Annotated in this window: 60 protein-coding genes and 5 pseudogenes (1 of these 65 cut by a window edge); 34 read left to right on the top strand and 31 right to left on the bottom strand. The window is 59.9% G+C overall.

Annotated features, from left to right (window positions below; translation table 11 throughout):
- From AABF56_RS30835 to AABF56_RS30825, 3 genes are all read left to right on the top strand, one after another.
- Positions 1 to 711, top strand: partial view of an ATP-dependent helicase gene (locus AABF56_RS30835; RefSeq protein ID WP_272809104.1) — the 3' end only. Its footprint begins 1,359 nt before the window's first position; only the last 711 of its 2,070 coding nucleotides appear in the window; its start codon lies beyond the left edge, outside the window; the stop codon is at positions 709 to 711.
- Between the two features lie 3 nt (positions 712 to 714).
- Positions 715 to 1,839: a DNA polymerase IV gene (gene dinB / locus AABF56_RS30830; RefSeq protein WP_272809103.1), complete on the top strand. Its 1,125-nt coding sequence runs from the start codon at positions 715 to 717 to the stop codon at positions 1,837 to 1,839.
- Positions 1,840 to 1,927: 88 nt separating this feature from the next.
- On the top strand, positions 1,928 to 2,518 hold the full coding sequence (locus AABF56_RS30825) for an SOS response-associated peptidase (RefSeq protein ID WP_272809102.1): 591 nt from the start codon (positions 1,928 to 1,930) through the stop codon (positions 2,516 to 2,518).
- A gap of 128 nt (positions 2,519 to 2,646) precedes the next feature.
- Here AABF56_RS30825 and AABF56_RS30820 read toward each other — a convergent pair whose 3' ends face one another.
- From AABF56_RS30820 to AABF56_RS30810, 3 genes are read right to left on the bottom strand one after another with little or no spacing between them, the layout of a single operon-like run.
- Positions 2,647 to 3,600: a hypothetical protein gene (locus AABF56_RS30820; RefSeq protein ID WP_272809101.1), complete on the bottom strand. Its 954-nt coding sequence runs from the start codon at positions 3,598 to 3,600 to the stop codon at positions 2,647 to 2,649.
- Positions 3,597 to 4,268, bottom strand: a complete 672-nt coding sequence (locus AABF56_RS30815) for a TauD/TfdA family dioxygenase (RefSeq protein WP_272809100.1) — start codon at positions 4,266 to 4,268, stop codon at positions 3,597 to 3,599. The genes AABF56_RS30820 and AABF56_RS30815 overlap by 4 nt, the downstream gene beginning before the upstream one ends.
- 3 nt (positions 4,269 to 4,271) lie before the next feature.
- On the bottom strand, positions 4,272 to 4,730 hold the full coding sequence (locus tag AABF56_RS30810) for a hypothetical protein (protein WP_272809099.1): 459 nt from the start codon (positions 4,728 to 4,730) through the stop codon (positions 4,272 to 4,274).
- A gap of 200 nt (positions 4,731 to 4,930) precedes the next feature.
- On the opposite strand from AABF56_RS30810, the gene AABF56_RS30805 reads away from it, so the two are divergent.
- Positions 4,931 to 5,308: a hypothetical protein gene (locus AABF56_RS30805; RefSeq protein WP_272809098.1), complete on the top strand. Its 378-nt coding sequence runs from the start codon at positions 4,931 to 4,933 to the stop codon at positions 5,306 to 5,308.
- Between the two features lie 14 nt (positions 5,309 to 5,322).
- On the opposite strand, the gene AABF56_RS30800 is transcribed toward AABF56_RS30805, so the two are convergent.
- Positions 5,323 to 5,565 carry a hypothetical protein gene (locus AABF56_RS30800; RefSeq protein WP_272809097.1) on the bottom strand — a complete coding sequence of 81 codons (243 nt, stop codon included), beginning with the start codon at positions 5,563 to 5,565 and terminating at the stop codon, positions 5,323 to 5,325.
- Positions 5,566 to 5,617: 52 nt separating this feature from the next.
- On the opposite strand from AABF56_RS30800, the gene AABF56_RS30795 reads away from it, so the two are divergent.
- Positions 5,618 to 5,941: a hypothetical protein gene (locus AABF56_RS30795; RefSeq protein WP_338341943.1), complete on the top strand. Its 324-nt coding sequence runs from the start codon at positions 5,618 to 5,620 to the stop codon at positions 5,939 to 5,941.
- 89 nt (positions 5,942 to 6,030) lie between these two features.
- Positions 6,031 to 6,819 carry an exodeoxyribonuclease III gene (gene xth / locus AABF56_RS30790; RefSeq protein ID WP_272809095.1) on the top strand — a complete coding sequence of 263 codons (789 nt, stop codon included), beginning with the start codon at positions 6,031 to 6,033 and terminating at the stop codon, positions 6,817 to 6,819.
- Here the strand turns inward: xth and AABF56_RS30785 are convergent.
- Together AABF56_RS30785 and AABF56_RS30780 are read right to left on the bottom strand one after the other, a co-directional pair.
- Complete coding sequence (locus AABF56_RS30785) at positions 6,816 to 7,697, bottom strand: hypothetical protein (RefSeq protein WP_272809094.1); 882 nt, start codon at positions 7,695 to 7,697, stop codon at positions 6,816 to 6,818. The genes xth and AABF56_RS30785 overlap by 4 nt on opposite strands.
- Before the next feature lie 29 nt (positions 7,698 to 7,726).
- Positions 7,727 to 7,909, bottom strand: a complete 183-nt coding sequence (locus AABF56_RS30780; RefSeq protein ID WP_272809093.1) for a hypothetical protein — start codon at positions 7,907 to 7,909, stop codon at positions 7,727 to 7,729.
- 204 nt (positions 7,910 to 8,113) lie between these two features.
- Here AABF56_RS30780 and ku (AABF56_RS30775) point away from each other — a divergent pair, with 204 nt between their 5' ends.
- The 3 genes and pseudogenes from ku (AABF56_RS30775) to ligD (AABF56_RS30765) all read left to right on the top strand — a co-directional run bounded on the left by ku (AABF56_RS30775) (position 8,114) and on the right by ligD (AABF56_RS30765) (position 10,944).
- Entirely contained in the window at positions 8,114 to 9,016 is a 903-nt protein-coding gene (gene ku, locus AABF56_RS30775; protein WP_272809177.1) for a non-homologous end joining protein Ku, read from the top strand.
- 11 nt (positions 9,017 to 9,027) lie between these two features.
- Positions 9,028 to 9,836 (top strand): annotated as a pseudogene (gene ku / locus AABF56_RS30770) (non-homologous end joining protein Ku).
- A gap of 55 nt (positions 9,837 to 9,891) precedes the next feature.
- Positions 9,892 to 10,944, top strand: a complete 1,053-nt coding sequence (ligD, locus tag AABF56_RS30765; protein WP_272809092.1) for a non-homologous end-joining DNA ligase — start codon at positions 9,892 to 9,894, stop codon at positions 10,942 to 10,944.
- A 16-nt stretch (positions 10,945 to 10,960) separates the two neighbouring features.
- Here ligD (AABF56_RS30765) and AABF56_RS30760 read toward each other — a convergent pair whose 3' ends face one another.
- Genes AABF56_RS30760 through ligD (AABF56_RS30750) form a run of 3 tightly spaced genes read right to left on the bottom strand, consistent with a single transcriptional unit; the run spans position 10,961 to position 14,563 of the window.
- Positions 10,961 to 11,476, bottom strand: coding sequence for a DUF4334 domain-containing protein (locus tag AABF56_RS30760; protein ID WP_370360334.1), 516 nt, complete (start codon positions 11,474 to 11,476; stop codon positions 10,961 to 10,963).
- A gap of 37 nt (positions 11,477 to 11,513) precedes the next feature.
- Positions 11,514 to 11,927: a DUF4112 domain-containing protein gene (locus AABF56_RS30755; RefSeq protein ID WP_272809090.1), complete on the bottom strand. Its 414-nt coding sequence runs from the start codon at positions 11,925 to 11,927 to the stop codon at positions 11,514 to 11,516.
- Entirely contained in the window at positions 11,924 to 14,563 is a 2,640-nt protein-coding gene (gene ligD / locus AABF56_RS30750) for a DNA ligase D (RefSeq protein WP_272809089.1), read from the bottom strand. The genes AABF56_RS30755 and ligD (AABF56_RS30750) overlap by 4 nt, the downstream gene beginning before the upstream one ends.
- 170 nt (positions 14,564 to 14,733) lie before the next feature.
- On the opposite strand from ligD (AABF56_RS30750), the gene AABF56_RS30745 reads away from it, so the two are divergent.
- Entirely contained in the window at positions 14,734 to 14,937 is a 204-nt protein-coding gene (locus tag AABF56_RS30745; RefSeq protein ID WP_272809088.1) for a cold-shock protein, read from the top strand.
- Between the two features lie 20 nt (positions 14,938 to 14,957).
- Here the strand turns inward: AABF56_RS30745 and AABF56_RS30740 are convergent, their stop codons facing one another.
- The gene (locus tag AABF56_RS30740) at positions 14,958 to 15,395 is read right to left on the bottom strand and encodes a DUF1810 domain-containing protein (RefSeq protein ID WP_272809176.1); all 438 of its coding nucleotides are present in this window, start codon (positions 15,393 to 15,395) and stop codon (positions 14,958 to 14,960) included.
- A gap of 24 nt (positions 15,396 to 15,419) precedes the next feature.
- A complete protein-coding gene (locus AABF56_RS30735) occupies positions 15,420 to 15,548 on the bottom strand; it encodes a hypothetical protein (RefSeq protein ID WP_272809087.1) in 129 nt (42 codons plus the stop codon).
- 617 nt (positions 15,549 to 16,165) lie between these two features.
- On the opposite strand from AABF56_RS30735, the gene AABF56_RS30730 reads away from it, so the two are divergent.
- Positions 16,166 to 16,465 (top strand): hypothetical protein, encoded by a 300-nt coding sequence (locus AABF56_RS30730; RefSeq protein WP_272809086.1) that lies wholly within the window; start codon positions 16,166 to 16,168, stop codon positions 16,463 to 16,465.
- Between the two features lie 131 nt (positions 16,466 to 16,596).
- Here the strand turns inward: AABF56_RS30730 and AABF56_RS30725 are convergent, their stop codons facing one another.
- From AABF56_RS30725 to AABF56_RS30710, 5 genes are all read right to left on the bottom strand, one after another.
- Positions 16,597 to 16,818, bottom strand: a complete 222-nt coding sequence (locus AABF56_RS30725) for a hypothetical protein (RefSeq protein WP_272809085.1) — start codon at positions 16,816 to 16,818, stop codon at positions 16,597 to 16,599.
- 339 nt (positions 16,819 to 17,157) lie between these two features.
- Entirely contained in the window at positions 17,158 to 17,754 is a 597-nt protein-coding gene (locus AABF56_RS30720; RefSeq protein WP_272809084.1) for a general stress protein, read from the bottom strand.
- A 23-nt stretch (positions 17,755 to 17,777) separates the two neighbouring features.
- On the bottom strand, positions 17,778 to 18,095 hold the full coding sequence (locus tag AABF56_RS30715; protein ID WP_272809083.1) for a PepSY domain-containing protein: 318 nt from the start codon (positions 18,093 to 18,095) through the stop codon (positions 17,778 to 17,780).
- Positions 18,096 to 18,228: 133 nt separating this feature from the next.
- A complete protein-coding gene (locus AABF56_RS37830; RefSeq protein ID WP_272809082.1) occupies positions 18,229 to 18,438 on the bottom strand; it encodes an SDR family oxidoreductase in 210 nt (69 codons plus the stop codon).
- Positions 18,383 to 18,877 (bottom strand): SDR family NAD(P)-dependent oxidoreductase, encoded by a 495-nt coding sequence (locus AABF56_RS30710; RefSeq protein WP_272809081.1) that lies wholly within the window; start codon positions 18,875 to 18,877, stop codon positions 18,383 to 18,385. Before AABF56_RS30710 ends, AABF56_RS37830 begins: the two co-directional genes overlap by 56 nt.
- Before the next feature lie 987 nt (positions 18,878 to 19,864).
- Here AABF56_RS30710 and istA point away from each other — a divergent pair.
- From istA to AABF56_RS30695, 3 genes are all read left to right on the top strand, one after another.
- Entirely contained in the window at positions 19,865 to 21,487 is a 1,623-nt protein-coding gene (gene istA / locus AABF56_RS30705) for an IS21 family transposase (protein WP_336314411.1), read from the top strand.
- Positions 21,477 to 22,271, top strand: coding sequence for an IS21-like element helper ATPase IstB (gene istB / locus AABF56_RS30700; RefSeq protein ID WP_272809080.1), 795 nt, complete (start codon positions 21,477 to 21,479; stop codon positions 22,269 to 22,271). The genes istA and istB overlap by 11 nt, the downstream gene beginning before the upstream one ends.
- A gap of 218 nt (positions 22,272 to 22,489) precedes the next feature.
- A complete protein-coding gene (locus AABF56_RS30695; protein ID WP_272809079.1) occupies positions 22,490 to 22,732 on the top strand; it encodes a hypothetical protein in 243 nt (80 codons plus the stop codon).
- 244 nt (positions 22,733 to 22,976) lie between these two features.
- Here the strand turns inward: AABF56_RS30695 and AABF56_RS30690 are convergent, their stop codons facing one another.
- Entirely contained in the window at positions 22,977 to 24,257 is a 1,281-nt protein-coding gene (locus tag AABF56_RS30690; RefSeq protein WP_272809078.1) for a sensor domain-containing diguanylate cyclase, read from the bottom strand.
- 316 nt (positions 24,258 to 24,573) lie between these two features.
- On the opposite strand from AABF56_RS30690, the gene ccoN reads away from it, so the two are divergent.
- From ccoN to AABF56_RS30645, 9 genes are read left to right on the top strand one after another with little or no spacing between them, the layout of a single operon-like run.
- Positions 24,574 to 26,232, top strand: a complete 1,659-nt coding sequence (ccoN, locus tag AABF56_RS30685) for a cytochrome-c oxidase, cbb3-type subunit I (RefSeq protein ID WP_272809077.1) — start codon at positions 24,574 to 24,576, stop codon at positions 26,230 to 26,232.
- A gap of 3 nt (positions 26,233 to 26,235) precedes the next feature.
- Positions 26,236 to 26,988 (top strand): cytochrome-c oxidase, cbb3-type subunit II, encoded by a 753-nt coding sequence (gene ccoO, locus AABF56_RS30680; RefSeq protein WP_272809076.1) that lies wholly within the window; start codon positions 26,236 to 26,238, stop codon positions 26,986 to 26,988.
- Positions 26,989 to 26,997: 9 nt separating this feature from the next.
- Positions 26,998 to 27,168: a cbb3-type cytochrome c oxidase subunit 3 gene (locus AABF56_RS30675; RefSeq protein ID WP_272809075.1), complete on the top strand. Its 171-nt coding sequence runs from the start codon at positions 26,998 to 27,000 to the stop codon at positions 27,166 to 27,168.
- The gene (gene ccoP / locus AABF56_RS30670) at positions 27,159 to 28,040 is read left to right on the top strand and encodes a cytochrome-c oxidase, cbb3-type subunit III (protein WP_272809074.1); all 882 of its coding nucleotides are present in this window, start codon (positions 27,159 to 27,161) and stop codon (positions 28,038 to 28,040) included. The genes AABF56_RS30675 and ccoP overlap by 10 nt, the downstream gene beginning before the upstream one ends.
- On the top strand, positions 28,041 to 28,238 hold the full coding sequence (locus AABF56_RS30665) for a hypothetical protein (RefSeq protein ID WP_272809073.1): 198 nt from the start codon (positions 28,041 to 28,043) through the stop codon (positions 28,236 to 28,238).
- A gap of 15 nt (positions 28,239 to 28,253) precedes the next feature.
- Positions 28,254 to 29,060: a DUF2189 domain-containing protein gene (locus AABF56_RS30660; protein ID WP_272809072.1), complete on the top strand. Its 807-nt coding sequence runs from the start codon at positions 28,254 to 28,256 to the stop codon at positions 29,058 to 29,060.
- A gap of 5 nt (positions 29,061 to 29,065) precedes the next feature.
- Positions 29,066 to 31,318 (top strand): heavy metal translocating P-type ATPase, encoded by a 2,253-nt coding sequence (locus tag AABF56_RS30655; RefSeq protein WP_272809071.1) that lies wholly within the window; start codon positions 29,066 to 29,068, stop codon positions 31,316 to 31,318.
- Positions 31,306 to 31,518, top strand: a complete 213-nt coding sequence (ccoS, locus tag AABF56_RS30650; protein ID WP_272809070.1) for a cbb3-type cytochrome oxidase assembly protein CcoS — start codon at positions 31,306 to 31,308, stop codon at positions 31,516 to 31,518. Before AABF56_RS30655 ends, ccoS begins: the two co-directional genes overlap by 13 nt.
- Positions 31,496 to 31,762 carry a hypothetical protein gene (locus AABF56_RS30645; protein ID WP_272809069.1) on the top strand — a complete coding sequence of 89 codons (267 nt, stop codon included), beginning with the start codon at positions 31,496 to 31,498 and terminating at the stop codon, positions 31,760 to 31,762. Before ccoS ends, AABF56_RS30645 begins: the two co-directional genes overlap by 23 nt.
- A gap of 81 nt (positions 31,763 to 31,843) precedes the next feature.
- Here the strand turns inward: AABF56_RS30645 and AABF56_RS30640 are convergent.
- Positions 31,844 to 32,044: pseudogene (locus AABF56_RS30640) on the bottom strand (IS3 family transposase); the annotation flags it as partial.
- A gap of 32 nt (positions 32,045 to 32,076) precedes the next feature.
- On the opposite strand from AABF56_RS30640, the pseudogene AABF56_RS30635 reads away from it, so the two are divergent.
- Positions 32,077 to 33,243 (top strand): annotated as a pseudogene (locus tag AABF56_RS30635) (IS3 family transposase).
- Between the two features lie 33 nt (positions 33,244 to 33,276).
- Here AABF56_RS30635 and AABF56_RS30630 read toward each other — a convergent pair.
- The 4 genes and pseudogenes from AABF56_RS30630 to AABF56_RS30615 all read right to left on the bottom strand — a co-directional run.
- Positions 33,277 to 33,420: pseudogene (locus AABF56_RS30630) on the bottom strand (IS3 family transposase); the annotation flags it as partial.
- Positions 33,404 to 34,092, bottom strand: a pseudogene (locus AABF56_RS30625) (IS5-like element ISKpn12 family transposase); the annotation flags it as partial. The pseudogenes AABF56_RS30625 and AABF56_RS30630, both read right to left, overlap by 17 nt.
- A 281-nt stretch (positions 34,093 to 34,373) precedes the next feature.
- Positions 34,374 to 34,961, bottom strand: coding sequence for a glutathione S-transferase N-terminal domain-containing protein (locus AABF56_RS30620; RefSeq protein WP_272809068.1), 588 nt, complete (start codon positions 34,959 to 34,961; stop codon positions 34,374 to 34,376).
- 48 nt (positions 34,962 to 35,009) lie between these two features.
- Entirely contained in the window at positions 35,010 to 35,543 is a 534-nt protein-coding gene (locus AABF56_RS30615; RefSeq protein ID WP_338341942.1) for a TetR/AcrR family transcriptional regulator, read from the bottom strand.
- Positions 35,544 to 35,766: 223 nt separating this feature from the next.
- Here AABF56_RS30615 and AABF56_RS30610 point away from each other — a divergent pair, with 223 nt between their 5' ends.
- The 3 genes from AABF56_RS30610 to AABF56_RS30600 are packed head-to-tail and all read left to right on the top strand — an operon-like array spanning position 35,767 to position 37,481.
- Complete coding sequence (locus AABF56_RS30610) at positions 35,767 to 36,507, top strand: NAD-dependent epimerase/dehydratase family protein (RefSeq protein ID WP_272809066.1); 741 nt, start codon at positions 35,767 to 35,769, stop codon at positions 36,505 to 36,507.
- Positions 36,508 to 37,185 (top strand): hypothetical protein, encoded by a 678-nt coding sequence (locus AABF56_RS30605; RefSeq protein ID WP_272809065.1) that lies wholly within the window; start codon positions 36,508 to 36,510, stop codon positions 37,183 to 37,185.
- A gap of 38 nt (positions 37,186 to 37,223) precedes the next feature.
- Entirely contained in the window at positions 37,224 to 37,481 is a 258-nt protein-coding gene (locus AABF56_RS30600) for a hypothetical protein (protein ID WP_272809064.1), read from the top strand.
- A 119-nt stretch (positions 37,482 to 37,600) separates the two neighbouring features.
- Here the strand turns inward: AABF56_RS30600 and AABF56_RS30595 are convergent, their stop codons facing one another.
- The gene (locus AABF56_RS30595; protein WP_272809063.1) at positions 37,601 to 38,491 is read right to left on the bottom strand and encodes a LysR substrate-binding domain-containing protein; all 891 of its coding nucleotides are present in this window, start codon (positions 38,489 to 38,491) and stop codon (positions 37,601 to 37,603) included.
- A gap of 63 nt (positions 38,492 to 38,554) precedes the next feature.
- Here AABF56_RS30595 and AABF56_RS30590 point away from each other — a divergent pair, with 63 nt between their 5' ends.
- Positions 38,555 to 39,445 (top strand): DMT family transporter, encoded by an 891-nt coding sequence (locus AABF56_RS30590; RefSeq protein WP_272809174.1) that lies wholly within the window; start codon positions 38,555 to 38,557, stop codon positions 39,443 to 39,445.
- A gap of 255 nt (positions 39,446 to 39,700) precedes the next feature.
- Positions 39,701 to 41,395 (top strand): AMP-binding protein, encoded by a 1,695-nt coding sequence (locus AABF56_RS30585; protein ID WP_272809062.1) that lies wholly within the window; start codon positions 39,701 to 39,703, stop codon positions 41,393 to 41,395.
- An 833-nt stretch (positions 41,396 to 42,228) separates the two neighbouring features.
- Here AABF56_RS30585 and AABF56_RS30580 read toward each other — a convergent pair.
- The 6 genes from AABF56_RS30580 to AABF56_RS30555 all read right to left on the bottom strand — a co-directional run bounded on the left by AABF56_RS30580 (position 42,229) and on the right by AABF56_RS30555 (position 47,293).
- A complete protein-coding gene (locus AABF56_RS30580; RefSeq protein ID WP_272809061.1) occupies positions 42,229 to 42,663 on the bottom strand; it encodes a hypothetical protein in 435 nt (144 codons plus the stop codon).
- A 255-nt stretch (positions 42,664 to 42,918) separates the two neighbouring features.
- Entirely contained in the window at positions 42,919 to 43,533 is a 615-nt protein-coding gene (locus AABF56_RS30575; protein WP_272809060.1) for a hypothetical protein, read from the bottom strand.
- A 3-nt stretch (positions 43,534 to 43,536) separates the two neighbouring features.
- A complete protein-coding gene (locus AABF56_RS30570) occupies positions 43,537 to 44,040 on the bottom strand; it encodes a hypothetical protein (protein ID WP_272809059.1) in 504 nt (167 codons plus the stop codon).
- A 49-nt stretch (positions 44,041 to 44,089) separates the two neighbouring features.
- Positions 44,090 to 44,662: a hypothetical protein gene (locus tag AABF56_RS30565; protein WP_272809058.1), complete on the bottom strand. Its 573-nt coding sequence runs from the start codon at positions 44,660 to 44,662 to the stop codon at positions 44,090 to 44,092.
- Positions 44,659 to 45,942 (bottom strand): hypothetical protein, encoded by a 1,284-nt coding sequence (locus tag AABF56_RS30560; RefSeq protein WP_272809057.1) that lies wholly within the window; start codon positions 45,940 to 45,942, stop codon positions 44,659 to 44,661. The genes AABF56_RS30565 and AABF56_RS30560 overlap by 4 nt, the downstream gene beginning before the upstream one ends.
- A 412-nt stretch (positions 45,943 to 46,354) precedes the next feature.
- Positions 46,355 to 47,293, bottom strand: coding sequence for a DMT family transporter (locus AABF56_RS30555; protein ID WP_272809056.1), 939 nt, complete (start codon positions 47,291 to 47,293; stop codon positions 46,355 to 46,357).
- 119 nt (positions 47,294 to 47,412) lie between these two features.
- On the opposite strand from AABF56_RS30555, the gene AABF56_RS30550 reads away from it, so the two are divergent.
- Entirely contained in the window at positions 47,413 to 48,039 is a 627-nt protein-coding gene (locus tag AABF56_RS30550; protein ID WP_272809055.1) for a CGNR zinc finger domain-containing protein, read from the top strand.
- A gap of 240 nt (positions 48,040 to 48,279) precedes the next feature.
- Here the strand turns inward: AABF56_RS30550 and AABF56_RS30545 are convergent, their stop codons facing one another.
- Positions 48,280 to 49,470 (bottom strand): MFS transporter, encoded by a 1,191-nt coding sequence (locus AABF56_RS30545; RefSeq protein ID WP_272809054.1) that lies wholly within the window; start codon positions 49,468 to 49,470, stop codon positions 48,280 to 48,282.
- A gap of 97 nt (positions 49,471 to 49,567) precedes the next feature.
- Here AABF56_RS30545 and AABF56_RS30540 point away from each other — a divergent pair, with 97 nt between their 5' ends.
- On the top strand, positions 49,568 to 50,647 hold the full coding sequence (locus tag AABF56_RS30540) for a GlxA family transcriptional regulator (protein WP_272809053.1): 1,080 nt from the start codon (positions 49,568 to 49,570) through the stop codon (positions 50,645 to 50,647).
- Between the two features lie 15 nt (positions 50,648 to 50,662).
- On the opposite strand, the gene AABF56_RS30535 is transcribed toward AABF56_RS30540, so the two are convergent.
- Positions 50,663 to 51,745 carry a hypothetical protein gene (locus tag AABF56_RS30535; protein ID WP_272809052.1) on the bottom strand — a complete coding sequence of 361 codons (1,083 nt, stop codon included), beginning with the start codon at positions 51,743 to 51,745 and terminating at the stop codon, positions 50,663 to 50,665.
- Positions 51,746 to 51,962: 217 nt separating this feature from the next.
- On the opposite strand from AABF56_RS30535, the gene AABF56_RS30530 reads away from it, so the two are divergent.
- The 3 genes from AABF56_RS30530 to AABF56_RS30520 all read left to right on the top strand — a co-directional run bounded on the left by AABF56_RS30530 (position 51,963) and on the right by AABF56_RS30520 (position 54,314).
- Entirely contained in the window at positions 51,963 to 52,262 is a 300-nt protein-coding gene (locus AABF56_RS30530) for a hypothetical protein (protein WP_272809051.1), read from the top strand.
- 564 nt (positions 52,263 to 52,826) lie between these two features.
- Positions 52,827 to 53,342, top strand: coding sequence for a GNAT family N-acetyltransferase (locus AABF56_RS30525; RefSeq protein WP_336314409.1), 516 nt, complete (start codon positions 52,827 to 52,829; stop codon positions 53,340 to 53,342).
- Between the two features lie 241 nt (positions 53,343 to 53,583).
- Positions 53,584 to 54,314, top strand: a protein-coding gene (locus tag AABF56_RS30520) for an IS5 family transposase (RefSeq protein WP_443021287.1) whose coding sequence is annotated in 2 segments (ribosomal slippage) — positions 53,584 to 53,908 and positions 53,908 to 54,314 — 732 coding nt in all. Because the reading frame shifts where the segments join, the coding sequence is not laid out codon by codon here.
- The last annotated feature ends 20 nt before the right edge of the window (positions 54,315 to 54,334 follow it).

Genomic DNA, 54,334 nt, shown 5'->3' with positions numbered 1-54,334 from the left:
GCCGATCCCGAGCCGTTGCAATCGCTCGCGGAGATTCCGCCACCGGCCAAGACGGACGACGATTGGCCAGCCTTTGTCACATTGGTCTCTGCCCTGCGCAAGGCAGAGGCAGGCTGGCCGGCAGAGATCGGGACCGTGCGAATGTGGTATGAGCCGCATCTCGAGCGAATCCATGAGGATGCCGATACCCGCAAGGACGATCTCATCCAGCTTGAACAAATCGCCAGTGGCTATGCGAGCCGCGAGCGTTTCCTCACAGAGTTGACCCTCGATCCGCCCGACGCGACTAGCGACCAGGCTGGCGTGCCGCTGCTCGACGAGGACTATCTGATCCTCTCGACGATCCATAGCGCCAAGGGCCAGGAATGGCGTTCCGTCTATCTGCTCAACGTCGTCGACGGCTGCATCCCGTCCGACCTTGGCACCGGCACGACCGCGGAACTCGAAGAGGAGCGTCGGCTCCTCTATGTCGGCATGACGCGCGCGCGCGACAACCTTACCTTAGTTACGCCGCAACGCTTCTTCACGCATGGCCAGAACGCTCAGGGCGACCGGCATGTCTATGCCTCTCGCACCCGCTTCGTGCCGGCCACGCTGTTGCAGTATTTCGAGACCACGAGTTGGCCGAAGGTCTCGGCCGCAGCCAGCGAACGCAGCGCAAAGCAGATCCGCGTCGATGTCGGTGCGCGGATGCGATCGATGTGGAAATGAGTCATGCAGCCCGTTACGTCGACAGAGATTAAGGACGAGGAGCCGGATCGCGAGGAGCGGGTCCGGCGTATCATCCATGTGGACATGGACTCCTATTATGCGTCGGTTGAACAACGCGATCATCCGGAGTTGCGCGGCAAACCTGTTGCCGTCGGCAGCCCGTCGGCGCGCGGTGTCGTCCTGACGGCGAGCTATGAGGCCCGCCCCTTCGGCGTGCGCTCCGCACTTCCTTCACTGACGGCGAAGCGCCTCTGCCCCGACCTGATCTTTGTGCCGGCGCGCTTTGACGTCTATCGTTCGGTCTCCGCGCAGATTCATGCGATTTTTGCCGAATATACCGACCTGATTGAGCCTCTATCGCTCGACGAAGCCTATCTTGACGTCACCCACAACAAGCAGGGCGTTCCGATTGCCACCGAGATCGCCACGAGAATTCGGGCGCGCATCAAGGAGGTTACCGGTCTCAATGCCTCGGCCGGGATCTCCTACTGCAAGTTTCTCGCCAAAATGGCCTCGGACCTCAACAAGCCCAACGGCCAAGCGGTCATCACTCCGAAGCACGGGCCGGCCTTCGTCGCGCGGCTTGCCGTCAAGAAATTTCACGGCATCGGGCCAGCGACTGCCACCAAAATGGAGCGCCTTGGCATCCTGACTGGGGCGGATCTCAGAGCGAAGTCGCTTGCCTTCTTGCAGCAGCATTTCGGGAAATCCGGCACTTGGTATTACAACATTTCTCGCGGCATCGATGATCGGCCGGTTCGGCCGGATCGGGAGCGAAAATCCGTCGGCGCGGAAGATACCTTCATCGGGGATATCTTCGATCTGGATGCAGCGCGCGGGGAGATTTTGCCGCTTGTCGACAAGGTCTGGCGGCATTGTCACAACAAGAGCCTTCGCGGAAGGACGGTCACGCCGAAGGTGAAGTACACCGATTTTCAGATCATTACTCGAAGCCGGACCGAGGCCGCTCCGTTCGAAACGACAGAGGGGATCGTCGCGGCGGTCGACGCTCTCCTTGCGCCGCTGTTCCCGGCGGCGAAGGGTATCCGACTTCTCGGCATCACCCTGTCGGCATTCACCGACGACGTCAGAAGCGAACGCGCCGATCAGCTTCAACTCGCAATCTAGGCTCGGGCCGTCTTCGTCGCGCGCATCGAAATCTGTGGCACCCGCGCTAGATTATCGCCAAAGCGACCGACGTACCGCTGGAGGTACCATGTGCAATGATTATCGATTGATGATCGAACTCGCCTCTGTCATCGAACAGTTCGAGCATCGCAAGATCAAGATCCGGTTTCCCGAGGGAAGGCCCAACATCGAGGCGCGCGAGGACATCAAGATCACCGATGCCGCGCCGATCGTCCGAGGCGTCGAAGGCGAGCGCGGAGCCGGGGAACTGGTTCAGCGCCGGTGGAGCTGGCCGAGCCCGACGAAAAAACCGGTCTACAACTTTCGCTCCGAAGGCCGCGAGTTCACCTCCAACCGGTGTCTCATTGTCGCCGACGGCTTCTACGAGTTCACCACCCCGGCCGACCCGAAGAAGAAGCGGAAGGACAAGTGGCTGTTCCGCAAGACCGGCGAGCCCGTCTTTGCCATTGCCGGCATCTGGCGCGAGACCGAGGACGTCGGCGAGGCGTTCACCATGCTGACGATGGAACCGGGGCCGGACATCGCTCCTTATCACGACCGGCAGATAGTTGTGCTCGACCGCGGCGATTGGGTGAATTGGCTTGATCCCTCGGTGTCGGCAGCCGATCTTATAAAGCCTCTACCGCCGGGGGCATTGACGGTTGAGCAGGTAGGCTAGGGAAATGAGCGCGTGACGGCTGCACATCGACCACCGTTCAGAAGGCGCGGGCCGGCACCGCCTTCTCGGCGGTGCCTATCTCATGAACATGGTCGCACCGAGGCAAAGATTGTCTCGATGCTGAAGCATCAGCGTTCGTTATTGTCGTCCTCGTAGTTCGACCAATCGTCAGCAGGAGCGTAATATTCTGCCGCATCGTAGGTCCGCGTTTTCCTGTAGCGATCGCTGAGGCCGACGACGGCGAGCTTGGAAAGGCCGGCGATCTTTAAACTGCAAGCGACGCATTCGAAGTTTGTCGGGAGATATTCCTGGGTTTCGATGATTTCGTCGCTATCGAGCTTCTGCGTCGGAGCAGAAACCGGCTCGCCAGCGACAAGCGCCGTCGATGCACATGACGGGCAGTCGACGCGGTGGCCGTTTTGACGAGTGGCCCATACGGCCGCCTGCGCTTGCAATGTCGTGCGCTCGTCATCGGACTTGGCATTCCAGACCTTCTTGTGCGCCTCGACGTCCCCCTTCACGGCTTTCGCGCTTTCGTCGGCGGCCGCGTCGATCAGCTTCTTCGCAACCTCCGCTTCGTCTTTGCCGACGAATTCCTCAAGCGGGATACCCATCGACGTCAGAAGGATTTCGCAGGTCTGATAGAATCTTGGCTGCCAGGTCGATCCCTTAACGCCTTCAAACGCCAACTCGCCGGTATGAAGTTCGGCGTTGCGCCTGCCGGTATGCACCACCCCGAAACTCTCATGCTCCTTGGTGAACTCCGCCAGTATCCCCGATAGGCGCTTGAACACGTCGCTGATTGCGATGGATCTAGGGGAGAATTTCTCCTCGAAAGGTGTAAAGCCGAGCGCAAAACATAGGTTTGATCCGTTCTTATCGGTTTCGGCCAACAACGCCGGACTTACATTTGCAAGGGCAGCGCGAGCTAGGAACTCCAGGGCAAGGCTCGACCAAAGAGCGTATTCCCACGTATCGCTGTCATTGCCCGCCATGTTCTGAATGTAGAGTACCGCCTTGGTGTAGAGCGCCTCCGGGTTGAAAGTTGGCGGCGTCTCACCCGGCTCTATGGTCTTCTTCAATTTAGCCCTCCCAAATATACTCGTTGAATAGAACGGTCCTCTCGTCCCGGCGGAATCGGCGAACGAGCATGCAGCATGCGCCAGTTGTCGATTATCAGAGTGTCGCCGGTGCGAATCAGCGCAATCGACGACGGCGCGCTCGTGGCGAGCCATTCGCGGATCTCCGCATTTGCGATCTCGCCAACTCGGCTTGCCGGCCGGAGAAAGATCTCATCCCACCGTAGGAGGTCGGCGCCTTGCGCTGCAGGTTCGAAAAGACGAAAGAGGGCGACCGATCCGTCACGTGGCCGCCTGGGCCTGAAGATGGCGCGCGCGAGCACATCGCGAGATATTGCGTCGATGAGCGAGCGCCCGTCGATGAGCGATGTGGGGACGTCCCGATAGCCAGTCAAACACCTCAGCAGCAGATATCGCGGCGGCCAGCGCCAGTGGGCGAGGTCGGTATGAAAAGGGAAGCGCCCCAAACCAAAATTTCCGCTGTACGTGTTCGGAGCAGCGTCTTCGCGAGGGGTGAGCGTCTGCACAAGACCGCCTTCCCACGGGGTCAGCGGTGTACCGAGCTGGTTGGCGATCTCAACGATGTCGGCGCCCGGACGATGTTCGGGGATCAGAATATAACCCTCTTGGGTGATCTGGCTCCTCAGCGCGGTCCGTGCGGCTTCGTCCATCTCTCAAATTGCCTTCTCGGCCTTCAGCAGATCGCGGACGCGCGCGCCAAGCGGCGTGACACTATAGACGGTCCCGCGGTACGTGCCGTCGGGAAATTGCGTCTTTTTCGGAATTGCTAGGCGGCGAACGGCCTGATCGTGTGCGAAAACGGTTCGTAGTGCCTTGGAAATCGCTCCCATGGCATTTCTCAGGACAGGATCGGCCTCACCGCCCTGGTTGGTGAAGGTGTCATGCCCGCCGAGAAGCTTTCGAAGCGCCTCTTTGCGAAGAGGCTGAGTGGGCTTGGGGCGAACGGCCTCAACCACCTTTTGCGCAAGCTGCGTCAGCTCGTCATCACTCTCATCTTCTGGCGGCGCTAATGCACTGAAGAGCTTCAGGTTCTCTGGTGGCACGAAGGGGGCCAGGGCTTTCAATGCGCCCTTCAGGCTCTGCTCGGGTACTTCGGCGATGAGGAGGGGCATGGTTGTCTCCCGTGAGAGGAATCTAATGAGAAGACTAAGGAGGGCCTAGTTCAATTTCAAGGCCGCATGCTGCGAATTATTGAAAATCACGTGTCTTCATCTTCAGTTGGATGAAGTGCCCGCAGGCCGACGTAAAATCGCGGCCCCTAAAACCTCTCGGCGGCATCTCCCACGGATCGGCCGGCGCTACCCCGTGCCTGATGGCTGCGGCCGTGCGGGAGCGGAAATTCGCTATTGAAGGTGCCCACGCTGGCGAGATCGGCAGAAAGATCCATGAACCTTCTGCACGCGAGATGGACAACTTCGCCTTTGCGCTGATTGCGACCGCGCACACGCCCATCATGGAGGTCGAGAGAATTGCGCGCTGGTTCGCTTCAACCACTTTCGGCCAGATTGCGAGACCGCCACCTGGGCGTCATAGGCGAGATCGCAGGCAACGTCGACAGCACTCCGCCGTCGCTGACGATTCGATGAGCTTCACGCACGGCAAGATCGCCGTCCAGATCGGCCGGCACAACGGACGCGCCATTCTTGGCGAATGCCCGGGCCGTCGCGAGACCGATGTCTCGCCGCGCTGATAACGAGCGCCACCTCAAGCAAGGGCGTTCTGCCTTTCGGCAATAGACGGGAAATGCTTCGTCCCTTTTCCCTCGGGGCCATTATTGCGTGCGGGACTCGCCCCATCCGAGCTTTCTGCAATAGTCCTCCGCAGCGCGTACTGCTTCCCGCTGGTTTGGAAAGGGCCTTTGAGGAAGTCGGATTTGCCGCGGAACTGGATGAACACGCCCTTGCTGAGGACGTCGTACAGAATCTGCATGCCATCTTCGTATTTCACGGTATGATATCCCGGCGGTCGTTCGGCACGAGAGGCGCCGACGCAGGGCGGCATGAACTCATCCGTCGCGGTCCCCGGCTTGCTCAATGGTAAACGTGGCTGCAAACCCGTCGCACGGCAGCTTGTTCCCAGACGAACTGTGATTTGGGGGTGGGAAATGGGCAACGGCATCTTTGCACCGGACGAGCTTTCGACAATGAAGGACGTTTACGACGACATCATTTCGCAACCGTGGTTCAGCCGAGATCCCGAGGCGAGAAAGGCGTTCGCGCGATATCTGCTCGACGCATATCCAGGCGGGACCTATCGGCCGGACCTTGACCGTCCGCTCCTGGCATCGATCGCCCGCGAGCACTATGGTCAACGCGATTCCTAAGGACCCGCCTCGGCGATCGCCGCGAGCGGAACTTTTAATTTCCACCACCTGTTTCCCGGAACGATCATCGACCGTCGCGAGGAGACTGCGTGAAGATTGCCACCTACAACGTCAACGGCGTGAATGGCCGGCTGCCGGTGCTGCTCCGATGGCTGAAGGAGGACGCGCCGGACGTGGTCTGCCTTCAGGAACTCAAGGCAACGGACGAGAAATTTCCGCGGCGCGAGCTGCAGAATCTCGGTTACGAGGGCGTATGGCACGGCCAGAAAAGCTGGAACGGTGTAGCGATACTCGCCAAGGGCACGCTTCCGGTTTTGACGCGCCGCGGACTGCCGGGCGATCCCGACGATACGCACAGCCGCTATATCGAAGCAGCCGTCAACGGGATCCTTATCGGCTGCCTCTATCTCCCGAACGGCAATCCCGCGCCCGGCCCGAAATTCGACTACAAGCTGCGCTGGTTCCAGCGCCTGCATGCCTATGCCGCCGAGCTGATCGACCTCGGCATCCCAGCCCTGCTGGTCGGCGACTACAATGTCATGCAGACGGATCTCGATGTCTATGCGCCGGAGCGCTGGCGCGACGATGCGCTGTTTCGCCCGGAGGTTCGCGAGGCCTATGCCAATCTCGTCGCGCAAGGGTGGACCGACGCCGTCCGCCATCTCCACCCCGATGAGCGCATCTACACCTTCTGGAAATATTGGCGGAATTCCTTTGAACGCAATGCAGGGCTGCGGATTGACCATTTCCTGCTCAGCCCGACCGTCGCACCGTGGTTGAGGTCGGCTGGCGTCCGGCGGGCTCCGCGAAGCTGGGAGCACACCAGCGATCACGCCCCCGTCATGATCGAGATCGACCCGCCAGCGGATGCGGATTAGGCGAACGGCTGCGCAACCATGCGTCTCTCGCGTGACCGTGCTGTCCGCCGCGCCTCGCGCAGTTCCTCGATGGTGGGGAGCCACCAGCCCCGTTGACGCTCGTAGTCTGCCGGTTCGACCTTCGACGGCCAGGTGTGCACAAGGTCTTCCAGAGAGGGAACGCGCCAGGTTCCCCAGACGCAATCATCGTAAAAGTCCGGATAGAGATCGCTGATCCCGCCTGGATCGACCAGCTCACCGGTAACCTCGTCCACGACGATGAGACCATAGAGCGCGGTCGCGACCGGACGATCCAGTGGCGGCAGATCCTCGGCCGGAAGCGGGATGCGTCTCCGCTTTCGCTCGGCTGTGCGACGGCGGGCTAGCCTTTCTTCATCGGTGCCCTTGCGCGCTTCGGCGCGCTTGCGCCTTTCCTCTGGTTCGCAGCGCTGCGCCTCCGCTTCAATGGCCTGCCAGTGATCGACAAGATCGTCATAGGAGGCAAAGGGCACGCGCCACACCTTTTCGGCGCCGTCCCAGCGGGTGAAGGGAACCTGCCGGATTTCCTCGACGAGTTTGCGCGAATAGGGCGTCCTGACGCGAAACCCGTCCCTGTCGACGCTGAGATAGGGGCTGAGGATTGGTTCGAAGGCATAGGCGTCCCTCCCCTTCGCTTCGGCATAGGGGTCGAGGCGGGATTGCTCTCTCGCCATCCAGCGATCGATGCGTCGGCGGGCCGTCTTGCCAGGGACGATCCACGCCTTGTGTCTATCGCTCCAGCAAGCGCGCGGGAACGTCTTGCGAAACCGCTGCACCGTCATCCGGTCGAACGGGAACGCGACGGCGGCATGCTCGGCGTCCTCTTCGGCCTCAGGGCCGATCTCGCGTTCCTCGTCCATGGTATCACCGTGCTCAGGATAGCCGGCTCTCAGTGCTTTGTATGCCGGTCGCCGCGATCGCCTTCACCGGGCTTGGCCTCGGTTTTCGCCTTGTGGCGGCGATCGGCGGAGAGGGAGCGGCCGACATCGACGCTTTCCTTGAACTGACCCTTCTCGTCACGGCGGACATAGCGCTTGTCGGTTCCGGTATCGATGGTCTCACGCTTGGTCATCACAATATTCCTTTCCGGTTGTGGTCCAGGAAGAACGCACGGAACGGCAAGAAAGATGCAGTGAATCAAGGACATATTGCAGACTCGCAATGAGGGAAGCGAGCGGCCGCTAAGTTGTTGATTTCCGATTCATTTTCGAATCGGAACAAATTCGCAAGTGATTCGCTTGACTCGCTTTGGTTGCGTCGAGTCGGGAGTTTCGAGATGGCCCAGCGTGCTCAGTGGAAAGGCTTCATCAAATTCGGAGAGGTGAGCTGCGGCGTCGGGCTTTATACCGCCGCCAGCACCTCCGAGCGCATCTCGTTCCATACGATCAACAAAAAGACCGGCAATCGCGTCGACCGTATCTTCGTCGACAGCGACACCGGCAAGGAGGTCGAGCGCGAGAACCAGACCAAGGGTTTCGAGATCGAGAATGGCCAGTACATCATGATCGATCCGGAAGAGGTCGCCGCGACCATTCCCGACAGCAACAAGACACTGACCATCGAAGCCTTCATTCCCTGCTCGAATGTCGATGACGTCTATTTCGACAAGCCCTACTACTTGGTGCCGACCGACCGCGTTTCCTCCGACGCCTTCACTGCGCTGCGCGACGCCATGGAGAAATCCGAGGTCGCGGCGGTCGCCCGCACGGTCCTGTTCCGGCGCATGCGCACTGTCCTGATCCGCACGCATGGCAAGGGCCTGATCGCCACGACCCTGCAATACGATTACGAGGTCCGATCGTCGGAGAAAGCCTTCGACGAGATACCGAAGCTGCGCATCAAGGGCGAAATGCTTGACCTCGCTAAGCACATCATCGCCACCAAGAAAGGCACCTTCGACCCGGCCGCGTTTGACGATCGCTATGAAGAGGCGGTCTCCGAACTGGTAAAAGCGAAGATCGAGGGCAAAGCTTCGCCGAAGCGCAAGGAAGTCAAGGTTTCCAAACCCGACGATCTGCTGGCCGCGCTGCGCGAAAGCGCCAAAATGCTCAAAGCCGGTGACGACACGCCGAAGCGTTCCGCTGCCAATGCCTACAAGGGCGCCGGTCGCAAGCCGGCGGCGCGCGCCGCTGCGTCGAAGGCGCACAGCCCGGCGGCCGCGCGGCGTAAAGCCGGTTGAGGAGAACGATCATGGCGCCCCGTCCCTACTGGAAAGGCTATCTGAAGCTTTCCCTCGTCACCTGCCCCGTCTCGATGTCGCCGGCAACGTCGGAGAGCGACAAGGTCCGGTTTCACACCTTGAACAAGGAGACTGGCAACCGCGTCGTCTCGCAATATGTCGATACGTCACGCGCAAACCCGTCAAGGACGACGACGAGGTGAAGGGTTATGCCCGCGGCGAGAACGACTATGTCCTGCTTACCGACGACGAGCTGGACGCAGTTGCGCTCGACACGGTGAAGACGATCGACATCGACAAGTTCGTGCCGCGCGACAGCATCGAATGGATCTATCTGGAAAAGCCGCATTATCTCGTGCCCGATGATCCGGTCGGTCATGAGGCCTTCGCGGTTATCCGTGACGCTATGGCGGCCGACAAGGTCTATGGCGTCTCGCGGCTGGTGATCGGTCGGCGCGAGCGCGCGGTCGTGCTGGAGCCGCGCGGCGAAGGCATCGTCGTCTGGACGCTCCGCTTCGGCGACGAGGTGCGACCGGAGCAGTCCAATTTCGAGGACATCGACGACAGGTCCGATCCCGACCTCGTCCCGCTGGTGCAGAAGTTCATCAAGCAACACACGAAGGAATGGTCGCCGGACATGGTCTCCGATCCGGTCCACGACGCTCTCCTCGACATCATCGCGAAAAAGAAGAAGGCGCTGAGAGCGTCGAAGAGCAAGGCCAAGGGAGGTGAGCGTCCGTCGGGTGGCAATGTCATCGACATCATGGACGCGCTGCGTAAGAGCCTCGCGGCCGGTGAAAAAGGCAGGCGCGCATCCTGAAACCGTCACGCATAGCACCTATGTTCGATCTCTCTCGCACCCGCAATGGACATTCATGAAGAAGCGCCGATCCGCCATCCCCCTGCTCGACGAATCCGGTACGGCACTCCAGTCGCGGCCCGTGCGCAAACGCGATCCAGCGCAGCCGAACTTGCCCTTCGATCCGATGCCCAAGCGTGTGGAGCCGTGTCTCGCCCTGCTTCGTCCGACGCCGCCAGAAGGACCGGAGTGGATTTACGAGAACAAATGGGACGGTTATCGCCTGGCGGTCCACATCGAACCAAAGGGCGTGCGGATCATCACGCGCGGCGGCCATGACTGGACCCATCGTTTTCCCAGGATTGCAGAGGCAGCGAGGAAGCTCGGCGTCGGTACCGCCATCTTGGATGGCGAGGCCGTGGTTCTCAACAAGGAGGGGCATTCGGATTTCGGTGCGCTGCAGCGCTCGCTCGGCGGGCGCGGCGGCAAGCGCGCCTCGACCGAAGCGGTATTCTTCGCCTTCGACCTGCTTTATTTCGACGGCCATGATCTGACTAAGACGGAGCTTGCCGTTCGCCGGCATCTGCTCCAAGACTTTCTCGACGGGTCTGTCGGTGCGGTGCAGCTGTCCGAGGAAGCCCATGGTGACGGGGCGGAGCTACTTGCGAACGCCTGCAAGATGGGTCTGGAAGGCATCATCGCCAAGCATCGCGACCGTCCCTATCGATCCGGCCGCACCGGCGACTGGATAAAGGTCAAATGCGTCCAAAGCGAAAGCTTCATTATTGTCGGCTATGAACACTCGGACGCTGCGCGCGGCGGGATCGGAAGCCTGCTGCTGGCGGCGCGCCAGGGCGATAGCTGGGTGTCGGTCGGCTCGGTCGGAACAGGGTTCAAGGCACCGGATGCGGAATATCTGCGCAAGACACTCGACAAGCTGAAAACTAAGAGGCCGGTCGTGCCGTTCAAGGGCAAGAACTACGTCTTCGCGCAGCCGACGCTCATCGCAGAGGTCGAGTTTCGTGGCTGGACGGACGACGGAAATCTGCGCCATGCGTCCTACAAAGGCCTGCGCGAAATCCAGGACAACGCGGCGGTGTTCGATGTTAGCGACAGCCCGGTTCGGTAAGAGCCTCATGATCGGGTCAATCGCCCGGCTCCTCAACGCGCTCCAGTTCGAAGAAGAATTGGCGGTCGTCACCGCTTATCACCATCGCTCCCATGACGCGCTCGCCGTCGATGCGCCGGAAGTAGTCGACGATGGGCTGCTCGTCGTAGACCATGGCGGCACTCGCCAGACCATCGAACGATAGCATCTGAACCGAGGCGACAGGACCGCTCGCCCTCAGGCGACGCTGGAGGTAGGAGAACAGGTTTCGTGCGGCCCGCGTCTTCCCGAGGTAGTGGAAGCCGAGCGCCAGCCGAAGCGGTATCCACCTGGGATCAATCGCGACGAGCCGGCGCTCCCCCGACCGAAACAAGAGCGCGTCCGCTCGGAGGTCCGAGGTGAACCGCTTGCCGAACCAGCCTAGATTTTCCAATACCCCGTCGAAGGGATGGCCTGACGGGATGCTCCGCCCTCTCCAAAGACCGGCAAACTCGTGCGGTTCGAGTGGCGACAGCTCGCGGAATCTCTTAATCGGCGTCTGCTGAGTGTTCATCGAACGATCCATTCGCGCAACCGCCCCACACGTCATCTCATCGGTCAAGGTCGGCGTGATCAAGACCAAAGTGATCGAGCACGAGCTGCAGATTGCGGCGGTTGGACTTGAAATAGACGTCGAAGACGTCGCCCACCACTGGCACGCTGCCGACCACCGCATCGAACCCGACATTGACGAGCATCTTGAGAAGCTTGTCGTTCGGCACACCGAGACGGCGCGCCTCGTTGACGATGAAGAGGCTGACCGCGGCCGCGCCGAAGTCGCCGACACCCGGGATCAGACCGATGACCGAGTCCGCGCCGAATGAGAGGCGCGTGCCGGGAATCCGCAGCGCGGTGTCCATCAATCTCGCTAGGCCGCGGATCCTGCGAAGACGCACCAGCCGGTCGATTGGGATTTCTTGCCTCGCCCCCGCTCCAGATCGTGAGCCTTGCCAAGCTTGGTTCATGCCGCTGCCGTCTGTTTGCCTAGCCGCTTGATGGCCTGCTCCAGCGGGCGTTGCCCGTCACAGTAATCCTCCCATGCGCTCGTCTTTGATAAAAGCGCCGGGACCGTTCGGATGGTGAACCGCTTCGGGTCGAGATCGGATTTGACCTGCGTCCAGGTGAGTGGCATCGATACCGTAGCGCCCGACCGCGCCCGTGGCGAGAGCGGCGCCACGGCCGTCGCCATGCGGTCGTTGCGCAGATAGTCGAGGAAGATGCGCCCGCCCCTCAGGCTCTTGGTCATTTTGATAAGATAGAGGTCGGGATTGTCGCGGGCCATTTCCTGGCAGACGTCGTGGGCAAAGCCCTTGGCCTCGGCCCAGGAGAGCGGCTTGCGGGCATTGACGGCAAGCGGCGTCACCACGTGCAGGCCCTTGCCGCCGGTCGTCTTGCAGAAGCTGATGAGCCCGAGATCGTCCAGACGATCGCGCATCTCGCGCGCCGCCGTGACCACGGCCGAGAACGGCACGTCCGGCCCGGGGTCGAGGTCGAAGACCAGCCGTCCCGGCACCTCCGGCTTGCCCGGCTCACAATTCCAAGGGTGCAGCTCAACTCCGCCGATCTGCGAGATGGCAATGAGGCCCTCGACCCGGTCGACCTGCAGGTAGGGCTTCTTATCGCCGAAGACTTTGACCAGTTCCAGCAGGTTCGACGTGCCCGGCATGGCGTGGCGTTGGAAGAACTGTTCACCGCCAATGCCATCCGGCGCGCGGATGATCGAGCACGGACGCCCTTTCACATGGTCGATAAGCCAGGAGCCGACCGCTTCGTGATATCGGGCCAGTTCCTCCTTGGTGACAGGCTTGCCGTCGCCGGCGTCCGGCCACAACGGCTTGTCTGGATTGGAAATGAGCACGCCCATCACGTCCGCCTTCGCACCCTTGCGACGGGTAGGTTTCGCCTTTGTCGTCGCAGTCGGCTCCCGCGTCGCGGTCTTTGCCGGGGATGCTGGGTTTTCGGCCTCGACCTCTGTCGCCGGCTTATCCTCCCGCAGGCCCTTGAACGCCGCCTGGCGGACCAGGCCATCGGCCGTCCAACCGGCGAACTCGATTTCGGCGACGAGCTCGGGCTTGAGCCAAACGACCTCCTTTTCCCTTTTTGGCGCGCCTATACCCGTGAAAGGAGACTTTTCCGTCTCAACCGCTTTCAGCTTCGGCAGCAGCGTCTCGACCTTCTTGGCGCCATACCCCGTGCCGACGCGCCCGACATAGACGAAATGATCGCCGCGGTTGACGCCGACCAGCAAGGACCGGAATTTGCCGTTTGTCTTGGCATAGCCGCCGATGACGACCTCGTGGCCAGCACGACATTTCGACTTCGCCCAGGTGTCTGTGCGCCCTGAACGGTAAGGCGCATCCGCCTGCTTCGAGACGATGCCCTCGAGTGACAGCTTGCATGCCGAGCGCAATACGGCATCGCCGCCGGTCTCGAAGTGCTCAACGAAGCGCAGATGCGGATCGTCGGTGGCGTCGGCAAGCAGTTCCTGCAGCCGGCTCTTGCGGTCCGTCAGAGCTTTTTGCCGCAGGTCCTCGCCGCCGTCGAACAACAGGTCGAACGCGAAATACACCAGGTTGCCTGTGGTGCCCTCCGAAAGGGCGGCCTGAAGCGCTGCAAAGTCTGGAGCACCATTCTCGTCGAGCGCGCAAATCTCACCGTCGACGATGCAGTCGGGAAGCGCGGCGGCGGCTTTCGCGATCTCGGGGTATTTGGCCGTCCAGTCCAGGCCCTTGCGGGTTTTCAGTGCCACCTCGCCGTCTGCAACCCGCATCTGACTTCTATAACCGTCGAACTTGATTTCGTGCAGCCAGTTGTTGCCGGCCGGCGGCCGCTCCAGCGTCTCGCAGAGTTGCGGCGGGATGAAGTCGGGCAGGTCGGTGGCGGTGGACGTTGCGACTTCCTTGTGCCCTTTCTTCTTGCGTTCATCGGCGGCGAGGCCGTGCTTGCTATCCCAGACGGCGTCGACCTCGACGTCACCGTTCGCCATCATGAATGGCTTCGGTTTGCGCCCTTTCCCGCCGGCGATCTGCTCCATCGTTCTCCCCGAAGCGACCGAGGTCATGTTCTCCTCCAGGATGGCAGCGCCGTTTTCTTCGACGGCGCGCTCGTCATGGTGCTTGATCAACAGCCAGTTGGTGCGCTTCCCACCGTCGCGATCGTGCCGCATGCGCACGAGAACGAAACTGCCCTGCAGCCGCTTGCCATGCAGCACAAACTTGAAGTCGCCCTTCTTCAGCGCATCCTCGGGCGACTTTTTGCCTTCGGGTTCCCAATAGCCGCGGTCCCACAGCATCACCGTGCCGCCGCCGTACTGGCCCTTTGGAATCGTGCCTTCGAAATCGCCATAGTCGAGCGGATGGTCCTCAACCTCGACCGCCAGCCGCTTGTCATGCGCATCGAGCGACGGCCCCTTGGTCACAGCCCAGGACTTGAAGACGCCGTCGAGCTCAAGGCGGAGATCGTAGTGGAGGCGCGTCGCGTCGTGTTTCTGGATGACGAAGCGGAGCCGGTTCGACGGTTTGACGTCGGTTGCGCCGCTCGGTTCCTGCGTCTGCTTGAAGTTACGCTTCTTCTTGTAGGTTGAGAGTTTGTCAGCCGCCATCTTCGACCTCGATACGCTTTGCGTTGCCAGCATCCGGATTGAGGGAAAACCCGCTGCGGACGATAGTTGTTCCCGGCTCGTCTGACGGCCATACATGGTCAGTTGCAGGTGTCCGGTACGCCGAATATGCTGGGCCGGCGGCACAGGGCCGCTCAGTTACGAGGACACACATGGCGACGGGCACAGTAAAGTTTTTCAATCAGGACAAGGGCTTTGGGTTCATCACGCCCGATGACGGCGGACAGGATGTCTTCGTCCATGTCTCAGGTGTGCTTTCAGGTGGCCCGCTGCGGGATGGTTCGAAGGTCAGCTATGACCTCGGCCAGGACCGGAAGACCGGCAAGTCGAAGGCGGAAAACGTTCGGGCAATCTGAGCGGACCACATGCGCGGCGGCTACTGGCCGCCGCCGACCAGTTCCAGAGTAAGAGGATCAGCTTCACCAGCGAAGAAGTGATCCAACGCGCGCCGGAAGACTACCTCATCTTCGGCCGCCGCTTCGTTGAACAGCGTCATCGACGAGCGGAATTTCAGATCGTCGGGCGAGCCGAATATCTCATTGGCGGAATGACCGGATACCCCGAGCACCGCGTCGACGGCCCTGGTCAATCTATCGCGAAGGACAGGATGTTCGAGATAGGCGCGAGCCTCCTCGATCGAGCCCATGCCGTAGTAATTCGCGGTCGGTGATCTTCCAAGCGCCCGCAGCTGCGGGAAGACGAACCACATCCAGTGCGTCTCCTTTCGTCCCGCCCTCAGCTCGTCGAGAGCCGCGTCGAACACAAGATCCTGCGCGGCGACAAAGCGGGAAAGATCGAACGGGCCGGCCGTCATCATCAACGGACTCCGCGCGCGGTGTCACATCGGTGCGGCGGCAAGCAGGACGGCGACGGGTACGGTGATCGCCGACGCGCTGAGCGCCACGGCCGCCGCAAGCCTGATCAGACGGGCGCGTCGAGCGCGCCGAGGATCCCATTCATACCTCATGTCCGTTCCTCCGCCCCTAAGACAGCATGTGCAGTAGAGAGAGTCTATCCCCGCAGAAAGCGCCATTGTTAAGCGTCTCGCCAATCTTATCTCTTGTCGCTGAGGTCAACGGAGACACGTAGGATGAAGGAAGTCGTTATCGGCGCTCTGTCGGACGATGCCGTAGAAATCATAGTGGAGAGCGCACGCAGATCCCCTCTCCGTTGCATGGCCGTTTGCCTCTGCTGCGAGCGCGCCGACCAGCCGATGGACGATGATGGCTGCGGCATCTGCGACATGTGCCTTGGATCGCCGGTTTCGGCCGGGCGTACTCCCGACGGCCTTGAATTCCCGGAGGCCCCGCCCCATCTATCGCTCACCACCCGTAATTGACGACCGCCTGCAGCGACTTTGTCGCGCGTTCGTGGTTGTCCGGGCTCGAAGGGCGCTCCCCGAAAAGGTCGAACGCCCTTCGTTGTTTCGATAGGGGCTGGTATCGCCGGGATGGTGATTGACTTCCCATGCTCCCGCTCCACATCAGTGCCGTCCCTCCGTCTGAGGCGGACGGACAGGGGAGGTCAGCGCAGCCCCCGCTGCATCGAATCTCCCCACCACGTTGACAGCATGCGGGAATTGAAATGCCTCTCATCAGGAAGAATGGCGCGTCGGCGCCGAAGGAACTCGGTCTGTTCTGGCCAATGCAGACGACCGAAGGAACGACAATCGACGTCTTCGTCTATGCCAGTGCGCTGCAATCGTTCGATCCGGCTCCGAACGGCCCGGTCGGATTGCTCAAACAGCATCGGCCGCTCCTCGAGCGGATCGCGAGCGAGAAATACGATCGAGACGGCGTGAACGGAGCCAACATCCTCCACATCACCGACAATGATCTACGAGCTGCAAAAGCAGACGACGGCACGGTGAACGAGGCGGAGTAATGGAGAGGCACGCCCGACGTCGACCGTGTCATCGCCCACGCTTCGGTAGGCATCGGATACCGCGCCACTTTTGGTTCTCATAGCCGCCTCGATTTGCCTGATCACCTTCGCGGCCTCGAGCAGGATCGCTTTCATCTCGTCGTCATAGAGTTGAACCGGCATGTCGCCGGCTCGGATAAGGTCCATCGCCTCAGCGCTTCTTGAAGGCGGGTTGGCTCACCAACAAGCTCCCAGCCTTCCTTGATGGTCACATAGGCGCGGCTGAGCAGCCGAAGCTTCTCGCTTTCGGTGAGGGTGTGCACCTCCTCGGCCGCGGTGGTCAACTCTGCAATGACATCTGCGATCGTCTTCACCGCTCACCTCGATGCGCGGGCACAAAGCACTCTCGTTCGAAAGGTAACGCTCATATTGCACAAGGCAAGTGTGATCGGCCTTCTAGGCCGAGGTCCGCCCGCCGCCGCTATCGATCACTGCATTACTTCATTCCGGGCCAAGGCTTCTCAACCAGAAGCGTAAGGAGGAGGAGACGCAATTGGGCGGCATCCCTTTCCGCTTCGACCGGCCCCCTGCCTGCATCTGGTTTTGAGTTGCGCTATCGGGCTGGTCTGCGACCGCCGTCAAACGATTCCGATCGAACTCTTCCCGAAATGAAGAGAGCGGCCCTCGGCCGCTCTCGCATATTGTGATACCAGTTAGCGTCGATAGCGCAGGCGCTCCTGCTCGATCTCCGCCGGGCCATAGGGATCGAGCGTATCGTCGAAGCGGGTCCAACCCTCTCCGGCATAGGCCGCGCGACGCTCGGTTGGGTCCACCGAGTTCGACTGACGCAGGATCGCCTCGGCTTCCGGGTAAAGGCTCTCGTCCACGCGCGCGGTGACGATCGTACCGCCGCGGCGCACGCCCTCGGCATACACATGGGCATGCTCTTCCGGGACGCCGGAGTCCGTCATGGCGCCGATCAGGCCACCCGCCGCACCGCCGGCAACCGCACCCGCGGCAGCCCCGGCTGTGGTTGCGGCAAGCCAGCCGGCCGCGACCACCGGGCCGACACCCGGAATAGCCATGATGCCGAGCCCGGTCAGAAGACCGCCGACACCACCGACCGCCGCGCCGATGCCGGCGCCCGTGCCTGCACCTTCGGCGGCGTTCGTGTCGTTCGAATAGCGGTCGTCGGCATTGTTCGAGACGAGGCTGATGTCGTCAGAGGGAACACCGCGCGCCTCAAGGGCGCTGATGGCAGCACGCGCATCGGCGTAATCGTCATAAAGTCCGGTCGCTGTCTTTTTCATGGGAGTTTTCCTCTATTCTGGTGTCACTCGGTGACGATGTTGCCCTGATAGTCGAGCGCGACATTGACGGACTTGCCATCCTTGGTGGCCGTCCCGCGCCAGACGCCCTTGTCATCAAGCTTGAGGCCCGTGACTTCGGCATAGCCGGCTTCGACAAGCCGTTCCCTCGCCTGATCCTCAGTGAAGCTGTTGGCGCCTTCGACCGGGGCGGTCGCATTCTTATCGTCAGGCGTTGCGATGGCGGGTGTATCGCCATCGGTGGCCGGCGCCGTGGAGGTCTGCGCGAAGGCAGCAAAGGTCGATGCGCCGACGAAGGCGGCGGCGAGCAAGAGCTTTTTCATGATATCGTCCTTGTTTCAGGGCGTTAGAGACATCACTGAAACGGAACCGGCCGCGTTTGGTTCCTCAAATGCCGAACGCCATCGCGAAAATACACCCTTCGTTTCTGGACTTTTGCAGGCGTTGAATATGCAATCAGCTCTGCACGTTGGCGCTGTCACCGGCGGTGATCGCGTAGGTACCTCCGGAGGCCATGCGCGCCTCGTCGGAGGCGAGGAACACCACCATCGGCGCAACGTCTTCCGGCTGAATCATAGCAACGCCCAGCGGTGACTTTTTCGCCAGGGCGTCAAGCGCTGTCCGCTCGTCTTTGCACTCGTTGCCTGTCGGCTCGCCTCCGTCCACGTCGATGGCCTGGGCATAGCGATCCTCGTGCCGGGTCAGGGCCTGTATCGATCAGGCCGGGGATCAAGGCGTTCACGGTGATGCCGTGTTCGCCGAGATCCATGGCGGTCGATTTCATCAGCCCGATCACGCCCCATTTTGAAGCCGAATAGGCCGCGCCGCTTTTTGTGCCGTGCTGCCCCTGCGTGGACGAGGTCAGGATCATGCGTCCGCCCCACCGCCTGACCATCGCCGGCCCGAAAGCGCGGATGGCGTTTGCCGTGCCGGTGAGGTTAACGTCGATCTGGTCGTGCCAGTCGGCATCGTCCATGTCGAGGATCGGCTTCAACGCCTGGACGCCCGCATTGGCGAAGAGGATGTCGATGCGACCGAATTCTCGCTCGACACGGGCGGCTGCATCGCACAGGCCACCAAACTCCCGCTGCTCCAACCGGCGCATGCCACCACGCCAAAAAATGGTGAGGGCCCGATGTGAATTGGAATCTGGTGGTCCACATCTATGCGGAGCATGGGGTGAGCCAGCGTCGGGCGTGTAAAGTTCGGAAGATTTATCGGATAAGTATAAGATATCGCGGCGTGTGGCGTGACGATGAGGCCATTCGGCATGCGATTTGGCAGGTTGCGTCGAAGCGCCGCCGTTTCGGTTAGGGGTGCATCCACCTCATGCTGAACGGACATGGGATTGTCATTAACATGAAGAAGCTTCGGCGTCTCTATCGTAAGGAGAAACTGACGGTGCGCATGCGCGGCGGTCGAAGCGTGCTTTTGCACCAAGGCATCGGCTAGCTTTGCCGTTACGCACACCGAGCGCTGGAGCTGAAATTCATCAGCGATGCCTTCAAGGATAGTTTCCGCTTCCGTCTTCTTGCTGTCGTTGACGACTTCGTCCGCGAATGATTGTGCCTTGTCGCCGACACGTCCCTGTCGGGCAGGCGGCTCTTCCGCGAGCCGCTCAGCCGCGTTGCCGGATAGGTGCCGAAGGTGATTGTCTCTACACCCGCTAAGATGCTTCATGGTCATTCTCAAGCGGTCAGGAAACTCACGTTTACTGGCATTACTCGCCGCGATCACGACATGGAGGGAGTTTACAGCAGGAACAGACCGGACTCTTTACTGGGCAACGCCACAGCCGGCGGATTTGCAATGGCTAGGCTCAAAAGGCCGCATAAGGCCAGATTAAACCTAAGTTCTCCCGAAAGCTGGACGCACGGTAGCGCCCAGATCACATGCCTTTGGCCTGCAGGGAAAATTACTGCAACTTGTAGCGGGCTAGAGGCGTTATTCAACGACCAAGACTGAGTGGAGTGGAACGTTAGTGGAACAAGCTGTTCAAATTTTTGATTGGGAGCGACTGCTAGTCGGAGATGAGCCACCTCTGTTTTTCCTAGAAATACTCTTTCGTACCCTGTTCGTTTACATTTACACAATGATCCTCCTGCGGTGGCTCGGAAGTCGCACAATCGGTCAACTCTCTAGTATCGAATTTCTTCTCGTCATTGCTTTGGGGTCGGCGGTTGGCGATGCGATGTTTTACCCTGACGTGCCTCTACTCCACGCTTTGGCGGTGATTACGATTGTAGTTTTCGCAAACAAGGGATTGGATTTGCTGGTTTCAAAGAGCAGACGCGCGGAGGTCGCCGTCGACGGCAAACCACTAGAGGCAATACGTGACGGTACGATCAATCGAAGCTTTCTCGAGGGAGTAGGAATGACGAACCTCGAGCTTTTTCAACAATTACGAGCTAATGGCGTCGAGGATCTCGGACAGGTTAGACGCGCATATTTAGAAACGAATGGCACTCTCAGCGTCTTCAAAACCACTGCGGATTGGCGGGCGGATCGACAACGGGAGCAGCAGACGACGGGCCGAGGCATATTCGTTCCGCTGTCTTTCCGTCCAGGTGAAGCATTCCAATTCGATTGGAGTGAGGACTATGCCGTCATCGGCGGCGAGCGCACAAAGTTGCAGGTCGCGCATATCAAGCTATCGCACAGTCGCGCATTTCTGGTCAGAGCCTACCTGCTACAGACGCACGAGATGCTGTTCGATGCCCACTGGCACGGGTTCCGCGTGTTCGGCGGCGTGCCTGCTCGCGGCATCTACGACAATATGAAGACCGCGGTCGATCGCGTCGGCCGGGGCAAGGAGCGACAGATCAACATCCGGTTCCTTGCGATGACGAACCACTACGTCTTTGCACCTGAGTTCTGCAATCCCGCCGCAGGCTGGGAGAAGGGACAGGTCGAGAAGAACGTTCAGGATGCTCGACCACGCCTGTGGCAACAGATGCCGGACTTCCCGGATTTGGCAGCGTTGAATCTGTGGCTGGAGCAGCATTGCCAAGACCTGTGGCAGGAGACACCGCACGGGAGCCTGCCCGGTTCGATCGCGGATGTTTGGGGTGATGAACAGCCTGCTTTAATGGCATTGCCCGCCATGTTTGACGGTTTCGTCGAGCAGAGCAAGCGCGTCTCGCCGACATGCCTGATCACTTTCGAGCGGAACCGTTACAGTGTGCCAGCATCATTTGCGAACCGGCCTGTCAGTCTGCGGATTTATCCAGAGCGGCTGGTCGTTGCAGCCGAGGGCAATATCCTCTGCGAACATCCGCGGATCATAGAACGCAGCCACGACAAACCGCCACGAACGATTTACGACTGGCGGCATTACCTCACCGTCATCCAACGCAAGCCCGGCGCTTTACGCAATGGTGCGCCTTTCCTGGAATTGCCACTGGCCTTTCGACAACTGCAGGACCAGATGCTTCGCCGCCTTGGCGGTGATCGGGAGATGGCCGACATCCTCGCTCTGGTGCTTCATCACGACGAACAGGTTGTCGTCAGGGCTGTGGAGTTGGCTCTGGATCAAGGTGTCGCGACCAAGACGCATGTGCTGAACCTGCTGCATCGGTTGATTGACGGCAAAACCACTGACGGTCCTGACATAGACACGCCACAGGCGCTGACCTTGCTGCGTGAACCCAAGGCCAATGTGGAACGCTACGATGGTTTGCGGGTCCGGATCGTGGGAGGTCGCCATGCGTCATGATCCAGCCAGCGCCGCCGTCGTCATCATGCTGCGTAGCCTGAAGATGTACGGCATGGCCCAAGCGGTCACCGACCTGATCGAGCAAGGAGCACCAGCCTTCGATGCGGCCGTGCCGATCCTGTCTCAATTGCTTAAAGCCGAGATGGCTGAGCGCGAGGTCCGGTCGATTGCCTATCATATGAAGGCAGCGCGCTTTCCTGCCTATAAGGACACCTCTGGCTACGACTTCGCCGCCAGCGAAATCAACGAGGCGACGGTGCGCCAGTTGCATCGATGCGAGTTTATGGACGGAGCGCAGAACATTGTCCTCGTCGGTGGGCCGGGTACAGGCAAAACACACGTCGCGACCGCTATCGGCGTTCAGGCTATCGAGCATCATCGCCGAAAAGTCCGCTTCTTCTCGACCATCGAATTGGTCAATGCGCTCGAGCAGGAGAAGGCAAAGGGCAAGGCAGGCCAGATCGCCGAGACGCTGGTCCGTCTCGATCTGCTGATCCTTGATGAACTCGGATACCTTCCGTTCAGTGCTTCCGGCGGAGCGCTGCTATTCCACCTGCTGAGCAAGCTCTATGAGCGCACCAGTGTCGTCATCACCACCAACCTCAGCTTCAGCGAATGGGCCACCGTCTTCGGCGACGCCAAGATGACGACAGCTTTGCTCGATCGCCTGACCCACCGTTGCCACATCCTGGAAACGGGAAACGACAGCTTCCGCTTCAAGGCAAGCTCGGCCGCAGCAGCACAGAAGAGAGGAGAAAAGGCCAATCCCTTGACCAAAGCCTGATCAGAAAACCATACTTAGAGGTGGCTCACTTCTCGGTGGAAAAACCGGCTCAGTTCTGCGCGGAAACCAACAAAATGCGGCTCTGTAGAGAGCGCGAATGGCGCGGTAATTCACCTCAAGCTCGAGGCTGTAGAAATCTGTACGTCGAGTGGATTAAACCTGCTCAAGGCGCATCATCGGAGCCGATTAGGCCACCTTCGCCTTCCGGAAATGCCCAGATGCAGGATACTGAAAAAGCCGGTCATCATAAAAGCCATCATGCCGGAAATGAAAAACTGAGCAATTATGACTGTTTTGGGATCGTTCATGGTTGTCTCCACAGGTTCATGGTGGAGCAGGCGCGCAGCCGGACACCACCCTTCGCAAGGTTGATGCCGTGGGTTCGCATTGGCGACTTTCCTGCTTTCGCAGGGGCTGGAAATAACCACACCAGCCTGAAACTTTTCGACGGCCCCATTTAACCAAGCTCGCGAGACAGTCAACCCCATGCGGGCCAGTCAGATGTAAACTATGTGTCGCGGGCTGTCTTCCACCGGTACCTTTGCAGGGGACGCTCGTCTTAGCCGAGATGTGTCGTTACACTCACGGGAGTGGATTCGCCTCGGGACATGGCCGGGTGTGCGTTTCACAGCTGAAGTTCGACCCCGCGGTCACGTCCGGACTGCCTTGTGTTCTACCGAGACTTCTCATGACTTGCCCGTCCTCTCAGTCGCCTGATAAGGCGAAGACAAACCCATCTTTCCCTCTGGCTTTTGCTTCATAAAGCAATTTATCCGCGCCAGATACCAGCTGTTCAAGGTTCGCGCCTGCGTTACGCCACAAGCCTCCCACACTCGCGCGAACCTCAACGCAACTTTGATTCAAACGAACCGGAGCCCGCATTTTCGCTACCACGCGCTCCGCGACTGCTTTCCCGGCGTCATCCGTTCCTTCAACGACCAGGACGAATTCGTCTCCGCCGGTCCGACAGACAAGATCGGCGCCCCTTACACAGGACAATAGTCGTCTCGCCGTCTCCACAAGGACCGCATCTCCAGCAGAGTGACCGTGAAGGTCATTGATCTGCTTGAATCCGTCCAGGTCGACGACGAGCACCGAGTATCCGTGTGCCGCGGTCAGTTTCGAAAAGCTCGCTGTCAGCCCCCGCCTGTTAAGCAATCCCGTAAGCGCGTCTCGCTGGGACGTACGCTCAAGATCGACAAAGCGATTGTGCTCCTCAGTGAAATCGATAGCCATTCCGACGATCCTGAACGGCGCGCCGTTCCCATCACGAAGAAGTCGACGGTCGCACCTCATCCATCGCTCTCCTGCGACGGTCTCCAGTCTGTATTCGGCGACGGCCTGATCTACATCGCCAGCGAGGAGGGGCGTGAGGTCGGCACTTGCACCATCATCGACGTTGATGCGTTTTAAGTAATTCTCGAGATCTAAACGTGCCGCCGTAGGGCCCGCGATAAATTGCGCGAGCCTTTCCGAGGTTTCGAATTTTCGAGTACCGACGTCCATATACCAAAAGCCACCGCGGACGGCTTCCAGTGCAAGCTCAAGCTGTGCTGCGCGCTCGGCGAGCTGTCGCTCATACTCTTTGTGATGCGTGATATTCTGGATTTGAGAGATCAGCCGGATGACATCGCCCGCCTCGTCCCGCATGGCGGCAATGTGAATGAGGACGTGCACCAACTCACCGTCTGGGCGAACGTAGCGTTTTTCGACCGAATAGCCATCCCTTCTCCCATCAAGCACATCCTGGAAAAGAATAAGATCAGCTTCGAGATCTTCCGAGTGGGTGAACTGCGCAAAAGACATTCCCGTCACTTCGTCAAGCGGCCGGCCAACCAGTGCAGCGAATGCCGCATTTCCTCGGATAATGCAGGCACTAGTATCCACAAGGGCAATTCCGATCGGTGCGTGATCGAATGCGAAATCGAACAGCGCCATTCTGGCTTCCGGCGTTTCGAATTGAAGTTGTGGGTCGTCGTTTTCCATATCTCAGCATCGAACGCAGTGGATCAAGCGGTCGCTTTCATCCTTCTCAAAGGCATATGGCGCGTTTATGCCGACGAACAAGTCGAAGTGCTGGCATGGCTAACGGCACGTTGCGCCTTAACTTCAATTACGTTCATCTAAAGAGAGCAGCGAGCATACTCGGACCCGAGCGGAAAACCTGCCATTCGTCAATTTCATAGCGATTTTGCTCCGCGCCAGGATTTTTTTTCACCGCTCAGTCTTGAATTCGAGGAACGTCGTGTAAGTTCCCAAGGAAGAAATTTGCGGCGCGCTATAGCATGGGGAGACGTCGAAGATGGGTCAACTCACGACGGGGGAGCGGGATTTCGGTGCGATCATCCTGATCGTCCTTGCGATCATCGGTATCGCGATGGCGGCAGCAGGTCGCGCCGATGTCCTCGGCATTCACGGCGCAATGGTCCTCCTCTACAGTCTAGCACTGCTTTTCGTTCTCTTCTCCGGTGCGTTTGGGACGCCGCCAAGCCCCGCCCGCCTCACCCGCTACTATGATGATCCGATCAAGATCGGCGTCGGGCTGACGCTGTTCTGGGCGATCTTCGGCATGTTCATCGGCGTATGGGCTGCAGCGCAGCTCGCCTGGCCGAGTCTCAATTTCGATACGTCTTGGGCGAGCTTTGGCCGCATCCGCCCGGCGCACACGTCCGGCGTCATTTTCGGGTTCGGCGGCAATGCGCTGATCACCACCTCGTTCCATGTCGTGCAGCGCACCTCGCGCGCCCGCCTTGCCGACCAGCTTTCGCCCTGGATCGTGCTGTTCGGCTTCAACCTTTTCTGTCTCATCGCGATTTCCGGTTATTTTCTCGGTGTCACCCAGTCCAAGGAATATGCCGAGGCCGAATGGTATGCCGATATCTGGCTGGTCATCGTCTGGGTGACCTATTTCGTGCTCTACGTGCGCACGCTTGCCCGGCGCAAAGAGCCGCACATCTATGTGGCCAATTGGTACTACATGGCCTTCATCCTCGTCGTGGCCATCCTGCACATCGTCAACAACCTCGCAGTTCCCCTCTCCTTCGCCCACGCCAAGAGTTATACGGTCTGGGCGGGCGTGCAGGATTCAATGGTGCAATGGTGGTACGGGCATAACGCCGTCGCCTTCTTCCTCACCGCCGGCTTCCTGGCCATGCTCTACTACTACCTGCCCAAGCGCGCGGAGCGGCCGATCTTCTCCTACCGGCTGTCGATCCTCAGCTTCTGGGGCATTACCTTCTTCTATATGTGGGCGGGCTCTCACCACCTGCACTACACCGCCCTGCCCCACTGGGTGCAGAACCTCGGCATGACCTTCTCCGTGATGCTGCTCGTGCCCTCCTGGGCGTCTGCCGGCAACGCGCTGCTCACCCTCAACGGCGCCTGGCACAAGGTGCGCGACGACGCGACCCTTCGTTTTATGATGATGGCAGCGTTCTTTTACGGACTTTCCACTTTCGAAGGCTCCTTCATGGCTATTCGTCCGGTCAACGCCCTATCTCACTATACGGATTGGACGGTGGGCCACGTCCACGCCGGCGCGCTGGGGTGGGTGGCAATGATCACCTTCGGCTCGCTCTATACGCTGGTTCCCGCAGTCTGGAAGCGCGAGCGGATGTATTCGGCGGTTCTGGTCGAGGTGCACTTCTGGCTCGCGCTAGCAGGAACGCTCATCTACGTCTTCGCGATGTGGAACTCCGGCATCATCCAGGGCCTTATGTGGCGCACCTATTCCCCTGACAACGCGCTCGTCTATTCGTTTGTGGATACGCTGCTGGCGATGTATCCCTACTATATCGCGCGCGCCTTCGGCGGTCTTCTCTTCCTCATGGGAGCGATCGTCGCGGCCTATAACATCTGGATGACCGTGCGCAGCCCCGCCGCCGCCATGCTCGCTCTCGACGAGGACATGCCCGTCGGCGAGCGCCCGGTCGACGGTGCAACCCCCACGCCTGCGGAGTAGCCGATGCCGGAACTGATGCACAGGAAACTGGAACGCTCCGCAACGGGCTTCATGCTTGCTATCATCGCCGCTGCGAGCGTCGGTGGCATCGTCGAGATCGCCCCGCTCTTCACCATCGACGATACGGTCGAGACAGTTTCGGACATGCGGCTCTATACGCCACTGGAACTGGCCGGGCGGGATATCTACGTGCGCGAGGGCTGTTACGCTTGCCATTCGCAGATGATCCGCACCCTGCGCGACGAGGTGGAGCGTTACGGACCCTATTCGCTGGCCGTCGAATCCCAGTACGACCATCCGATGCTGTGGGGATCGAAGCGCACCGGCCCGGACCTTGCCCGCATCGGCGGCAAATATTCGGATTTCTGGCACGTCGCCCATCTGAACAATCCGCGCGACGTTGTGCCGGAATCCAACATGCCCTCCTACCGCTGGCTGGGAACGACGCCGCTGAAGCTCGCCGATCTGCCGCTCGCGCTTCGCGCGCAGCGCGCCGTGGGCGTGCCCTATACCGACGAGATGATCGAGAACGCCGCGCGCGACGCCTATGGTCAGGCCATACCCGACAGCGAACAGTCGTCAGGCGTGACGGAGCGATACGGCGAGGCGACGCAGGTCTCGGCCTTCGATGGCGTGACGACCAACGTGACGGAGATGGACGCGCTCGTCGCCTATCTCCAGGTGCTCGGCCAACTCACCCGCGCGGCTTACGAGAACACTGCCGCGCCCGAACAGATGCCGAACCCGGACAATTGAGGTGACGAGATGGCGTTGACCCATGAGACACTACTCGAAGGCTCGAAGATGTGGGGCCTTTTCTATTTAATGGGCTTTTCGATCTGCGTGCTGATCTACACCTTCCTGCCCTCCAACCGGGAGCGCTTTGAACGGGCTGAGCGGGATATCTTCGACGAGGACGATGCCCCATGGAAGTAAAAGAGGTCGACCCCGTCAGCGGCCGCAAGACGACGGGCCATATCTGGAACGGCATCCGGGAACTCGACACACCCATTCCGCGCGGCGTGCTGCTCTTCCTGATCGTCACGCACATCTTTGCCGTGCTCTGGTGGGTGCTGATGCCCACTTGGCCGCTCGGCAGGACCTACACCAAGGGCGTTCTCGGCGAGAACCAGAAGACCACCGTAGAAGCCTCGATCAAGGAGGGTGCCGGCGCGCGGACGCCCTGGACCTCGCGAATCGAGAGCCTGTCCTTTGACGAGGTCCGCGCCGACGAGCGGCTGATGGAGACGGTACGCGCCAACGGCCACCAGCTCTTCGGCGACAATTGCGCCGCCTGCCACGGCCGCGACGGCAAGGGCCGCGAGAACTATCCCGACCTCACCGACGACGACTGGATCTGGGGCGGCGGGCCGGAGGCGATCGCGCAGACGCTGACGGTGGGCGTCAATTCCCGCCATGCGGAAAGCCGCGTCGGCGAGATGCCGGCTTTCGGGCGCGACGAGATGCTCGATGCCACGCAGGTGTTGGACGTCGCCACCTATGTCAGCTCACTGAGCGATTCCACCGTTTCCACCGCCGGGAACGTCGAGCAGATTGACCGCGGGCGCGAGGTCTTCCAGACGACGTGCATCGCCTGCCACGGCGAGGATGCCAAGGGCAATCCGGAGCTGGGCGCGCCCAACCTCACGGACAACAGGTGGATCTATGGCGGCAGCCTGCAGCGCATCATCGCGACCATCCACGGCGGCCGGCAGGGCCACATGCCGACCTGGGACGAGCGGCTGGCGCCGGTCGAGATCAAGGTTCTGGCGCTCTATGTCGACGACCTTGGAAAGAGGGCGCCATAGATGACGAATGCTGCGCCCGCCCCCGCACGACGGCTTCACCTCCTCTGGATTTTGGCAGCGGCGGCGATAGCCGTATTCGTGGGCGCCAATGCTCATCTCGTCTACGTCGCCGTCTCCAGCGAGCCGGGCTGCGTGGCGCATCTGAAGGACAAGAGCGGAGCGCCGGGCGGATATCGCGCGGCCAAGTCCGCATGCTGAGGGGGAGACGGTGAGATGGTCGCAAGACAGCAGACACCCGAACTCGTATCCGAGGTTTCGGATATCGAGGAGACGCGCAACGAGCGCTGGAAGCGCCACCTTTCCGCGCGGGCGCCCGTGCAATGGCTCGCCAGCGGCTGGCGCGACCTGTGGACGAACCCCATGCCGAGCCTCCTCTACGGTCTCGCGGTCTTCCTCGCCTCGATCGTCTTCATCGTCTACATGTTCGATACCGGACGGGACTATTTCCTGTTCCCGGCGCTGGCGGGCTTCCTGATCGTCGGCCCGCTGGTCGCCGCCGGCCTCTATCTCAAGAGCCGCGATCTGGAGGCAGGGGTGCGGCCGACGCTGCGCTCCATGCTCGCCGTGCAGCCGATGGCGGGCGCGCAGGTATTTTTTACCGGCATGCTGCTGGCCATGCTGATGCTCCTGTGGATGCGCGCGGCCGTCCTCGTCTATGCGCTGTTCTTCGGCGTGCGCCCCTTCCCCGGGCTCGACCACATCGCCGGCATGCTCTTCACCACGCCGACCGGCTGGGCCATGCTGGTGGTCGGCAGCCTGATCGGCGCGCTCTTTGCCGGCTTCGCCTTCGCCGTCAGCGTCTTTTCCATTCCCATGCTGCTCGACCGGCACGTCGACGCCTTGACTGCTATGGGCGTCAGCACGGCACTGGTGTGGAACAATCTCACCCCGATGTTGACCTGGGGTGCCATCGTGCTCGGTCTGTTCCTCCTCTCGGTCGCGACCGGGCTTCTCGGCCTGATCGTGGTCTTCCCCTGGCTCGGGCACGCCACCTGGCACGCCTATAAAGAGATACGGTAGCGGCCATGTCCTGCTGTTCGGCCGAGATCGGACTGGATATCTCGCTGTCGCGCACCGGCTGCTCCGCCGACGAACTTGCGATTGCCAGCAGGGATTTGGGCAACGGGCTGCGGCAGAGTGTGCTCTCAATTCCCACCATGCATTGCGCTGCCTGCATTGGGGCGGTGGAAGCCGCTCTTGTCGGGGTGCCAGGCGTGGAACGCGCACGCGCCAACCTCTCGCTGCGCCGTGTCACGATCGACTGGAGGCGAGATAGGCAGCACGCACCGGATCTTCTTGGCGCACTGGCGGCCATCGGATACCAGGCCGACCTTCCCACAGTTGAGATCGATGGCGACGATAAGGTGCTCGCCGAACTGGTGCGTGCGCTTGCGGTCGCCGGCTTCTGCTCGATGAATATCATGCTTTTGTCCGTTTCCGTCTGGGCGGGCGCGGACGCGGCGACACGGCAGACGTTCCATGCAGTCTCGGCTCTGCTCGCACTGCCGGCGGTTTTCTATGCCGGCGCCGGTTTCTACCGCTCCGCCTGGCGGGCGCTCTCCCATGGCCGCACCAATATGGACGTGCCGATCTCCGTCGGCATCCTCCTCACCTTCGCGCTCAGCCTCTACGACACCGTGACCGACGCTCCCCATGCCTATTTCGAAGCCGCAACGTCGCTGATCTTCGTCCTCCTCATCGGCCGGGTGCTCGATCATGCGATGCGGCGGAAGGCGCGCTCCGCCGTCGCCGCCCTGACGCGGCTGATCCCGCGCGGGGCGAGCGTGCTGCAAGTCGACGGCGGGCTGGACTATGTGGAACTGGGCGAAGTCGAGGCCGGAATGCGCCTCGCCATCGCCGCCGGCGAGCGTGTGCCGACCGACGGCGTTGTTGAGGACGGCCGCGCCGAGCTCGACGCCGCCCTCATCACCGGCGAGAGCCATTGGCGCAGCGTCCGCGCCGGAGAGAGCGTGCGCGCGGGCGAACTGAACCTCGCCAACCCCTTCGTACTGCGCGCCACCGCCGCGCCGGCAGATTCCACGGTCGCCGAGATGACGCGACTGATCGAGGCGGCCGAGAACGGCCGCTCGCGCTTCCGCCGGCTCGCCGACCGCGCGGCGGGCCTTTACGCTCCAATCGTCCACAGCCTCGCCGCCCTCGCCTTCGTCGCCTGGTTCCTTGCGACCGGCAATCTGCACGCTGCCCTCACCGTCGCGGTCACCGTCCTCATTATCACCTGCCCCTGCGCGCTAGGGCTCGCCGTCCCCATGGTCCAGGTCGTGCTCGCCCGCCGCCTCTTCGAGCGCGGTGTGATGGCGACCGACGGCTCCGCCTTCGAACGCCTGCGCAAGATCGACACCGTCGTCTTCGACAAGACGGGAACGCTGACGACCGGGATGCCGCGGTTGGCCACCCTCGCCGCGATCGCTCCAGACGCGCTCGGGCTCGCCGCCGCGCTGGCGCGCAGCTCCAGTCATCCGATGGCCCACGCGATTGCCGCCGCCGCTAACTCCACGGACGCTCGGCCCGCCTTCGCCGATATCCGGGAAGAGGCGGCGGTGGGGCTGGAAGGCCGCCTTGGAGACGATCTTTACCGGCTTGGCCGAGCGGAATGGGCGCTGTCGGCACAGGATATGTCGGCAACGACGGTGCTTTCGAAGAACGGAGAGGCTGTTGCGCATTTCCACTTCAGCGAAGATATCCGCCTCGGCGCAAGAGACCTTGTCCGCACGCTCAAGAACCGGGGCCTCGACGTGATCCTCCTTTCCGGCGATAGTCGGCAAGCTGTCGAGACGGTCGCTGGCGCACTGGGCATCGCCGACCGGCGCGCTCGGCTCCTGCCGGCAGAGAAGGTTCAAGCCGTAAAGGATCTGCAGGCGGCTGGGCGGCGGGTTTTAATGATCGGCGACGGAATCAATGACGCACCGGCATTACGAGCCGCGGACGCATCCATGGCGCCGACGTCCGCGAGTGACGTCGGCCGTAGCGCGGCGGATTTGGTTTTTCTAGGTAACGATCTTGGCGTGGTAATGGATGTGTTTGACAACGTGGAGAAAGCGAACGGACTCATTCGGCAGAATTTTGCGCTCGCCGCCTTTTATAACCTCGCGAGCCTGCCGATTGCGCTCAGCGGCCATGTGACGCCGCTCATCGCAGCCCTTGCGATGTCCTCGTCTTCCCTCATTGTGGTCGCCAATGCGCTGCGCCTCGCACGCACCCCGGAATCTAGCGCGGCGATAGCTACACTGACCGCGGAGGCGAGCGCATGGCGGCCATGAGCGTTCTCGTTCCGCTTTCGATCATCATGGGTATCGGTGGACTGCTCGCGTTCCTGTGGTCTCTGCGTACCCGTCAATATGAGGATCTGGATGGAGCGGCCGTCAGGATTCTGCTCGACAGCGACGATGACGATGCAACTGACCCGCGGCAACCTGTGACAAAGGATGGAGGACAAGATGGCAAACGAAGACCGTCCTGAGCTTGAAGAGAGCAACGAGCACATTGTCGTTGATCCGTCTGATGCCGTAACCGGTCTAGGTTTTGTGCTCGGCGTAGTCGGTGCGGCAGTGGGTGTTATAGCCGCTATCGTCGTGTCACCCCAAATCCATGCCGCGACGCTACTTCACTGCGTGATTGGCGGCCTTGCGGGTGGTTCGGCTGGCATTGTGACGGGGGGCATGATTGGAGCAGTCTTCTCCGTAGCGCGCGGAACGCCGCGATGAAGCGCTTTTGAGCTTCTACATTGATCGTGCTTGCCAAATATCTGAACCGCGCCGGGTTTGCCGGAGGCCATTTCATTTAAGTTAAGCGGCCACGGCCGGTGCGTCCAGCATGGCGTAATATCGTTCTTCGGCTTCGGCTGGCGGTATGTTGCCGATGGGCTCCAGAAGGCGGCGGTTATTGAACCAGTCGACCCATTCCAAAGTGGCGAACTCCACGGCTTCGAAGGTTCGCCACGGTCCTCGCCGATGGATGACTGAATAGCCCCTAGATTTGTAGACGCCTTCTTTCCTAATTTTGAGGCAGGAAGAGCATCATGAGCAAAACGAATTTCACCGAAGAATTTAAGCGCGACGCTGTTCGCCAGATCACCGAGCGAGGTTATCCGGTTGCGGAGGTTTCGCAGCGCCTCGGCGTGAGCCAACATTCCCTGTATGAATGGAAGAAGAAGTTTGCTGCGTCGAACGCCAAAGGCGACGACCAGGCCGAGGAGATGAGGCGGCTGAAGAAGGAACTGGCTCGCGTTACCGAGGAGCGAGACATCCTAAAAAAAGCAGCCGCGTATTTCGCCAGGGATGCAAAGTGAAGTACGCGTTTATTGCTTTGCATCGCTTGCAGTTTTCGGTGCGGACGATGTGCCGCCTTTTGCGGGTTCATCCCAGTGGATTTTACGCCTGGCTGAAGGACCCGCTGAGCAGGCGAGCCAGCGAGGACAGGCGGCAGACCGATTTGCTCCTGAAGGCATGGGAAGAGAGCGGCAAGGTCTACGGTTATCCATTGGCCGACAGGCGATTGCAACGCAATCACCGAGAGGCGCAAGCTGCACGACGATCTTCTCGATCAGGGAGAGATGTGCTGCCCGAACCGGGTCGCGCGTCTGACGCGTCTCGCCGGGACTAAGGCGCAGATCGGCTACAAACGCCGTCCCGGCATCTATGGCGGCAGGCCTGCCGTCGCTATCGACAACACACTCGACCGGCAATTTGACGTCGCGGCTCCGGACAAGGCCTGGGTCACGGACATCACCTACATCCGAACCTGCGAGGGCTTCGCTTACCTTGCGGTCGTCATCGACCTTTATTCGCGCAGGGTCATCGGCTGGGCTATGCAGAGCCGACAGACTACGGACGTCGTATTGCAGGCTCTGCTCATGGCGGTGTGGCGACGTAAACCGAAGGACAAGGTGCTGATTCATTCGGATCAGGGTTCGCAGTTCACCAGCATGGACTGGGCCTCGTTCCTCAGGCACCACAATCTGGTTCACTCGATGAGCCGACGCGGCAACTGCCATGACAATGCGGTGGTCGAAAGCTTCTTCAATCTTCTGAAGCGCGAGAGGATACGTCGCAGGGTCTACCGTTCACGCGATGAAGCTCGTCAGGATGTGTTCGACTACATCGAGATGTTCTACAACCCGAAACGCAAGCACGTCAGAAACGGAATGCTGTCGCCCGTCGAGTTCGAGAAGCAGCAGAAAATCTAACCCGGGGGTGTCTACGAAACTCGGGGCTATTCAGACCTCGGCCTTGTAAAGACCATTGATCGTTTCGGCGAGAGCGTTGTCATAGCTGTCGCCGACACTTCCGACAGACGGCTCGATGCCCGCTTCCGCTAGCCGTTCGGAATAGCGAATGGACACATATTGCGATCCGCGGTCGCCAGTCTTTGAGACGCCCGAACATGATCTCGATCCGGTTGCGCCGTTTGTAGCGGCGTTTGTCGTATTTGATGGTCTTCTTGCGGGATTTTCGACCTGGAATGCAGGGAGTGATCCCCTTCGCCTGTAAAGCGTCACGATACCAGTCGGCATCATAGCCACGGTCGGCCAGCAACCATTTGGCCTTGGGAAGTTCATCAAGCAAGGCGGCAGCACCGGTGTAATCGCTGACCTGGCCTGCCGTTATGAAGAAGCTGATCGGGCGACCACTCGCATCCGTTACGGCATGAAGCTTGGTGTTCATGCCGCCTTTCGTGCGTCCAATCAGGCGGCCCGCGCCCCCTTTTTTACCCGCAAGCTGGAAGCCGTGCGGTGGGCCTTGAGATAGGTCGCATCGATCATGATGGTCTTGTGCTCTGCGGCTTCAGGCACGGCCAGACCTTCCATCATCTGGATAAATACGCCCTTGTCGCCCCAGCGTTTCCAGCGGTTATAAAGCGTCTTCGCCGGGCCATATTCCTTCGGCGCATCACGCCAACGCAGCCCGTTGCGGTTGACGAAGATGATGCCGCTCAGAACGCGTCGATCATCAACGCGCTGGCGGCCATGGCTCTTGGGGAAATAGGGCTGAAGACGAGCCATTTGCTCGTCCGTCAGCCAAAACAAATTACTCATCAGTCGGGCTCCTATACGCCCATCTGAATCACAGCCGTCAGTTCAAATCAATGGGTCCTGACCCTAAGGACACACCTGCCATTCCCCCAAAGTTAGGGGCAACAAACAGCATAAGTAGCCACCCTTGCGGCAATTCGATCATGGTATCGGTTCAATGCTTTTACTTCCTGCGTCGGTTGCTCAGACGATCTAGAAGCGTTGCAAAGTGGCACCAGCAATTGCAGGTCCTCCAGGTAGTCAACAGTTTGATTTACGAACCCGTTATCAAGAATATAGTCACCCTAGCCGAGTGCTGTTTGCTGAAATGAAGGCCTCTGCCGAAAGTCCTCGTACCAGTGGTGCAGTCTTTGCCGCCCCTCGTCCCATCCGTCGGCCGGAAAGCGAAAGTCGAGGTAACTGAGAGCCGATGCGATCGATATGGTTCCGATGCTGACGCCGCTCACCTGGGATACGTCTTGGTCCAAGTGATCGAGAACCTGGCTGATCGTGCGCCGGTGCAAGGCAATTCTGTCGGGGGATTGCCGCTGCAGCGGCCGGGCCGTCTCTTGGCGTAGAGGCGTGGCGGCGTCCATGAGGCCGTCTCCCAACGCTTGGAGGCGAAGGACTGCCCAACGCGAAGCACCTTCTCGCGGCAGCAATGCCGATCCGCCTTCGACGTCCAGATACTCGCAGATCACTGGGCTGTCGAAAAGGACGCGCCCGTCATCGAGCTCGAGCGCTGGTACTCGGTTGATCGGGTTGACCGCCCCGAAGTCCGTGTCCGATGCAAAGGGATTGATCGGAGTCTCTTCGAGTTGGACGTTCAGCTCGCGAGCGACAACTCGCACCTTTCGGGCGTAGGGTGATGTCGGAGAATAAAAGAGCCTCATGAAAGTTCTTCACCTCATCTTGGGGGAGCATGTACCGCCGTAAGCACCCTACCGATCCGAAGTCGGATGCGTATTCCTGGCCGCGGCGGGCAGATATGCTTTTTCAGCGGCGTCGATCGCAATGGTCACGGCCGTCCGATAGGATTGATCGTCGGCGAGTTCCGGGGTGTATTGGCGGACAGTGTATAGGCCCAGCAATGCAAGGTAGATCCCTCGCGACAACTGCTCAGCCACCGGCTCCGGCGCCCCCAGTAATTTGAGCTCCTCGGTAACGTGCCTTAAACGCAATTCATCCACTTCTCGCACCGCCGCCCGCGGAAGGGGATCCTGACCGGCCCATGCCCGAAGGGCGCACTCGGTCTTTGCGACGTCAAGAGATCCTGCGTTTGGCTCTATTGCCAGTTCCGCAAGTGCCATCAGGCGCGCTCGTGGATCGTCCAAATGGCGGGCTTGCTCTATGAGTCCGGTTGTGAAGTCTCGCTTCCAGAAGTCGATGATTGCCTCAAAGAGCTCCACACGATCCCTGAACCGCCAGTAAAATGGGCCCTTGCTCACGCCGAGAGACGCGGCGAGGCGTTCCACCTTTACTGCCTCAATCCCACCGATCGCCAATGCGGACAATCCTGCTGCGACCCAATCCGCCTTTGAGGGACCATCTTGCCTGCCTGGCATCTACCACCCTTTTTCGCTTCCAACTCTGACACAAGTTCTATACGCTCCCGTATAGACTGTAAATGCCGGAGGCGATATACGGAGGCGTATAGAACCGGAGGTGATGAAAATGCGGTCAAATTCGACGATGGCTATGAGCGACGGATCAGCAAAGCGAGGGAGGCTTTTCCTCGCCGGCGCTTCAGGCGCTATTGGTACTCGGGTTATTCCCCTGCTGCTGTCCGGCGGATGGCACATCATGGGGATGACGCGCTCGCAAGAGCGGGCCGATGCGATGCGAAGCAAGGGCTTGGACGCGGTCGTGGCCGATGCGTTCGATGGTAAGACCGTTAACGACTTGATCGTTGGCTTTCAACCAGACGTCCTCATGCACCAGCTCACCGACTTGCCGCGCGATCTGGCGAAGTTGGATGAGGCGGCCCTCGAAAGGAATGCAAAGGTGCGAAAACTAGGCACGCACAACTTGGTTGAGGCTGCGAAAAATGCCGGAGTGAAGCGCCTTGTAGTTCAAAGCATAGCGTTTGACTATGTCCCAGAAACACCCCGTCCGCATAAGGAGGGCCACCAGTTGGCGGGGCGTCTTCCTGGCGCCTCAGCAACCTCAGACGGCGTCGTAAGTTTGGAGGACCAGGTCTCCTCCTCAGGGATTCCCTTCGCAATTCTCCGATATGGAAGGCTTTACGGACCGGGCACGGGTTCTGACCGACCCTGGGGCCCCGCGGGAATTCACATAGATGCTGCGGCGCTGGCGACGGCGCTAGCCGCGCGAAGCGACCTCTCAGGCATCTTCAACATCACAGAAAGCGATGGTGAGGTGGATAGCAGTCGCGCGCGTCAATTGCTCGATTGGAATGCCGACTGGAGAACGGCGTAAGTGACGTTCCAGCACCTGCTGATGGCAGCTTCCATCGCGCTCGTTCTCAGTGGCCGCGCCGCCGCCGAGCAAGATCTTGCCGATACAGACAAAGTGGCGATCGGAAACTGGTTCTGTATGTGGAGATCAGCGACTGACCTCGGAGCGGAGCACCAACTCCGAGTGGCGAGGTGGAGCCTCTTCGTGGCAGAGCACGGCATAACGATCCTTGAAAGGCGCACCCTTCCTGCCTCACCGTTTGCCCGGGACCTCGAAAGGGCGACAAATGGGTCGAAGGCCGACCAAGAGGGATTCTGCGGAACTATAAGAGCGTTGACGGTTCAGGTCGCGCCCCAGTTGCTGGGCCTCCCTCGTACGTCGCCATATACCGGCGTGAAGCCAGCGATGCCCCCTCTGATAGACGCCTTGGTAAAGATACGAATATGCCATGGCCTGCGCATGTTCGACCTCATGAGCGTCCATCAGGCGGAGGCGGCTGTGCGGTTGGCGGCCGAAGCCAACGGCTTGAGCGAGGGGGACCTGGCGGAGTTGACGCAGCGGCTCGCGGTCGATGCGGAGAATTTCAGGAAAGAAATCGTGGATAGAAAATCTGCAGAAAGCCAATGTAGTAGGGTCCGAAGCGCCGCGAGATCGCTGATGAACCTGGAACTGAAGCTGCCACCGCAGCTCCCCGAATAGAGTCGGTTTGCAGTTTGGGTGAAAGACGGGAAAAATTGATGACGCGCAAAGAACTATCCTTCGCTCTGCAGATCATCGGGATTGAAAAGCAGGCGTACTGCCCTGACAGCCCTGTTGAGCAGACTTGGTGTGTCACGCAAGATTCCGACCACCGCTGGTCCGTTTATTGGCTCGAACGTGGTAACAGGAATCATCTCATCGAATTCCGATCCGAAAGCGATGCCTGCTTTTGGTTGCTCGGTCGCCTCTCATATTCACAGGTCCTCGCGCGCACCAGACCGAAGGCGACCTCGTGAACGTTGAAGGTGCATGTGATGACCGCCGCGTCGATTGTGCCCCAACGTCTCAGCAACTATCACCTCTCGGTGAGCGGAGTATGAGCATCGCCAACCCTCTCGGCCACCGCAGCAGAACGCTAGACAGCAGCTTCCAGCAACTCGTCGGCGGCGAGTGCGAGCATCCTTTCCGTCAGTCGATTGACCGCCAAGGAGTTGCCTCGACCCGGCGTCACCAGGTGAAACGCCGATGGGTTCGGGACCGTATGCGTCGATAGAAAGCTCAGCCCTAGGTTCTCGATATAGTGTCGCCCGTATGGCCAACGTGCCAACGCGATACCCTGACCGGCACCTGCGGCAATGAGTGCCAGATCGTAGCCCGGGAGGATCCGGTCCCTCGGCCGAGAGCCAAGCGTATCCATCCCCAGCCAATGTCGCCAGGCACTGTCCGACGCATCATGCAACAAAGGTTGCGTGAGTAGATCTTGCGGTCTGATCTGGTCCCCGAGCTGTGCGATCGTCTCACGGCGTGCGACAGGCCGCAGGGTTTCCGGGAAGAGCCGGATGGCCGAGACTCCAGGCCAATCGCCCCGGCCGAGGCGAACTGCGACCCGGGTCGTCGAAAGCGCCATAAGACGGTTGTCGATCTCGAGCTCGACGCGAAGATCGGGCGGTTCGCCCTCCAAACGCGCAAGGTTCGGCAAGAGCCAAAGCCTTGCGAACGACTGAACCGTCCCGACCCGCACGACTTCCACCTCCGAGCAGAGGGAGCCGGACAAAGGTGCGTCTTCGAGCTGCGCGAGAAGGTAGTCGATTTGTGCGATAAGTCGCTGCCCGGCCGGTGTGGGAATAACGCCACGCCCGTGCCGCGTGAAGATGCGAATTCCTGACCAGCGCTCGACGACAGACACCCTACGGCTGATGGCACCGTGAGTGACATCAAGAGATTCGGCCGCTGCGGTCAGCGATCCGGTTGACGAGGCTGCCAATACTGCCTGGAATGCTTCAAGGGGGGGCAAGGTGTGATCCATGCTCACATCTGAATTGCTGTCCGCGTCCTATGTCAAGCCGTTCAGGCGTGCGAATGGATGCTCATGACTCATACTTCAACAGAAACTCAATCGAATACTTTCCTGCCCGTCCTTGCCGTAGCCGGGACAGTTATCACATGGGCGGCCTCGTTCCCCGCGATTGGTTTCGCACTTCGCCAAATTGAGCCGCTGCCACTTGCCAGCGTCAGATTCGCCTTGGCATCAGTGTTGGCGTTTGCCTGGCTCGCATGGAAACGTCCGGCCAGAATGTCAATGCGGGATTATACCACAATCGTCATTTGCGGCCTTCTGGGAATTGCCTTGTATAACGTCTTGCTTAACTCCGGGCAGGCCACTGTATCTGCAGGCGCAGCAAGCTTCATCGTGAACACCCAGCCTCTGTTTATGGTGGGTCTCGCGGTCATCTTCCTGAAGGAGAGATTCAGTCGTTGGAGCTGGCTTGGAGCCCTGCTCGGTTTTAGTGGCGTGGCCGTAATCTCGTTGGGACAGGTGGGCGGGTTTACGTTCGGGTCCGGTGCGATGCTCATCCTAGGGGCGGCTGCGTGTGCGGCAGCCTTCTCGGTGCTGCAACGACCGTTGTTCGCCCGAAGCGGCTCACTGGACGTCACGTCGCTCGTGCTCATTGCCGGCGCGCTGACCCTGCTCCCTTGGCTGCCGGCCGGACTGTCCCAATTCAGGGCCGCGTCGCCTGACACAATGCTCGTGGTCGTGTTCCTCGCGGTAGCACCTGCCGCGATAGGCCAGACTTGCTGGACCTATGCGTTGAAAAGCTTCGGCGCAGCGCGGGCCGGTCAGTTCTTGTACCTCATCCCACCCTGCGCGGTCCTTTTTTCATGGATTGGCCTCGGGGAGACTCCAGTCATTACCACCGTCCTTGGGGGCGCACTGGCGCTGACAGGGGTGATCGTGGTGAACACACTTGGCCGCCGCTGAGGAGGCCCAGCATCCCCGAAACCGTCAATAGCAAGGAACGCCGGAATGTACCGACTAATGCTCCTGTTGCTCACGCTCTCATCCAGGGTCTTTTCCATCGATCCTCTGGCAATTCACAAATCGCCAGCGCCTTACAAGGTGATCTCGCCAGAAACATTCGGTCGGTAGGCGCTGCGACATACTCGCGACGGTTGAGGGCTAACCGGCGACGCAGACAACTAACCCGATAGATCCACCAGAAGGAACGGTTACGCGATGGTCGAAGATCCGCATTTTTCTAAGTTGATGTGTGATCGACCTTGGCTATCCAACTATCCTGAAGGCGTGCCCCACAGCATTGAGTCCCAAGATGTCGCCTCACTGGGCGAGACGTTTCGTCAGACAGTTCGGAAGTACCCCGATCGTCCGGCAGCCATCAGCTTCGGCGCGACGCTGACCTACGCCCAGCTAGGCAATGCTGCCGAGCAAATTGCATCCTGGTTGATCGCTCGGTCAGCCAAGGCGGGCGACCGGATCGCGATCATGATGCCCAACGTCATGGCGTACCCGGCGGTGCTCTACGGTATCTTGATAGCGAGATGCACGGTCGTGGGGATCAATCCATTGTATACCGCCACGGAATTGGCACGGCAGCTCAACGACTCTGGAGCCCGCACTATCTTCGTGCTCGAGAATTTCTCAGGCGTCGTCGAAGAAGCAATGCAGCGCACGTCGCTCGAGACCGTTGTCGTCGCCAAGGCAGGCGATCTGCTCGGCATTCGAGGCATGGCGGTCAACATTGTTGCAAAATGGGTGAAGCGGGCAGTCCCGTCCTACAGATTAGAGGGGCATATTCCGTTCTCGAGCATCACTGGCGGCCGCCAACGGCCGCCCGCGAGAGTTGAACCGAACTTGGATGACATCGCTTTTCTGCAGTATACGGGCGGGACCACCGGATCTCCCAAAGGAGCGATGCTGTCCCATAGGAACGTCGCAACCAACGTAGAACAATCGATCGCATGGTTTGGGCCAATGCTGCGAAAGTATGCTGGCCAGCACGTTATGGTGAGCGCCCTACCCCTCTACCACATTCTGGCGTTGCAGGCGTGTTGCCTATCCATGACGCGGCTGGGTGGCGCCTGTCTCCTGATTGCGAACCCGCGAGATATCACGGGGTTTATCCGCACTCTCAGACGCTCAAAGTTTACGCTCTTCTGCGGATTGAACACCCTCTTCAACGCCCTGTCCAACCACGACGATCTTAAGTCGGTAGACTTCTCGGACGTGCAGTTCTGCAACTCTGGTGGGATGGCAACGCAAGCGGCGGTCGCCGAGCGATGGACGAAGATAACGGGCGCCAGAATCGTCGAGGGGTACGGCCTTTCTGAGACATCGCCCGTGTTGACAGTTAACCCTTGGAATGTCTCCAGCCTCACGGGCACGATCGGGTATCCGGTGCCGTCGACGGACATCTCCATTCGGGATGCGGACGGCAAGCCGGTTGCCCCCGGCCACGCCGGAGAACTTTGCGCCAAAGGCCCGCAAGTGATGATCGGCTACTGGAACCTTCCGGAAGAAACGTCGCGGGCCATGACGCCGGACGGCTTTTTCCGCACAGGGGATATTGCGGTGATGTTGCCAGACGGACAGTTTAAAATAGTCGACCGTCTGAAGGACATGATCCTCGTATCAGGCTTCAACGTCTATCCGACGGAAGTGGAGGAGGTGATAGCGAGTTGTGATGGGGTCTTGGAAGCCGCGGTGATTGGCCTTTCAGACGAGACGTCTGGCGAAAAAGTAGCGGCATTCGTCGTTAGAAAAGATCCGACCCTGACAGAAGAGAAGGTCCGGCAACATTGTCGAGCCTTTCTGACGCCCTACAAGGTGCCGCGTGTGATCGAATTCCGTTCGACACTTCCGAAAAGCAATGTTGGAAAAATCCTTCGGCGGGATCTTCGCAGTAGCTTATAGAGATGGAGTTGATGACAGGTCAATTATTATTACGTGGTTCCGATATTGTCCGTATATACCCTAATTATCGCAGCTACGATTTATGTAGTTATGTTATTATCGTGGCGGAAATTCGCAAAGACGGACGTTGGCTACTTTAGGGCGGCCGCCATAGTTTTTCTGATTGTGCTAGCGATATTTGTATTTCTCTTTTCGGCACTGTATGGTGTTCTTCTGGATAGCACGCGCGGATTACCGCAGTAGCGCCCACAGACTGCTCGTGAACTCGGTCAGGTCTTGAAGCAGCCTTGCGGCGCTTCAAGCCAGGATAGACATTGTCGCGCCCTAGATTAATGCCAACGCAGCGCCTACGTCACGAGCGGACCTATCCGCCCCAAGGCGAATGACTCGGCCGGATCATTTTGTCGCGCACATGCGCTTTAAGGCGATAGTGGCTCAGCAGGGCGACCGACGGTAGCCGGCCGCAATAGCGCCAGTGGTGACGTACGAGGCGTTCCCTCTCGTCGGCGACGGCGTCACTCCACACAGATGCGGACTACTTCGGGAACGCTGGAGACGCTTCGGTCGAAACGTCAGCGCTCTAGTTGGCAGGCTCCGGCCTTCTCGTTTCTGCAAGCGCAACGATTGAGGCAGACAGAAGCACGAATCCAAGTGCCGCGACCCATAGCGGAGCTGCCAACTCTCACCGCCCTTCCGATCGGCGCGAGCAACTTGTCGAGTTGGAGGAGCCGGACGATTTCATCGGCTTCGGTCTGGAGCTCGGCTTGTCTGTCAATTAGGTCCGTGATTGACGTGACTTGCGGGTGCGCGTCCGTCGCAACCGTCATCTCAAATCAGCCGTCAGAAGACCGATTGGCCGCCCAAAACGTGATGATCCCAATGAGTGCAAAAAGGACCCATTGCGGAAGCCCCCAAGCATTCCCAAAGTAGGAAAAGCTGAAAATCAGGCAGATCGCGGACGTGATTAGGAAATGCGATCCAATCATCCACGCCACGGGCAATCGCCAATGGATCCTATATGCTGCAAACAGCGTCGCCACGGCAGCCCCGACCAAAAGGGCTGCCATCTGATACCACAGGACATCCAGGATTCCGGCCGATTCCGAGGGCAGGTTTGCGGCATAGAGAGGGTGCATCACCTCTGGCGTGCCCCCGATCAGATGATAGATAGCGCTAACGGCGCTGATCGCTGAAGCTACGGTAAACGCATAGCGTGCGCCGCGCTTCATCGTAGGTTTGCTGCTTGTAGCACCGGCTTTGAAAGTCATCGCAATCTCCTTTGAATACGGTCTATACGGTAGCGTATAGCATCGGCGCGCGGCGTTGTATACGGTACCGAATAGAGTTTAAAATCGCTCTGAGGCTTGGGAGACTCTGTTGGGCACCACTACGAACAGCGTTCGGGTGGCTCCCGCCGAAGGGGGCTACCATCTCCGGTCTAAGGTCGATGCCGAGTGTTCTCCCTGTAGCGATCATCTGCCAAGGCAACGACCTGGTTGAAAACCATCGTCGATGCCGATCGACTAGCGTTTTTCCCTCGTGAAGGAGAGATAGTAGGGTTGTTCGCCGTCAACCATGAGCGTCGGTCGGACCGAACCTGCGACGTCGGCCGGTATCGTGAACGTCTCGCGTACGATGATCGAATCCTCTGGGCGCCAATTGCCCTGCGAGTGTGAGCCGCACGTTGCAATATTTGCTTGACTGGGTGGATAGATGTCCGGAGCGTGGCCGGTCGTGCTTGCAGCCCACGTTCGACCGCTCGAATCCACAAGGCCTACTTTGCACGCCCCCCAATACTCCTCACGCGTCATGTTGGCGATTCTAGTGACGCTCTTTGCCGATCCGACCCGGACTTTCAAATCGACAATCAGCAGCACGGAGCCGCGGGGAATCGATGTCGATCTTGGTTGTTCATGTCGGGCGACACGGACGAGCATCCAGTCGCTGCCGCCGTACGGTTCTGCGCGACCACTCTCGACGTTACGCTCGATGAGGTGGTTGCCCCACCAAGCCCAGTAGAGACGCTCATAGCCCACCGCGACGGCGGCCAGCGGCAACATGAACGGCAACGCGATCAACGCGCGGCGCCGTGACCTACGTTCGGTGGAGAGTGGATTGCTTTGAGAGCCATCGCGCATCAGTTATTCTGCCTCGAGGGAAATTGCATCGGCGACAGGAAGTCGGCCGTCAGATTGAAGTTCGGCCGGCGTGAGACGGATGCGCGTCTCGCTGTCGAACTCCTTGATCCAGTTCCTCGAGAGCTGAAGGGTCGCGTTGCGGGCCTGGTCGCTGGTAATCTCGAATACGAGCCTGCCTTCGACCGTTTGACCGACGACGAACTCTGTCGGTAGCAAAGACGGGGCACGACGAGACTCGTCAAAGGTGATTGCATCCGGTCCGCTCCATGTCCGCCGATAGAGGGCGACCGGGTGACGGTTCGCGGTGACGGTCACGGTGACCACCGCCCATAACCCGCCTGTTGTGAGAAGGCGCTCTTTTCCTTTATGTGTCAGCCTTAGGTTGCGTGCGAGCGCCACGTCGCCAACCAGGACGTTGAAGTCTCTAGAGCGAACCTGTTCGTCGACGCGGCCTTGGACCGGGATGGTTCGGACAACATCGACATAGCTCGGCTTCGTCGTCTGCATGGCGTAGCAACAGACAGCAGCCAGCGCGAGTGCGCCACCATTTGCAATGCTAAGGCGAAGCACGGTCCCCCCAATCGTTAGATACGTCGATGGTCATGCGACCAATGGGGGCATTGTTGAACCACCCCGGAAGGCCTCTAAGGTTGTCGGCCGATTTGAAGGTCTTGGCATTGACAATGAAGGAGGTCGGGCCATTCGCCCTGTGGTCGAGCCACACGAAAGCGACAGCTTCTCGGATCGATGGGTGCAATGCCGGCGTGATGTTGTCCAAGCTGTCACGAAGGAGAACGACGATCGGTGGGGGCGCGTTCACCTCTATGCCAGCGACGGGAGCAAACAGCGCCAGATAGTCGCTTGAGGTGTTCGCAGTCCGATTGGTCAAAACTACCTCGAGAACCAGTGCAGGTTTGCCGCGAGGATCGAAACCGGCGATCGGCTCGACAGACGTATAAGCCTTCAGCGGCAAAATCTGCCACTGCCCCGTCTGAAAAGGTCGGCGAGGATCGATTTCCGGCAAAGGTTGCGGCCTGCTGCCATAGGCAGCGATCGCGATCCCAACCGAAGCGACGAGGACAGAGATTGTCCACCTGGCCAGCCTTCGGCGAACCGTTACCTTGGTCATTGCCTGCCCCGCGCGGTGCGGTCCGCTCCGAGGCGAAAGGCAGTCTCGATCACGGCAGCGAGAAAAGCGATGCGCAGGGGTTCGACCAAAATGGAAAGGGAGGAGTCCTGAAAACGGTTACCGATGAACAGGGAGATCGCATCTGGCAGCACGTCCCAGGCAACATCGCTCTGTTGTCCTATGGCCCGTACTGTCAACAGCCACGCCCAGGCTGCCGCCCAATCGATCGCCCGGTATCCGACAATCAACACGCAGATCAGGATTGCACCGGAGGCGAAGGTCAATCGGACGCCATTGGCGATTGGTACGTATCGATTTCGATAGCCCGCGAAGAAACTGCCGAAAAAGTCTCGCAGAAACGCGGGCAGGCGCTCATATCGATGCCTCCAGCGACCCGCATCGGCATCGTCGGCCCGCCCATGGCGCTTGAAATCGAAGCCATAGATGATCGCCGCGAGAACCATCCACACCAGTGGCAGCGCTATGTACCAGAATAGCGATAGAAGCGTCTCTGGCAGGCTGCGCCGCAGATACTCGACCGGCATTTGCGTGGCTGCCTGCGCCTGCGCCACGATACCCCGTGCAACTCCGTGCAAAATGCTCCACAGCCCTCCGCTTCCGAGCCATGCGATGAACGGCTCCTTCCATTTGCTCAAAACAAATAGGCCGACGAAGACCCAGCTTGTCTCGCAAACGACGATGACGATTTGAATGAATGCCGATCGACGTTTGATCCGCTTAGCGATCAGGCGGACCACCCAGGCGATCGCCACAGCGAACGCCAGCCAACGGGAATCGATGACATTCAGAACATTTCCGCTCTGACCAAGAGGCGCCATATCCAATGCTAGCCGGGAATACTGGCGGACTATGTCGCCGAGGAAACCCCAAGCAGCGTAGTAGGCGAAGAACGGCAATAGAGCGACGCTCAGCACGGCCGAAAAACGTCGGTCCTCAACCCTCTTGGCTCCGTCGCCGGCGGCATCTTGAGCAGCCCGGATCGAGGGAAGGGCCGGCCTCAGTATCTCGAACATCGCAACGGTTGTCACGAGTTGGGCCAGGACGACGAAAGTTAGGCCGATCAATCCGGCGAAGGGTTCGACCAGAGCGATTTTTGCCGAAACGAGCGTGAGAACATTGACCGCAACAATCCCGATAGTGACCACGGCAAGGAGCTGCGGCCAGAACCGACGGAGGAGGCAGTACGTCACTACGAATGGTTCGGTCAGTGCGGGTAGCACTGGCCCGGATCGCGAGATCGGAAAATCGGGGGTCGGCATCTGAGTAAGCCCCCCTCTGAGCCTCCAGCAGAATTATTGCGATACGGAAGCGTATAGAGTGGAATTATCAGATCGATACGGTACTGTATAGAGCTTGTCCGCAGGCCGACTTCTGTCCGGTTCGCCCGAGCTTATCCGAGCCGAGTTGCGGCGGTGAGCGCTTTGCGGGACCATCTGCGGCATGAGTAGCAGCGGAACCGACGGCCTCCTCAAGCCCCGAGCTACGGGTCCGGATTTCGTAGAGTTGCCGTAAAATCGGCAAATCTCTTGAGGAGCGGATTCAGGTTGTCCCGCTGCCGACACATGCCGACGCGCCACGATGCCGCCTCGCCATGAAGCGGGTGGCTAGGGCTCGTAGCTTTGACCGTGAGAGTTCACTCGGCTGTGGCGTGCGAGCGCTGACTTGCTTCCGTCAAATCGGCTTCGCCTCGGTTGCCGTGTGTTCTGGGCCTGGTTCATGCATTGCGAGATACGCCGCAACAAGCATCACCACCATGGCAACCACGTCGACCAGCGTGACCTGTTCGCCGTAGGTGACAATACCGAGCAGGACTGCAATCACCGGCGACACGAAGGCATATGACCCGGCGCGCGAAGCACCGACATCCCGAAGAAGCCGCATGAAAAGCGTGTAGCCGATCAGAGACCCAAATAGCACGAGAAATAGCCAGCCAGCCCAAGCCGCCCAACCCCAGTTGCCATGTAGCGCCGAAATGGCGCCCGGTTCGATGGCGAGGGACGCGACAATGAGCACCAGGCCACCGAACAGCGTCGTCCATCCCGCGAGGAAACCGGCCGAGTAAGTTGCTAAAAGCGGCCGAGCAAGCACCGAGCCCCACGCATAGATCACTGCGGCCGATGCTACCGCAAAAGCCGCGACGAGCCGCACGGTGGCGTTATCGTCCCCGTCCAGCCTCCAGCCCGCATAGGCTTCCGGGCCGAAGAGAATGCAAAGTCCCGCGACACCTAGCGCGATTGCGAATAGTCTGCGTCCGTTGAATCGCTCGTCCCGGAGGAGAAGCGCAAAACATAGGAGCGCTATGGGCGTCAACGACAGCTCAAGCACCGCGGCCATGCCGGAATCCACATAGAGCATGCCCCAAAAGAGAGGTCCGTAGCACAGGGGGATCATCAGCAAGGTGACGAAGCACAGTCTCGGCCAATCATCTCGGCTTACGCGCGGCAGTGAGGTCTGAAGCCGTAATCCTGCTAAAATCAGCGCGCCGGCAACGGAAAAGCGCGTACCGGCGAACATCAGCGGCGGCACTGCGGCAACGCCGGCCTTAATGCCGATCCATGTTTTCCCCCAAATCAGGCACAGGACAAGAAATTTCACTGCGTTGCGATTCATGGGGCCGCTCCCTCCTGACCGACACGGCCCAAATGTGTAACGCCTTAATAAACGTTATCCCGTTACAGCGCCATCTTGTCAATTCGGTTCCATCAGCCGATCTTTCAACAATGGAAGACATGAAGACAGTTGCCGAAATGCGGATGGTGGGCGGACACCCTTGCCTTGACTTCGTCAACACCGTCGACTCTCGTGGCGACCGTTGGGGGCCCGATCTTCTGGTCGCCTATGCCGATCTCGTGGCATGGGCGCTGCGCGCGGAAGTAATTGACGGTATCTTTGGGCGTGCGCTGCTGGCCGAGGCCTTGCGCCATCCCGATAAGGCCAAGGAGGCGCTCGAATTTGCGAGGGAGTTGCGCGAAGCGCTCTACTCCGTGCTCCGGGCGGAGGCCACAGGCGCCCTTGTTCCGAAAGCCGCATTGAGCACGGTCGCCGAGGCCGTGCATCTCGCCCTTCCGATGCGAATGCTCGCCTGTGACGGCGATGGGCTGAAATGGGCGTGGGTCGAGGCAGACAACCTGGATGCCATAGCGCACCGCCTGGCCTTCGAGGGCGCCGATTTCCTGACAGGTCGCGAGGGCCGCCGAGCCGTACGTGAATGCCCCGGCCCGAACTGCGGCTGGCTTTTCTTGGATACCTCTCGAGGCGGGCATCGGCGGTGGTGTTCGGATGCGAGTTGCGGCACCCGAAGCCGAGTAGAACGGTTCAGGTTAAAGCCTGTGGTGGCGAAAGGTGGCAAATCATGAGCTCCATTTCTCGCTGAAATGGTGACTTGTGTTGCACGATCATATCGGGCTCGCACGCGACGACCGCCACGTCGAGCCGGTAAACACGACGTTTCATCCTCCTGGGTATCCTCGCCTGGAACAGACGGTATTCCAGTAGGCTATGGCGCTACGACGAGATTGAGGCCGGAGGCCCGGAATGCCTGCATGCCAGCGGTCCTCACGGCATGGCAGAGATGATCCACGCCGCCGCCGCATTCGCTAACCACCTCTTCGCCTGAGCAGCATGATCGCCAAAATTGCGCCCGCGACGGTCACAACGGCCCCGATCAGAGGAAGTGAGGGAAGCCCCATGCTGCCCTTGATGATCTCGCCGCCAGTCCATGCTGCCAGCGCAGCAGCGGCCTGAAAGCCGGAGGCGTTGATGGCGATCCCAAGTGTCGGCGCCTCCTGAGCAGCAATCAGAACCTTGGTCTGCATTCCGGGGATGATGGCGAAGGCAAGCGCCCCGATCACGAATATCATCAATAGCGCGGCAAACTGGATGGCGCCGATGAGCCAGAACAACGCAAGCGCAACGGCGAGGCCGAACAGCAGACCTATCATGGACGGCATCAATGCCCGATCCGACAGCCATCCACCGACAAGGTTTCCCAGCGTTGCGCCCACGCCGTAGAGCAAAAGCAGCGCCGGCACGCTTTCGTGAGAAAAGCCGCTGATGTTGGTTAGAAGTGGCGCGAGATAGACAAAAGCCATCAAAACGCCTGCGTTCCCCACGGCAGTCGTGGCGAGCGCAAGCTGTAGATCGCGATTTTTGAGAACGCGAAGCTCGCGGGCAATCGACCCCGGGGTATTGGTTCTTCGAACCGGCACCAGTTTTATGAGAAACGCCACCGCTATGGCGGCAAGAATTGCGATAGCGATGAAGGTCGAGCGCCAGCCGAACTGCTGGCCGATCAATGTTCCAAGCGGTGCGCCGAGGATCATCGCCAGATTGAAGCCGAACGCGACTTTCGCGATGGCCGATGCCTGTTTGCCGGGTGCGGCAAGCGACGCCGCGACGACAATCGCCAACGCAAAGAAAGTGCCCACGACCGATCCGCCCAGGAGCCGCGCCGCAAGCAGGCTGCTGTAGGTCGGGGCAATCGCGGCGAATGCGTTTCCCGCAGCGAACACGAGGAGGAGCGCCACCATCAACGGTTTGCGCGGGACGGAGACCGTCAGCAGCGTTACCAGGGGACCGCCTACGATCATTCCGATTGCATAGGCGGTTACAAGATGGCCTGCCGCTGGAACTGAAACCCCTAGGCCCGCTGCAACCTGCGGCAGGATGCCCGCAATAACGAACTCCGCTGTCGTAACCGAAAAGGCGCAGAGCGTGAGTGTCAGGATCGACAACAGCCCCAGTGGCAGTCTCTGATCCTTGGTAATGCTTACCGTATCTGTATCCATTCTGGCGTCGTCCTCGAAACGTTTTCAAGGAAACTACCCAAACGGCGCATTGTCATATATGACATGGACCCCTCGTTCTCTGCCAAAGGAGGCGCGCGTGGTCCGACGCACCATCGGTTTCGTTCTGTTCGATCAGGCGCTGTCGTTGAACCTCAACGGCCCGGCGGAAGCCTTCAGCGTTGCAAATCATGTGCTCTCGCAGCTCGAAGGGCGATACGATCTCGTTTTCCTCTCGGAGGCCGGAGGGCTGGTGCGGACAAGCTGCGGCTTGTCTGTCGCTACGCAAAGTCTGGAATCGCTCGATCCGAACACGCTTGACACGCTCGTCGTGATTGGCGGCTTGAACGCCTGGGCGTTCACCGCCGATGCGCCGCTTGTTCAATGGATCTACAAGGTATCGACGACCGCGCGGCGCACTTGCAGCATTTGCAACGGCGCTTTTCTTCTCGCTGCGGCCGGGCTGCTCGACGGACACCGCGCCGTGACGCATTGGTGCGAAGTCGAGCGCCTAAAGGCCAAGCACCCAAACGTGCTCGTCGAACTCGATCCCATCTATCTGCGAGACGGTGCGATCTGGACCTCGGCGGGAATGACGGCCGGCATCGACCTCGCGCTCGCCCTTATCGAGGACGATCATGGCCGGCGAGTCAGTCTGGCCGTGGCGAAGGAACTGGTGGTTTTCCTCCATAGGCCGGGCGGACAGGCGCAGTTCAACAGCGCGCTCGACGCGCAAACCCGCCTCGGCACTACCCCTCCGGCCGCCAAGCTTGCCGATCTTCCGACATGGATCATGAACAATCTGAACGCCGATCTCAGCGTTGATGGGCTGGCAAAGGTCGTAGGAATGAGTCAGAGGACTTTTGCCCGCAACTTTTCACGATGGCACGGTGGCACACCCGCGAGACTCGTCCAGGAACTGCGCGTCGAAGCTGCTTGCCGCCATCTGGAGAACGGAGACAGCGACATCAAGCGCATAGCGGACATATGCGGATTTGGTGATGAAGAGCGGATGCGGCGTGCATTTGTCCGCCGCCTCGCTATCCCACCTAGCGCCTACAGAGAGCGGTTTGGTCGCCCGATACCCGCCCATTCTGCGGAGATTGGTCTCAAGCGAGCGACTGCCGAAGCGTCCAATCACCCCCGCGTTGTCCGCGATCTTGCTGCGCAAGCCGGATAGTCGATCGGAATGTTACTAAATTTTTCGGACTGAACCGCCGTTCGAGCTAGGCGGCCCCAAATGTGCAACGCTGGTCGGCACCTTCACGGCTATGTCACGCTGCTCCAGCGCCTGAACGATATGTTCGATCGAGATGACTTGCTCGATATGGTGGACGCCAGGCGCCAATGCGATTTTTCCGAGCTGATCAACGAGCAGTGCTGCGACATAGGCTGTGATATCGGCCTCGCAGCGACCCATCAATAACAATTCGAGGGTGACAGGCTCACCCCTGTGCCGTCCATGGACTTCGACGACGAGAGACACCCGATCGCTGCCGAGATGCACGAGGCGCATCAGCCGTTTCGCGATCCCCCTCAACCGCGGACGTACAGCAACAAACCGCATCATGCGCAGTATGGGACCGCTCTGCCAAGGCGGATCGAACGCCAATAGTGTTGTGGCTCCATTCAGGCCCAGCGTTCGCCTCACGACGTGTTGATCGGCAAACTCAAGAGGAAGGGCCGGGGCGTTGCGGCGTGGTGTTCCAAAGGCGATGTCCACAAAAGGCGCGCTTTGCGCCTCGGGTAAGGCGACCTGCGCGAACGTCCAGTCGAGAGCCACGGGTCCGTGCATATCACCGACGCCTAGAACAACGCCGATGCGCGCGGTCTCGGGCTGATCCATCTGAACCGCACAAGCCTTTACGAGTAGATTGGTCAAGCCCGGTGCCAAGCCAACTGAAAGGATCGCGCTGCCACCTCGTTCAAGCGCCAGAAGGTTAAGTTGCTCGACGTCGCGAAAAAATGAATCGCTTGCGGTAACGTCGACATAGATCAGGCCACGCTCGAGAACAAACTTGGGAAAATCGACTGCTTGTTGATCAACGCATACTATCACGGTGCCAATATCCGCGACCGCCGCGTCCCAGGTCTCGGAACATGACAGGTCGATATGAGCCGCCTCGCACCTCAGTTCCGAAGCCGCAATCGCCGCCTTGCTAAAGTCTCTGCCAGCAAGGCGAATGGACCGATGGCCAAGGCCATGCAGATCTGCGGCGATCCGCCGCCCGACATGGCCGTAGCCTCCCACGATCAAGATTGTTGACGACCTTGCCACCCCGGCAAACTCCTTTCGCGTACGTCCGAAAGCCAGCCTGCTTGCGACACACGCCGACCCTCAGCCCCATCTAAAGGGGCACTTGATGTCAATATACGCTACCGTATAGAATTACCAATAGGGTGTCAGGCGAGCTGACCCCAGAATGTTCACGGTGGACGCCAATCGCGTGGTCGCAGATAGCTGAGGGCAATAAGTGGGCGCTTGGGGAGTGGGATTGTTCCAGGATGACACCGCCTGCGAAGTACGCGATGCTTTCGTGGACTTGATCGCCGACGGATTCTCCGACGAGGAAGCAACGGCGGAGCTTGTACGACAATGGGGCACGCCTGGGTTCGATCCAGACGAGTATTCAATTTTTTGGATCGCACTGGCGGCAACCCAGTTTAGCAACGGTCGACTTGTTGCGGACGTTCGCCAGAGGGCGATCGACATCATCGACGCCGGCGAAGAGCCCCAGCGATTTTTGACCAACCGAAACTCCGCTCGAAACGTCAATCCGTGCTCAGAGATCTGAAGGCACGATTGCTAGGGCCCCAACGCAAGCCGCGCCGCATCGTGCGGCGAGTGGTGCATACGAACAAATGGGACGTCGGCAGCGTGCTTTCCTATCGACTGAAAACAGGTCGCATAGCTCTGTTTCGAGTGACGGGCCATCACATCGACAAAGGCGGAAAGCATGCCTGGGTCGAAATCCTGGAAGGCGTTTACGACTCGGTTCCGAGCGAGATGACGATTGCTTTGACCCGCGCGCGGCGGAACCGGCAGGGGCTTCACTTTCGCCTGTTCATACAACCTGAGTACGAGCTTAGTGAGCGTCTCATCTTGACTGATCGAGGGCGATCCTTCTTCGCATCAATCGCACAACGACTTCGCGATAGATCCCTTTTGCCTGGACACTACAGCCGGATCGTCACTCAACGAGGAATCGATGACGAATTGTCATCGTCTCTCGGGCTGGCTTAGCTATGCTCGAAAGGAGCGCGCTGTCGTTTCGGAGATCATCGCGGTAACTGTCGGAACTGAGTTTGCAGATCTAGCGTCGCCCCGAGTGTGTGGATTGGAGGAAGCTGCTGTTTTGATGACTGTGTTCACGATGAGCGATTACCGATTTCGCAGAATGCTGATAGATGACCTGCCGATGGTCCAACGATGGGTCGAGACGCCTGCCGTTCGGCAATGGTGGGTCGATGCTAATGGCCATCCCTCTTCAATCGATAAGCATGATCTGAGCAACACAAATGTCGCGATGTGGATCGTATCCTACCGAGGAGCGGCATTTGCGTTCATCCAGGACTACGATCCTCACGCTTGGGCCGGTCACCATTTTAGTCATCTGCCGCCGGGGGCACGTGGCATCGACCAGTTCATCGGCGTGCCAGATATGATCGGTCGAGGTCATGGCTCGGCATTCATCCGATCTCACGTCGATCTATTGTTTTCACGCGGCGTACCGTCAGTCGGAACCGACCCTCATCCCACCAACACCCGCGCAATTCACAGTTACGAGAAGGCCGGCTTCGTACCTTTTAGAGAAAGCATGACCGAGTGGGGCAACTGCCTCCTCATGGAGCGCCATGCGAACGATGGCCCGTAATTGCGAAAGGAGACCGCCGAGTGCGTCAGGCGCAGCAGCGGGCCACCGGACAATTTCTCACGGTCGGGGGAAGGCCACCTGGCATTGATTTCTCGGTTCCCGCCTGGAAGTTGCCCCCTTCGTCGGTGCCGACCAGCATGATAGGGGCGGCGGTGAGAGCTCTTGCCCATGCTGCTAGGGTCAGGACCCATTGATTTGAACTGACGGCTGTGATTCAGATGGGCGTATAGGAGCCCGACTGATGAGTAATTTGTTTTGGCTGACGGACGAGCAAATGGCTCGTCTTCAGCCCTATTTCCCCAAGAGCCATGGCCGCCAGCGCGTTGATGATCGACGCGTTCTGAGCGGCATCATCTTCGTCAACCGCAACGGGCTGCGTTCGCGTGATGCGCCGAAGGAATATGGCCCGGCGAAGACGCTTTATAACCGCTGGAAACGCTGGGGCGACAAGGGCGTATTTATCCAGATGATGGAAGGTCTGGCCGTGCCTGAAGCCGCAGAGCACAAGACCATCATGATCGATGCGACCTATCTCAAGGCCCACCGCACGGCTTCCAGCTTGCGGGTAAAAAAGGGGGCGCGGGCCGCCTGATTGGACGCACGAAAGGCGGCATGAACACCAAGCTTCATGCCGTAACGGATGCGAGTGGTCGCCCGATCAGCTTCTTCATAACGGCAGGCCAGGTCAGCGATTACACCGGTGCTGCCGCCTTGCTTGATGAACTTCCCAAGGCCAAATGGTTGCTGGCCGACCGTGGCTATGATGCCGACTGGTATCGTGACGCTTTACAGGCGAAGGGGATCACTCCCTGCATTCCAGGTCGAAAATCCCGCAAGAAGACCATCAAATACGACAAACGCCGCTACAAACGGCGCAACCGGATCGAGATCATGTTCGGGCGTCTCAAAGACAAGCGCGCCCACCTATATCCAACATGCAGAAAACGACTGAAGTATTCCTCGGTTCGATAGGGAAACCTGCCTCCTTCCGG

It is taken from the genome of Shinella sp. WSC3-e (assembly GCF_945994535.1).
Classification (GTDB): Bacteria; Pseudomonadota; Alphaproteobacteria; order Rhizobiales; family Rhizobiaceae; genus Shinella; species Shinella yambaruensis.
Note: the sequence above shows the minus strand (reverse complement) of the source record. Positions and strands in the feature narration are given on the sequence as shown.

What these genes read in the sequence shown, in the direction of transcription:
- ccoS (WP_272809070.1), top strand. Translation starts at nt 31,306, where the DNA reads ATGGCGGCCATGAGCGTTCTCGTTCCGCTTTCGATCATCATGGGTATC.
- AABF56_RS30560 (WP_272809057.1), bottom strand. Translation starts at nt 45,942, where the DNA reads ATGCCGACCCCCGATTTTCCGATCTCGCGATCCGGGCCAGTGCTACCC.
- AABF56_RS30575 (WP_272809060.1), bottom strand. Translation starts at nt 43,533, where the DNA reads ATGCGCGATGGCTCTCAAAGCAATCCACTCTCCACCGAACGTAGGTCA.
- AABF56_RS30780 (WP_272809093.1), bottom strand. Translation starts at nt 7,909, where the DNA reads ATGACCAAGCGTGAGACCATCGATACCGGAACCGACAAGCGCTATGTC.
- AABF56_RS30695 (WP_272809079.1), top strand. Translation starts at nt 22,490, where the DNA reads ATGCAGGATACTGAAAAAGCCGGTCATCATAAAAGCCATCATGCCGGA.
- AABF56_RS30740 (WP_272809176.1), bottom strand. Translation starts at nt 15,395, where the DNA reads ATGACGGCCGGCCCGTTCGATCTTTCCCGCTTTGTCGCCGCGCAGGAT.
- AABF56_RS30580 (WP_272809061.1), bottom strand. Translation starts at nt 42,663, where the DNA reads ATGACTTTCAAAGCCGGTGCTACAAGCAGCAAACCTACGATGAAGCGC.
- AABF56_RS30730 (WP_272809086.1), top strand. Translation starts at nt 16,166, where the DNA reads ATGCCTCTCATCAGGAAGAATGGCGCGTCGGCGCCGAAGGAACTCGGT.
- AABF56_RS30610 (WP_272809066.1), top strand. Translation starts at nt 35,767, where the DNA reads ATGAGCGACGGATCAGCAAAGCGAGGGAGGCTTTTCCTCGCCGGCGCT.
- AABF56_RS30815 (WP_272809100.1), bottom strand. Translation starts at nt 4,268, where the DNA reads ATGGACGAAGCCGCACGGACCGCGCTGAGGAGCCAGATCACCCAAGAG.
- AABF56_RS30665 (WP_272809073.1), top strand. Translation starts at nt 28,041, where the DNA reads ATGACGAATGCTGCGCCCGCCCCCGCACGACGGCTTCACCTCCTCTGG.
- AABF56_RS30760 (WP_370360334.1), bottom strand. Translation starts at nt 11,476, where the DNA reads ATGAACACTCAGCAGACGCCGATTAAGAGATTCCGCGAGCTGTCGCCA.
- AABF56_RS30690 (WP_272809078.1), bottom strand. Translation starts at nt 24,257, where the DNA reads ATGGAAAACGACGACCCACAACTTCAATTCGAAACGCCGGAAGCCAGA.
- AABF56_RS30755 (WP_272809090.1), bottom strand. Translation starts at nt 11,927, where the DNA reads ATGAACCAAGCTTGGCAAGGCTCACGATCTGGAGCGGGGGCGAGGCAA.
- ccoO (WP_272809076.1), top strand. Translation starts at nt 26,236, where the DNA reads ATGCCGGAACTGATGCACAGGAAACTGGAACGCTCCGCAACGGGCTTC.
- AABF56_RS30555 (WP_272809056.1), bottom strand. Translation starts at nt 47,293, where the DNA reads ATGAATCGCAACGCAGTGAAATTTCTTGTCCTGTGCCTGATTTGGGGG.
- AABF56_RS30595 (WP_272809063.1), bottom strand. Translation starts at nt 38,491, where the DNA reads ATGGATCACACCTTGCCCCCCCTTGAAGCATTCCAGGCAGTATTGGCA.
- AABF56_RS30720 (WP_272809084.1), bottom strand. Translation starts at nt 17,754, where the DNA reads ATGAAAAAGACAGCGACCGGACTTTATGACGATTACGCCGATGCGCGT.
- AABF56_RS30735 (WP_272809087.1), bottom strand. Translation starts at nt 15,548, where the DNA reads ATGAGGTATGAATGGGATCCTCGGCGCGCTCGACGCGCCCGTCTGATC.
- ku (WP_272809177.1), top strand. Translation starts at nt 8,114, where the DNA reads ATGGCCCAGCGTGCTCAGTGGAAAGGCTTCATCAAATTCGGAGAGGTG.
- ligD (WP_272809089.1), bottom strand. Translation starts at nt 14,563, where the DNA reads ATGGCGGCTGACAAACTCTCAACCTACAAGAAGAAGCGTAACTTCAAG.
- AABF56_RS30655 (WP_272809071.1), top strand. Translation starts at nt 29,066, where the DNA reads ATGTCCTGCTGTTCGGCCGAGATCGGACTGGATATCTCGCTGTCGCGC.
- AABF56_RS30795 (WP_338341943.1), top strand. Translation starts at nt 5,618, where the DNA reads ATGAACTCATCCGTCGCGGTCCCCGGCTTGCTCAATGGTAAACGTGGC.
- AABF56_RS30620 (WP_272809068.1), bottom strand. Translation starts at nt 34,961, where the DNA reads ATGAGGCTCTTTTATTCTCCGACATCACCCTACGCCCGAAAGGTGCGA.
- ccoP (WP_272809074.1), top strand. Translation starts at nt 27,159, where the DNA reads ATGGAAGTAAAAGAGGTCGACCCCGTCAGCGGCCGCAAGACGACGGGC.
- AABF56_RS30570 (WP_272809059.1), bottom strand. Translation starts at nt 44,040, where the DNA reads ATGCAGACGACGAAGCCGAGCTATGTCGATGTTGTCCGAACCATCCCG.
- ligD (WP_272809092.1), top strand. Translation starts at nt 9,892, where the DNA reads ATGAAGAAGCGCCGATCCGCCATCCCCCTGCTCGACGAATCCGGTACG.
- AABF56_RS30825 (WP_272809102.1), top strand. Translation starts at nt 1,928, where the DNA reads ATGTGCAATGATTATCGATTGATGATCGAACTCGCCTCTGTCATCGAA.
- AABF56_RS30710 (WP_272809081.1), bottom strand. Translation starts at nt 18,877, where the DNA reads ATGCGCCGGTTGGAGCAGCGGGAGTTTGGTGGCCTGTGCGATGCAGCC.
- AABF56_RS30590 (WP_272809174.1), top strand. Translation starts at nt 38,555, where the DNA reads ATGACTCATACTTCAACAGAAACTCAATCGAATACTTTCCTGCCCGTC.
- AABF56_RS30645 (WP_272809069.1), top strand. Translation starts at nt 31,496, where the DNA reads ATGGCAAACGAAGACCGTCCTGAGCTTGAAGAGAGCAACGAGCACATT.
- AABF56_RS30715 (WP_272809083.1), bottom strand. Translation starts at nt 18,095, where the DNA reads ATGAAAAAGCTCTTGCTCGCCGCCGCCTTCGTCGGCGCATCGACCTTT.
- AABF56_RS30550 (WP_272809055.1), top strand. Translation starts at nt 47,413, where the DNA reads ATGAAGACAGTTGCCGAAATGCGGATGGTGGGCGGACACCCTTGCCTT.
- AABF56_RS30675 (WP_272809075.1), top strand. Translation starts at nt 26,998, where the DNA reads ATGGCGTTGACCCATGAGACACTACTCGAAGGCTCGAAGATGTGGGGC.
- istA (WP_336314411.1), top strand. Translation starts at nt 19,865, where the DNA reads ATGATCCTCCTGCGGTGGCTCGGAAGTCGCACAATCGGTCAACTCTCT.
- AABF56_RS30810 (WP_272809099.1), bottom strand. Translation starts at nt 4,730, where the DNA reads ATGCCCCTCCTCATCGCCGAAGTACCCGAGCAGAGCCTGAAGGGCGCA.
- AABF56_RS30585 (WP_272809062.1), top strand. Translation starts at nt 39,701, where the DNA reads ATGGTCGAAGATCCGCATTTTTCTAAGTTGATGTGTGATCGACCTTGG.
- AABF56_RS30745 (WP_272809088.1), top strand. Translation starts at nt 14,734, where the DNA reads ATGGCGACGGGCACAGTAAAGTTTTTCAATCAGGACAAGGGCTTTGGG.
- AABF56_RS30660 (WP_272809072.1), top strand. Translation starts at nt 28,254, where the DNA reads ATGGTCGCAAGACAGCAGACACCCGAACTCGTATCCGAGGTTTCGGAT.
- AABF56_RS30545 (WP_272809054.1), bottom strand. Translation starts at nt 49,470, where the DNA reads ATGGATACAGATACGGTAAGCATTACCAAGGATCAGAGACTGCCACTG.
- AABF56_RS30565 (WP_272809058.1), bottom strand. Translation starts at nt 44,662, where the DNA reads ATGACCAAGGTAACGGTTCGCCGAAGGCTGGCCAGGTGGACAATCTCT.
- AABF56_RS30525 (WP_336314409.1), top strand. Translation starts at nt 52,827, where the DNA reads ATGACTGTGTTCACGATGAGCGATTACCGATTTCGCAGAATGCTGATA.
- dinB (WP_272809103.1), top strand. Translation starts at nt 715, where the DNA reads ATGCAGCCCGTTACGTCGACAGAGATTAAGGACGAGGAGCCGGATCGC.
- ccoN (WP_272809077.1), top strand. Translation starts at nt 24,574, where the DNA reads ATGGGTCAACTCACGACGGGGGAGCGGGATTTCGGTGCGATCATCCTG.
- AABF56_RS30785 (WP_272809094.1), bottom strand. Translation starts at nt 7,697, where the DNA reads ATGGACGAGGAACGCGAGATCGGCCCTGAGGCCGAAGAGGACGCCGAG.
- istB (WP_272809080.1), top strand. Translation starts at nt 21,477, where the DNA reads ATGCGTCATGATCCAGCCAGCGCCGCCGTCGTCATCATGCTGCGTAGC.
- AABF56_RS30600 (WP_272809064.1), top strand. Translation starts at nt 37,224, where the DNA reads ATGACGCGCAAAGAACTATCCTTCGCTCTGCAGATCATCGGGATTGAA.
- AABF56_RS30805 (WP_272809098.1), top strand. Translation starts at nt 4,931, where the DNA reads ATGGCTGCGGCCGTGCGGGAGCGGAAATTCGCTATTGAAGGTGCCCAC.